At 72.9% G+C, this 56,477-nt stretch carries 53 protein-coding genes (2 of these 53 running past the window's edge); 19 read left to right on the forward strand and 34 right to left on the reverse strand.

What is annotated here, in order from left to right; genetic code table 11:
- Positions 1–847, reverse strand: the 5' portion of a protein-coding gene (locus ACTWM8_RS20870; RefSeq protein WP_446210514.1) for an N-acetyltransferase family protein. 74 nt of this gene lie to the left of the window's left edge; the window shows 847 of its 921 coding nt (coding positions 1–847); it begins with the start codon at positions 845–847; the stop codon falls past the left edge of the window.
- 83 nt (positions 848–930) lie between these two features.
- On the opposite strand from ACTWM8_RS20870, the gene ACTWM8_RS20875 reads away from it, so the two are divergent.
- On the forward strand, positions 931–1,179 hold the full coding sequence (locus ACTWM8_RS20875) for a DUF2630 family protein (RefSeq protein ID WP_179805745.1): 249 nt from the start codon (positions 931–933) through the stop codon (positions 1,177–1,179).
- 82 nt (positions 1,180–1,261) lie between these two features.
- On the opposite strand, the gene ACTWM8_RS20880 is transcribed toward ACTWM8_RS20875, so the two are convergent.
- From ACTWM8_RS20880 to ACTWM8_RS20890, 3 genes are all read right to left on the reverse strand, one after another.
- A complete protein-coding gene (locus ACTWM8_RS20880) occupies positions 1,262–2,191 on the reverse strand; it encodes a serine protein kinase RIO (RefSeq protein WP_446210515.1) in 930 nt (309 codons plus the stop codon).
- Positions 2,192–2,376: 185 nt separating this feature from the next.
- The gene (locus ACTWM8_RS20885; RefSeq protein WP_446210516.1) at positions 2,377–3,021 is read right to left on the reverse strand and encodes an HAD family hydrolase; all 645 of its coding nucleotides are present in this window, start codon (positions 3,019–3,021) and stop codon (positions 2,377–2,379) included.
- A gap of 61 nt (positions 3,022–3,082) precedes the next feature.
- Entirely contained in the window at positions 3,083–3,955 is an 873-nt protein-coding gene (locus ACTWM8_RS20890; protein ID WP_446210517.1) for a carbon-nitrogen hydrolase family protein, read from the reverse strand.
- A 105-nt stretch (positions 3,956–4,060) separates the two neighbouring features.
- Between ACTWM8_RS20890 and ACTWM8_RS20895 the strand changes: the two genes are divergently transcribed.
- From ACTWM8_RS20895 to ACTWM8_RS20925, 7 genes are all read left to right on the forward strand, one after another.
- Positions 4,061–4,633 carry a TetR/AcrR family transcriptional regulator gene (locus ACTWM8_RS20895; RefSeq protein ID WP_446210518.1) on the forward strand — a complete coding sequence of 191 codons (573 nt, stop codon included), beginning with the start codon at positions 4,061–4,063 and terminating at the stop codon, positions 4,631–4,633.
- A gap of 107 nt (positions 4,634–4,740) precedes the next feature.
- Entirely contained in the window at positions 4,741–5,643 is a 903-nt protein-coding gene (locus ACTWM8_RS20900; protein WP_446214615.1) for a TIGR04222 domain-containing membrane protein, read from the forward strand.
- A complete protein-coding gene (locus ACTWM8_RS20905; RefSeq protein ID WP_446210519.1) occupies positions 5,640–6,458 on the forward strand; it encodes a DUF692 domain-containing protein in 819 nt (272 codons plus the stop codon). The genes ACTWM8_RS20900 and ACTWM8_RS20905 overlap by 4 nt, the downstream gene beginning before the upstream one ends.
- Positions 6,455–6,940, forward strand: coding sequence for a hypothetical protein (locus tag ACTWM8_RS20910; protein ID WP_446210520.1), 486 nt, complete (start codon positions 6,455–6,457; stop codon positions 6,938–6,940). Before ACTWM8_RS20905 ends, ACTWM8_RS20910 begins: the two co-directional genes overlap by 4 nt.
- 47 nt (positions 6,941–6,987) lie before the next feature.
- Positions 6,988–7,749, forward strand: coding sequence for an SDR family oxidoreductase (locus ACTWM8_RS20915; RefSeq protein ID WP_446210521.1), 762 nt, complete (start codon positions 6,988–6,990; stop codon positions 7,747–7,749).
- Between the two features lie 218 nt (positions 7,750–7,967).
- Positions 7,968–8,489, forward strand: coding sequence for a G/U mismatch-specific DNA glycosylase (gene mug / locus ACTWM8_RS20920; protein WP_446214616.1), 522 nt, complete (start codon positions 7,968–7,970; stop codon positions 8,487–8,489).
- Between the two features lie 346 nt (positions 8,490–8,835).
- Complete coding sequence (locus tag ACTWM8_RS20925; RefSeq protein ID WP_446210522.1) at positions 8,836–9,480, forward strand: dihydrofolate reductase family protein; 645 nt, start codon at positions 8,836–8,838, stop codon at positions 9,478–9,480.
- Between the two features lie 160 nt (positions 9,481–9,640).
- On the opposite strand, the gene ACTWM8_RS20930 is transcribed toward ACTWM8_RS20925, so the two are convergent.
- From ACTWM8_RS20930 to ACTWM8_RS20940, 3 genes are all read right to left on the reverse strand, one after another.
- Positions 9,641–11,620: an ABC transporter ATP-binding protein gene (locus tag ACTWM8_RS20930; RefSeq protein ID WP_446214617.1), complete on the reverse strand. Its 1,980-nt coding sequence runs from the start codon at positions 11,618–11,620 to the stop codon at positions 9,641–9,643.
- A gap of 114 nt (positions 11,621–11,734) precedes the next feature.
- On the reverse strand, positions 11,735–12,502 hold the full coding sequence (locus ACTWM8_RS20935) for an enoyl-CoA hydratase/isomerase family protein (protein ID WP_154943602.1): 768 nt from the start codon (positions 12,500–12,502) through the stop codon (positions 11,735–11,737).
- A 46-nt stretch (positions 12,503–12,548) separates the two neighbouring features.
- On the reverse strand, positions 12,549–12,776 hold the full coding sequence (locus ACTWM8_RS20940) for a helix-turn-helix domain-containing protein (protein ID WP_007462679.1): 228 nt from the start codon (positions 12,774–12,776) through the stop codon (positions 12,549–12,551).
- 210 nt (positions 12,777–12,986) lie between these two features.
- Here ACTWM8_RS20940 and ACTWM8_RS20945 point away from each other — a divergent pair, with 210 nt between their 5' ends.
- A complete protein-coding gene (locus ACTWM8_RS20945; protein ID WP_446210523.1) occupies positions 12,987–13,589 on the forward strand; it encodes a cadmium resistance transporter in 603 nt (200 codons plus the stop codon).
- Between the two features lie 23 nt (positions 13,590–13,612).
- On the opposite strand, the gene ACTWM8_RS20950 is transcribed toward ACTWM8_RS20945, so the two are convergent.
- Entirely contained in the window at positions 13,613–15,217 is a 1,605-nt protein-coding gene (locus ACTWM8_RS20950; protein WP_446210524.1) for an ABC-F family ATP-binding cassette domain-containing protein, read from the reverse strand.
- 244 nt (positions 15,218–15,461) lie between these two features.
- Here ACTWM8_RS20950 and ypfJ point away from each other — a divergent pair, with 244 nt between their 5' ends.
- Entirely contained in the window at positions 15,462–16,376 is a 915-nt protein-coding gene (gene ypfJ / locus ACTWM8_RS20955; RefSeq protein WP_446214618.1) for a KPN_02809 family neutral zinc metallopeptidase, read from the forward strand.
- A 114-nt stretch (positions 16,377–16,490) separates the two neighbouring features.
- Here ypfJ and ACTWM8_RS20960 read toward each other — a convergent pair whose 3' ends face one another.
- Both ACTWM8_RS20960 and ACTWM8_RS20965 read right to left on the reverse strand, forming a co-directional pair.
- Positions 16,491–17,177 (reverse strand): TMEM175 family protein, encoded by a 687-nt coding sequence (locus ACTWM8_RS20960; RefSeq protein WP_446210525.1) that lies wholly within the window; start codon positions 17,175–17,177, stop codon positions 16,491–16,493.
- A 107-nt stretch (positions 17,178–17,284) separates the two neighbouring features.
- Positions 17,285–17,944 (reverse strand): acVLRF1 family peptidyl-tRNA hydrolase, encoded by a 660-nt coding sequence (locus ACTWM8_RS20965; RefSeq protein WP_446210526.1) that lies wholly within the window; start codon positions 17,942–17,944, stop codon positions 17,285–17,287.
- Positions 17,945–18,072: 128 nt separating this feature from the next.
- On the opposite strand from ACTWM8_RS20965, the gene ACTWM8_RS20970 reads away from it, so the two are divergent.
- Positions 18,073–21,336 (forward strand): penicillin acylase family protein, encoded by a 3,264-nt coding sequence (locus ACTWM8_RS20970; RefSeq protein ID WP_446210527.1) that lies wholly within the window; start codon positions 18,073–18,075, stop codon positions 21,334–21,336.
- Between the two features lie 10 nt (positions 21,337–21,346).
- On the opposite strand, the gene ACTWM8_RS20975 is transcribed toward ACTWM8_RS20970, so the two are convergent.
- The 9 genes from ACTWM8_RS20975 to ACTWM8_RS21015 form a co-directional block, all read right to left on the reverse strand.
- Positions 21,347–21,970: a LysE family transporter gene (locus ACTWM8_RS20975; RefSeq protein ID WP_446210528.1), complete on the reverse strand. Its 624-nt coding sequence runs from the start codon at positions 21,968–21,970 to the stop codon at positions 21,347–21,349.
- A gap of 230 nt (positions 21,971–22,200) precedes the next feature.
- The gene (locus tag ACTWM8_RS20980; protein WP_238451459.1) at positions 22,201–22,635 is read right to left on the reverse strand and encodes a metal-sulfur cluster assembly factor; all 435 of its coding nucleotides are present in this window, start codon (positions 22,633–22,635) and stop codon (positions 22,201–22,203) included.
- On the reverse strand, positions 22,632–23,105 hold the full coding sequence (gene sufU, locus ACTWM8_RS20985) for a Fe-S cluster assembly sulfur transfer protein SufU (protein ID WP_446210529.1): 474 nt from the start codon (positions 23,103–23,105) through the stop codon (positions 22,632–22,634). The genes ACTWM8_RS20980 and sufU overlap by 4 nt, the downstream gene beginning before the upstream one ends.
- Positions 23,105–24,409 carry a cysteine desulfurase gene (locus ACTWM8_RS20990; protein WP_446210530.1) on the reverse strand — a complete coding sequence of 435 codons (1,305 nt, stop codon included), beginning with the start codon at positions 24,407–24,409 and terminating at the stop codon, positions 23,105–23,107. The genes sufU and ACTWM8_RS20990 overlap by 1 nt, the downstream gene beginning before the upstream one ends.
- A 20-nt stretch (positions 24,410–24,429) precedes the next feature.
- Positions 24,430–25,203, reverse strand: a complete 774-nt coding sequence (sufC, locus tag ACTWM8_RS20995) for a Fe-S cluster assembly ATPase SufC (RefSeq protein ID WP_088961258.1) — start codon at positions 25,201–25,203, stop codon at positions 24,430–24,432.
- Positions 25,203–25,529, reverse strand: coding sequence for a non-heme iron oxygenase ferredoxin subunit (locus ACTWM8_RS21000; protein WP_446210531.1), 327 nt, complete (start codon positions 25,527–25,529; stop codon positions 25,203–25,205). Before ACTWM8_RS21000 ends, sufC begins: the two co-directional genes overlap by 1 nt.
- Positions 25,529–26,671 carry a Fe-S cluster assembly protein SufD gene (gene sufD / locus ACTWM8_RS21005; RefSeq protein ID WP_446210532.1) on the reverse strand — a complete coding sequence of 381 codons (1,143 nt, stop codon included), beginning with the start codon at positions 26,669–26,671 and terminating at the stop codon, positions 25,529–25,531. Before sufD ends, ACTWM8_RS21000 begins: the two co-directional genes overlap by 1 nt.
- A gap of 96 nt (positions 26,672–26,767) precedes the next feature.
- The gene (gene sufB / locus ACTWM8_RS21010) at positions 26,768–28,198 is read right to left on the reverse strand and encodes a Fe-S cluster assembly protein SufB (RefSeq protein ID WP_446210533.1); all 1,431 of its coding nucleotides are present in this window, start codon (positions 28,196–28,198) and stop codon (positions 26,768–26,770) included.
- Positions 28,195–28,947 (reverse strand): helix-turn-helix transcriptional regulator, encoded by a 753-nt coding sequence (locus ACTWM8_RS21015; protein ID WP_446210534.1) that lies wholly within the window; start codon positions 28,945–28,947, stop codon positions 28,195–28,197. Before ACTWM8_RS21015 ends, sufB begins: the two co-directional genes overlap by 4 nt.
- A gap of 98 nt (positions 28,948–29,045) precedes the next feature.
- On the opposite strand from ACTWM8_RS21015, the gene ACTWM8_RS21020 reads away from it, so the two are divergent.
- On the forward strand, positions 29,046–30,005 hold the full coding sequence (locus ACTWM8_RS21020; protein WP_446210535.1) for a COX15/CtaA family protein: 960 nt from the start codon (positions 29,046–29,048) through the stop codon (positions 30,003–30,005).
- Positions 30,006–30,253: 248 nt separating this feature from the next.
- Here ACTWM8_RS21020 and ACTWM8_RS21025 read toward each other — a convergent pair whose 3' ends face one another.
- The 3 genes from ACTWM8_RS21025 to ACTWM8_RS21035 form a co-directional block, all read right to left on the reverse strand.
- A complete protein-coding gene (locus ACTWM8_RS21025; protein ID WP_446210536.1) occupies positions 30,254–31,177 on the reverse strand; it encodes an ATP-grasp domain-containing protein in 924 nt (307 codons plus the stop codon).
- Positions 31,178–31,183: 6 nt separating this feature from the next.
- On the reverse strand, positions 31,184–31,516 hold the full coding sequence (locus ACTWM8_RS21030) for a hypothetical protein (protein WP_446210537.1): 333 nt from the start codon (positions 31,514–31,516) through the stop codon (positions 31,184–31,186).
- Between the two features lie 273 nt (positions 31,517–31,789).
- Entirely contained in the window at positions 31,790–32,743 is a 954-nt protein-coding gene (locus ACTWM8_RS21035; RefSeq protein ID WP_446210538.1) for a heme o synthase, read from the reverse strand.
- A gap of 265 nt (positions 32,744–33,008) precedes the next feature.
- Between ACTWM8_RS21035 and tkt the strand changes: the two genes are divergently transcribed.
- The 6 genes from tkt (at position 33,009) to pgl (ending at position 41,589) form a co-directional block, all read left to right on the forward strand.
- Positions 33,009–35,147, forward strand: coding sequence for a transketolase (tkt, locus tag ACTWM8_RS21040; protein ID WP_446210539.1), 2,139 nt, complete (start codon positions 33,009–33,011; stop codon positions 35,145–35,147).
- A gap of 16 nt (positions 35,148–35,163) precedes the next feature.
- On the forward strand, positions 35,164–36,342 hold the full coding sequence (tal, locus tag ACTWM8_RS21045; RefSeq protein WP_446210540.1) for a transaldolase: 1,179 nt from the start codon (positions 35,164–35,166) through the stop codon (positions 36,340–36,342).
- 72 nt (positions 36,343–36,414) lie between these two features.
- Positions 36,415–38,064 (forward strand): glucose-6-phosphate isomerase, encoded by a 1,650-nt coding sequence (locus ACTWM8_RS21050; RefSeq protein ID WP_446210541.1) that lies wholly within the window; start codon positions 36,415–36,417, stop codon positions 38,062–38,064.
- A 2-nt stretch (positions 38,065–38,066) separates the two neighbouring features.
- Positions 38,067–39,617 carry a glucose-6-phosphate dehydrogenase gene (zwf, locus tag ACTWM8_RS21055; protein WP_446214619.1) on the forward strand — a complete coding sequence of 517 codons (1,551 nt, stop codon included), beginning with the start codon at positions 38,067–38,069 and terminating at the stop codon, positions 39,615–39,617.
- Between the two features lie 61 nt (positions 39,618–39,678).
- Positions 39,679–40,695, forward strand: coding sequence for a glucose-6-phosphate dehydrogenase assembly protein OpcA (locus tag ACTWM8_RS21060; protein ID WP_446210542.1), 1,017 nt, complete (start codon positions 39,679–39,681; stop codon positions 40,693–40,695).
- A gap of 123 nt (positions 40,696–40,818) precedes the next feature.
- Positions 40,819–41,589 (forward strand): 6-phosphogluconolactonase, encoded by a 771-nt coding sequence (gene pgl / locus ACTWM8_RS21065; protein WP_357913116.1) that lies wholly within the window; start codon positions 40,819–40,821, stop codon positions 41,587–41,589.
- Positions 41,590–41,641: 52 nt separating this feature from the next.
- Here the strand turns inward: pgl and ACTWM8_RS21070 are convergent, their stop codons facing one another.
- From ACTWM8_RS21070 to rapZ, 8 genes are all read right to left on the reverse strand, one after another.
- Entirely contained in the window at positions 41,642–41,986 is a 345-nt protein-coding gene (locus ACTWM8_RS21070; protein ID WP_179805771.1) for an RNA polymerase-binding protein RbpA, read from the reverse strand.
- Positions 41,987–42,116: 130 nt separating this feature from the next.
- A complete protein-coding gene (secG, locus tag ACTWM8_RS21075; protein ID WP_067304373.1) occupies positions 42,117–42,377 on the reverse strand; it encodes a preprotein translocase subunit SecG in 261 nt (86 codons plus the stop codon).
- A 95-nt stretch (positions 42,378–42,472) separates the two neighbouring features.
- Entirely contained in the window at positions 42,473–43,264 is a 792-nt protein-coding gene (gene tpiA, locus ACTWM8_RS21080; protein WP_446210543.1) for a triose-phosphate isomerase, read from the reverse strand.
- Entirely contained in the window at positions 43,264–44,463 is a 1,200-nt protein-coding gene (locus ACTWM8_RS21085; protein ID WP_446210544.1) for a phosphoglycerate kinase, read from the reverse strand. Before ACTWM8_RS21085 ends, tpiA begins: the two co-directional genes overlap by 1 nt.
- Positions 44,460–45,464, reverse strand: a complete 1,005-nt coding sequence (gene gap, locus ACTWM8_RS21090; protein ID WP_446210545.1) for a type I glyceraldehyde-3-phosphate dehydrogenase — start codon at positions 45,462–45,464, stop codon at positions 44,460–44,462. The genes ACTWM8_RS21085 and gap overlap by 4 nt, the downstream gene beginning before the upstream one ends.
- A gap of 263 nt (positions 45,465–45,727) precedes the next feature.
- Complete coding sequence (whiA, locus tag ACTWM8_RS21095; RefSeq protein ID WP_091597037.1) at positions 45,728–46,708, reverse strand: DNA-binding protein WhiA; 981 nt, start codon at positions 46,706–46,708, stop codon at positions 45,728–45,730.
- Positions 46,709–46,762: 54 nt separating this feature from the next.
- Positions 46,763–47,725, reverse strand: a complete 963-nt coding sequence (locus tag ACTWM8_RS21100) for a gluconeogenesis factor YvcK family protein (RefSeq protein WP_446210546.1) — start codon at positions 47,723–47,725, stop codon at positions 46,763–46,765.
- Positions 47,722–48,642, reverse strand: coding sequence for an RNase adapter RapZ (gene rapZ / locus ACTWM8_RS21105; protein ID WP_407940578.1), 921 nt, complete (start codon positions 48,640–48,642; stop codon positions 47,722–47,724). Before rapZ ends, ACTWM8_RS21100 begins: the two co-directional genes overlap by 4 nt.
- A gap of 215 nt (positions 48,643–48,857) precedes the next feature.
- On the opposite strand from rapZ, the gene recQ reads away from it, so the two are divergent.
- Positions 48,858–50,699, forward strand: coding sequence for a DNA helicase RecQ (gene recQ, locus ACTWM8_RS21110; RefSeq protein ID WP_446210547.1), 1,842 nt, complete (start codon positions 48,858–48,860; stop codon positions 50,697–50,699).
- Between the two features lie 64 nt (positions 50,700–50,763).
- Here the strand turns inward: recQ and ACTWM8_RS21115 are convergent, their stop codons facing one another.
- The 4 genes from ACTWM8_RS21115 to uvrA form a co-directional block, all read right to left on the reverse strand.
- The gene (locus ACTWM8_RS21115; protein ID WP_446210548.1) at positions 50,764–51,423 is read right to left on the reverse strand and encodes a C39 family peptidase; all 660 of its coding nucleotides are present in this window, start codon (positions 51,421–51,423) and stop codon (positions 50,764–50,766) included.
- Between the two features lie 707 nt (positions 51,424–52,130).
- Positions 52,131–54,065, reverse strand: a complete 1,935-nt coding sequence (gene uvrC / locus ACTWM8_RS21120) for an excinuclease ABC subunit UvrC (RefSeq protein WP_446210549.1) — start codon at positions 54,063–54,065, stop codon at positions 52,131–52,133.
- Positions 54,066–54,204: 139 nt separating this feature from the next.
- A complete protein-coding gene (locus ACTWM8_RS21125; RefSeq protein WP_446210550.1) occupies positions 54,205–54,687 on the reverse strand; it encodes a Rieske (2Fe-2S) protein in 483 nt (160 codons plus the stop codon).
- A gap of 160 nt (positions 54,688–54,847) precedes the next feature.
- Positions 54,848–56,477, reverse strand: the 3' portion of a protein-coding gene (gene uvrA, locus ACTWM8_RS21130) for an excinuclease ABC subunit UvrA (protein ID WP_446210551.1). 1,316 nt of this gene lie beyond the right edge of the window; the window shows 1,630 of its 2,946 coding nt (coding positions 1,317–2,946); its start codon lies off the right edge, out of view — the gene reads right to left on this strand; the stop codon is at positions 54,848–54,850.

A 56,477-nucleotide genomic window follows, 5' to 3' on the forward strand; every position in this document is an offset into this window, starting at 1 on the left:
GCATCGGCACATTACCGGCGTCGTTGCTGGTGTACGCGTACCGCAGCCCGGCTGCCCGGGCCCGGCTCAGCGAGCGGTGCTTGACCGCGCGGGCCAGCCCCCGGCCCCGGTGCCCGCGCCGGGTGCCGGTCATCCCCGACCGGTAGCGGGTCCGGCCGTCGGTCAGCGCGAAACCGAACGCGAGCACCCCCCCGTCCCGGACGGCCACCGTGGTCAGGTCCCGGTCCAGGTCGGGGCGCTCCCAGTAGGCGGTCCGCCAGTCGGTGTAGCTGATCTCATCCATCGTCACCTCGCCCGGCTCGTCCCGGGAGGCGTCGAGGTCGGCCAGGTAGAGCGGGTGCGGGTCGGGCAGTTCGGCCGCGGCGAGCAGCCGCACCCCGACCGGCAGCGCCGGGGCCGGGGGCAGTTCCGCCTCGGCCAGGTCCAGCAGCAGGAACTCGGCCCGCCGGCCGCGCCGGTAGCCGCGCCGCTCGGCGAAGCCGGTGCTGGCCGGGTCGTCGGCCACCGTCGCGTACGCGGCCAGCGCCCCCAGCCCCGCGAGCCGCCGCTCGGCGGCGACGAGCAGGGCGGTGCCCGCACCCCCGCCGCGCCACTGCGGGTGCACCGAGAGGTTGGCGAAGCCCAGCCCCGGATCCGCGCTCTCGTGCAGCAGCCCGGTCCGCGCCGCGCCGACCACTCTCCCGGCGCTCTCGGCGACCAGCACGCCGAACCGCTCGGCGGCCGGCGCGCCGGTGAGGCGCCAACCCAGCCACTCCTCGGTGATCATCTGGTACGGCGCGGCGGCGGCCAGCACCTCGGCGACCGCCGGCACGTCGGCGGGTCGCAGCGGGCGTACGACAGGGGCCATGGTGGGGGAACCTACCCCGACGCGGCGCCGTCCGGGGGGTGCGAATCCGGGCGCGCCGGGGCGCCCTGTGCCAGGCTCAGGGCATGGACGACACCACCATCCTGAACCGGATCTCGGAACTCGTCGACGAGGAGCACCGGCTGCGCTCCGCGGCGCAGGCCAACGAGTCCGGCACCGACGACGAGGCGCGCGAGCGGCTGCGCGCGTTGGAGGAGTCCCTGGACCAGTGCTGGGACCTGCTGCGCCGCCGCCGGGCGGCCCGGCAGGCGCACGGTGACCCGGAAGCCCAGGGCGAGCGCCCGATCCCGGAGGTCGAGCGCTACCTCCAGTAGAGCGGCCCGCCGGGCGGCGACGCCCGGCGGACGAGGCGGCGACGCCCCGGACGGTCACCGGACCGTCCGGGGCGTACCCGGATCAGCGGATGCCCGCCTCGTGCAGCAGCAGACCGGTCAGCTCGGCCGGGTCGACCTCGGCCGCCGGCAGCCCCCGCGCGGCGAACCAGGCGCCCACCACCTTCACGTCCCGGGCCAGGAACTCCGGCCCCTGCGGGTTGGCCACCACGTCGACCACCTGCGGCAGGTCGATCATGACGAGGCGCCCCCGGTGCACCAGCAGGTTGTACGGCGACAGGTCGCCGTGGGCGTACCCGGCGCGGGCCAGCACGACCAGCGCGTCCACCATCTGCTCCCAGAGCGAGCGCAGCTCGCCCGCCTCGGGGCGCAGCTGGGCCAGCCGGGGCGCCGCCGCGCCCTCGTCGGCGTCGCCGACGAACTCCAGCATCAGCTCGGTGCCGATCAACTGGACCGGGTAGGGCACGGCGATCCGCCCGGAGTCCACGCCGATCTCCCAGAGCCGGCTGAGGGCGGCGAACTCGGCCGCGGCCCACTGCCCGGCGATCATCTGCCGGCCGAACGCGGTACGCCCGGCCATCGCCCGGTTCTCCCGGGACCGCCGCACCCGGCGCCCCTCCAGGTAGCCGGCATCGCGGTGGAAAAGCCGGTGCTGGGCGTCCCGGTAGCGCTTGACGGCCAGCAGGCAGGACCGGTCGGTGTCCGGCACCGCGCGGCGGACGAGGTGGACGTCCGCCTCCTTGCCGGTCTTGAGCACACCGAGCTCGGTGTCCCGGGCGGCCAGCTCGGTGACCAGCCACTCGGGGTGGGGTTCGGGGCCGTGGACGGCCTCGTCCCAGGAGGACCAGCGGTCCTCGGGCTCGGGCTCGTCGTCGGGCTCGACGAGGGCCGGCTCGACGTGCCGGCCGTGCTTCAGGAAGTGTGGTTCGTCGTCGTCGAAGCGGCTCTTGCCGCGGCCACGGCGCTGCGGCGCCGGGAGGTCGTGTTCGCGCACGGAAGTGGTGATCCCTTGATCGAGGCTGATGGAGGCAGGTGGAACGACCCTGCAAAGACGGCCATGACCGACCTCCTTCTCCTCGACCGGGCTCGACCCGGCTGCGCACCCGCGCGGCCCCATGCTCACCGACGCCCGATCCGGCGGCAACCGAATTACCGGACCCCGCCCGGGACGCTCGGGCCTCAGGCGGCGAGCACCGTGGCGACGGCCGCGATCAGCGAGTCGACGGTGCGGGTTGGGGCGAACCGGTTGTCCGGCCAGGTACGCCCCCGGTGCAGCCAGACGCTGGGCAGGCCGACGGCGGCGGCCCCGCCGATGTCCGCCTCCGGGCTGTCCCCCACCACCCACGCCCCGCGCAGCGGCATCCGGGCCCGCTGGGCGGCCAGCGCGAAGATCCGCGGATTGGGCTTGCTGACCCCGGCCTCCTCCGAGATCACCCAGTCGGCGACGTACCGGTCCAGCCCGGTCCGCCGGATCTTGGCGTCCTGCTGGCGGACCGAGCCGTTGGTGACCACCACCGGCACCCAGCCGGCGTCGTCGGCGATCCGCAGCGCGCAGGCGACCAGCGGGTCGAGGCGGGTGTTGGCCACCACCCCGTCGTGCAGCTCCTCGACCAGGTCGATGGAGGGGATGCGCAGCGCGTACCGGTCGCGGATGGCGTCGGCGACGTCCCACCGGTCGGTGAGCCCGTCGGCGTCGATGGAGAGCAGCCAGTCGATGTCGGCGTGGGGCGCGCCGATGCTGTCCAGGAACCGCTCACCCCAGGCGCGGAACGGACCCGTCCGGTCGAGCAGGGTGTTGTCCAGATCGAGCAGGAGCAGCGGCACGCGGGCACCTTACGGGAGAGAGGGTCGCCGTCGACAGGGCCGGGCGGTCGGCGACGTTCCGTCAGGCCGGCAGCGCCGTTCGGGGGAGCCCCTGGTCGGCGGGCCGGTCGGCGAGCATCGAGTGGGCCGAGCGGGTGGCCGCCAGGGCGGCCGGGTCCAGGGTGGCGATCAGCACGGCCTCGCCGTCGTCGGCGCCGCGCACCAGCGGCCGCCCCTCCGGGTCGTAGACCGCCGCGCCACCGTTGAACCGCCACGGGTCGGCGCCCCCGACGGCGTTGGCGAAGACGACGTACATGGTGTTGTCCAGGGCCCGGGCGGCGTAGTAGAGGTCGCGCCGGTGCGCCGACCCGGCGAGGTAGCCGCTCGGGCAGAGGTAGCCGTGCGCGCCGTCGGCCGCGGCGGCCCGGGCGTGCTCCGGGAAGCACCCGTCGTAGCAGATGCCCAGCCCGAGCCGCCAGTCGTCGATCAGCAGGGTGGCGCCCCGCCGGCCGGCATCGAACAGCTCCCGCTCGCCGCCCCAGAGCTGCTGCTTGTCGTACCCGACCCGGATCGCGCCGGTCGGGTCGGCGACCAGGGCGGAGATGGTCCGGCGGCCGTCCGGGTGGCGGACCGCGGCGCCGACGATCACGGTGATCCGGCCGTCGCGGGCGGCGGCCCGCAGCGGGTCGAGCCGGGGGTCGTCGACCGCGCCGTCGCCGGTCGCGGCCACGTCCGTGCCGGCCGGATCGGCGGCCAGCGTCGGCGGATGGTACGCCGGCAGGAACAGCTCCGGCAGCACGGCGACCCGCGCGCCGTCACCGGCGGCCCGAGCGGCCAGGCGGGCGGCGGCCCGCGCGTTGCCGGGCACGTCGCCGGGGACCGGGTCGGCCTGCACGGCGGCGACGGTCAGCGGGGCGGACGGAAGGGGGGCGGAGGCGACCGGGGGCGTCGGCACCCGCCGATCCTAACCGGATCGCCGCGGCCGGCCCGGCCGACCACGCAAGATCCCAAGCCGTACGTACGGTTTGCGTAACGCAGGGTCAGCTGGGACGATCGACCCGTGCCCAGAGTAAGTCAGGACCAGCTCGACGCGCGCCGACAGGAGATCCTCGCCGCGGCGCGGGCCTGTTTCGCCCGGCACGGCTACGAGGGAGCCACCGTGCGCCGGCTGGAGGAGGCCACCCGGCTGTCCCGCGGCGCCATCTTCCACCACTTCCGCGACAAGGACTCGCTCTTCCTCGCCGTGGCCGAGGACGACGCGGCGGCCATGGTGGAGACCGTGGCCCGCAACGGCCTCGTCCAGGTCATGCGGGACCTGCTGGCCCGGGCGGTCTCCCCCGACACCACCGGCTGGCTGGGCAGCCAGCTGGAGGTCTCCCGCCGGCTGCGCACCGACCCGGCGTTCGCCCGGCGCTGGGCCGAGCGCTCGGCCGCCATCGCCGAGGCCACCCGGGACCGGCTGGTCCGGCAGCGGGAGGCCGGGGTGCTGCGCGAGGACGTCCCGATCGACGTGCTGGCCCAGTTCCTGGAGCTGGCGTACGACGGCCTGGTGCTGCACCTGGCGATGGGCCGGCCGGCCGGCGACCTGGGCCCCGTGCTCGACCTGGTCGAGGAGGCCGTGCGCCGGCGCTGACCGCGGACGTCTCGGCTTGGTAACTCGGCCTGCACGGCGGTCGGCGCGTGGCGGCCCTGCTCCACAATGAAGCCGCGATCCCCTCGCGTGACAGGAGCAGAGCCATGATGCTGGCGGCCGACACCTGGGGCGTTTCCGGCCCGACGTTCCTCCGGTTCTATCTGCTGGCGGCCCTGGTGGTCGTCGTCGGCTCGATCGTGTACCGGTCCCGGATCCTCGCCGGGCAGCCGGCAGCCGGGACCGGCCAGCTCGGGCCGCACCAGGTCGCGTACCTCAACGGCGGCGACCAGCTCGCGATCTGGACGGCGCTGGGCGGCCTGCGCGGCTGCAGCGCGGTCGGGGTGGGTCCCGACCGGCGCCTGACCACCGGCGGCCCCCTGCCCAGCGGCGTCACCCCGCTGGACCAGGCGGTTCACCACGCCGCCCGCAACCACCTGCACACCCGGGAACTGGCCCGCGACCAGCGGGTGTCCCGCGCCCTCACCGAGCTGCGCGAGGGCCTGCAGCGGCAGGGCCTGGCGCTGCAGCCCGAGCAGCGCACCGCGGCGCGGCGCGGCGCGTGGCTGGTGCTCGCCCTGATGGCGCTCGGCGCGGCCCGGATCGCCGCCGGGCTGGCCAACGACCGACCGGTCGGCTTCCTGCTGCTCGCCGTCCTCGCCCTGATCGTCCCGCTGGTGCTGCTCTCCCGGGTACCGTGGCGGACCCGGGCGGCCGACGCCGCGCTGCGCGAGCTGCGCCGGAGCAACATCCACCTCTCCCCCGCGTCCGCACCCGCCTACGCGACCTACGGCGCGGCCGGGGCGGCCATGGGGGTCGCGCTGTTCGGCACCGCCTCGCTCTGGGCCCTGGACCCGGGCTTCGCCGAGCAGGCGGAGATCCAGCGGCAGGCGCTGAACAGCAGCATTGGCACCGGCGGCAGCTCCTGCAGCGGCGCCAGCTCCTGCAGCGGCGGCGGCAGCTCCTGCGGCGGCGGTGGCGGCTGCGGCGGCGGCGGTGGGTGCGGCGGATGACCGGTCCGAGCGGGGTGGGCATCGGCTGGCGGCCGGAGATCGCCGGATTCGTCGCCGAGCTGCCCGGGCTGCGCTTCGTCGAGCTGGTGGCCGAATCGGTCCCGTCGGCCGGCCCGCTCCCGCCGGGGCTCGCCGCACTGCGCGGGCGCGACGTCACGGTCGTACCGCACGGGGTGCGGCTCTCCCTCGGCGGCGCGGAACCGGTCGACCCGGCCCGGGTGACCCACCTGGCCCGGGTCGCCGAACTCCTCGACGCGCCGCTGGTCAGCGAGCACATCGCGTTCGTCCGGGCCGGCGGCCTGGAGGCCGGCCACCTGCTGCCGCTGCCGCGCACCCGGGAGGCGGTGGCCGCGGTGGTGGCCAACGTCCGGCGGGCGCAGGCGGAGCTGCCGGTGCCGATCGCCCTGGAGCCGATCGCCGCGCTCTTCGACTGGCCCGACGACGAGCTCGACGAGGCGGACTTCCTCACCGAGATCCTGGACGCCACCGGGGCGACACTGCTGCTCGACGTCGCCAACGTGCACGCCAACGCCCGCAACCGGGGCGGCGACCCGCTCGCCCTGCTCGACCGGCTCCCGCTGGACCGGGTCGCCTACGTGCACGTGGCCGGCGGTGCCGAGCGGGGCGGCTTCTACCACGACACGCACACCGACCCGGCGCCCCCGGAGGTGCTCGACCTGGTCGGCGCGCTCTGCGCCCGCCGCCGCCCCCCGGCGCTGCTACTGGAACGCGACGGGCACTACCCGCCCGCGCCCGCCCTGCGGGCCGAGCTGGACGCGCTCGCCGCCGCCTCCGGATTCCCGGTGGTCACGTGAGCGACCGGACGGTCCCCGGTCCGCCCGGCGGAGCGCCGGGCGGCGAACTGGGTGCCCGGCAGGCGGCGCTGGTGGCGGCGCTGGTCGCCGGGGCGCCGCTCCCGGCCGGCTTCGCGCCCGGGCCGGTGCGGGCCGCCCGGGTCGCGCTGCTCGGCAAGCGGGCCGGCGAGGTGGCCCGGCACTGGCCGCTGCTCGCCGCCGCACTCGGCGACGCCTGGTGGGACACCTTCCGCGAGTGGGCGGCCGACCGCCCCACCAACGGCTCCCTGCGCGACGGCTGGGACCTGGCCCGGACGCTGCGCGAGCGGGGCACGCTGCCCCCGCTCGGCGCGGAGGAGCTGGTCGCCCGCGAGGCGGGCAGCCGCTACGACGGGCACCACCCGCCGCGACCTCGCCGGCTGCCGGCCGTCGCCCGCGCCGGCGGCGCCGTCGCGGTGCAGCTCGCCGGTCGGGTACGCCTGCTGCGCCCCGCCCGGCGCTGACCGCCCACCCGGTGCGTCCGGTGGGCGGGTACGGCAGGATCGGCGGTATGGATCTCGGACTCACCGACCGGGTGTACGTGCTGACCGGCGCCTCCCGGGGCCTGGGCTTCGCCACCGCCGAGTGCCTCGTCGCCGACGGCGCGCGGGTGGTCCTCTCGGCCCGTGCCCCGGAGCGCGTCGCCGAGGCCGTCGAGCGGCTCGGCGGTCCCCGGCACGCCATCGGGCTCACCGCCGACCTGGCCGATCCGGAGACGCCGCAGCGGCTCGTGGTGGCGGCGCGGGAGCACTTCGGCCGGCTGGACGGCGCGCTGGTCTCGGTCGGCGGCCCGCCCCGCGGCACCGCCGCCCAGGCGACCGACGAGCAGTGGCGGCAGTCCTTCGAGACGGTCTTCCTCGGCAGCGTCCGCGCCGCCCGTACGGTGGCCGGCGCGCTCACCGACGGCGGCGCGATCGGGCTGGTGCTCTCCACCTCGGCCCGCGGCCCGGTGCCGGGCCTCGGCATCTCCAACGGCCTGCGCCCCGGCCTGGCCGGGGTGGCCAAGGACATGGCCGACGAGTACGGCCCGCGCGGCGTGCGGGTACTCGGCCTGCTGCCCGGACGGATCATGACCGACCGCAACCGGGAACTCTTCGCCGCCACCGGGGACGCCGAGGCGGCCCGGGCCGAGGCGGAGGCCGGCATCCCGCTGCGCCGGATCGGTGACCCGGCGGAGTTCGGGCGGGTCGCCGCGTTCCTGCTCTCCCCCGCCGCGAGCTACGTCACCGGGATCACCGTGCCGGTCGACGGCGGCGCGCTGCGCGGCCTGTGAGCCCCGCCGACCGCTCCGACGACCCGGCCGGTGCCCGGCCGGGTCGGTCGGTTCCCCGGGCCGGGTCCGGGCCACGGGGCTCCCAGTCCGGCCGCCGGCCGGGGCCAACGTCGGGCCGGCCGCCCGCCGGCGCGACGCCACGGGCGTCCGATGCGACGCGGGATGCCTCCGGCGCGACGCGGGGGGCCTCCGGTGCGGGACGGCCGACGAAGGACGAGCTGGCGGCCGCGGCCGACCGGACCATCCCGGACCTGATCGCGCCCGGGCTGGACGTGCTCTTCGTCGGCATCAACCCCGGGCTCTGGTCGGCGGCCACCGGCTGGCACTTCGCCCGACCCGGCAACCGTTTCTGGCCGGCGCTGCACCGGGGCGGCTTCACCCCGCGCCAACTGCACCCGAGCGAACAGGACCAGCTCCCCGGCCTCGGCCTGGGCATCACCAACATGGTGGCCCGGGCCAGCGCCCGCGCCGACGAGCTGACCCCGGCGGAGCTGGTGGCCGGGGCGGAGATCCTGACCGGCAAGGTCGCCCACTACCGGCCGTCCTGGGTGGCGGTGGTCGGGGTGACGGCGTACCGGATCGGGTTCGCCCGGCCGAAGGCCGGTTTCGGCCCGCAACCGGAGACGCTGGCCGGGGCCCGGCTCTGGGTGCTGCCGAACCCGAGCGGCCTGAACGCGCACTTCACCCCGGAGACGCTCGGGGCGGCCTTCGGGGAGCTGCGGGCGGCCGTCGCCGGCTAGTTGCCCGCCCAGTTTGGATGCGGCCTGTGATCTATCGTGAGTGGGGAGTGCCGGTGCGGCGTCCCGGCCTGGTGGCGTAAGCAGGGCACCGTGCTGCGCGCTTACGATCGGTCGGCATGTGCTGTTCGAGGAATCGGACGTGCGGACCTGGATCAAGGCGCACGGCATACCTGCCGGGCCCTGCTGCCGGGCGTCGCAAGGACGCTGACCGCGGGACGGGGTGGTGACCGATGCACCGGGCGAGGCGGTGGACAAGTACGAAGCTGGGTGCCGTCGCAGCGACGAGTCTGCCGGCGCCCACAGGTCTACCTCCCGACCGAGACAACCAACTCATCGGGAGTCAGGCATGGGCCTCATCCACATCGAGCTGTTCGCAACCCTCGACCTCGTCGGGCAGGCGCCCGGCGGCCCCGACGAGGACCCGGTGGGGTTCCCGTTCGGCGGCTGGCAGGCGCCCCTGCTGGACGAGGTCACCGGGGCGCAGGTCGGTGCCGCGTACGAGGGCACGGACGCCCTCCTGCTCGGCCGGCGGACGTATGACATCTTCGCCGCCTACTGGCCGCACCAGGAGGGCGGCCAGGACAACGAGATCGCCACACTCTTCAACAGCGTCCCCAAGTACGTGGCCTCCCGCGGCCGGCCCGACCTCTCGTGGGCCGGGTCCACGCAGCTCGGCCCGGATCTGGCCGGCGCGGTGCGCGAGATCCGTGACCGGCACGAGCACGTGAAGGTCGTCGGGAGCCTGAACCTGGTGCAGACCCTCCTGCGCGAGAAGCTCTTCGACCGTCTCGATCTCTGGGTGTACCCGATCGTGCTCGGCGTCGGGAAGAAGGTGTTCGACGGTGGCGCGGTGCCCACGAACGTCACACTCCTCGAACCGCCGGTAGCCGGTCCGAAGGGCACCGTGTACCTGCGCTACGGGCTCGCCGATGGCACGCCCGGGACGGGGGACATGAGCGCGCCCGATCGCGGTGCCGGACGCGACGACTGAAGCCGCCCCGCGCCAGGCGGGTCCGTGTCGTCGGCGGTGAATCCGCCAGATCGGCATTCCGTCACGGCCTCGGCAGTTCGAGGTGCCGACGCCGTGACGAAATGCCTCGCCACAGGGTCGCCGCCGCCACGCAATGGTCTGGCAGGCCCCGTCGCCCCAGCTAGTTGGCCGCCGCCGGCGGCAGCGCCTCCTGCGCGACGTACGTGCCCAGCGGCACCGTGGTGATCACCGGCTCGGGCTCCGTCGCCGCGTACGGCGCCGGCGAGTCGGCGACCGCGAACTGGGTGCGGTACAGCTCGGCGTAGAGCCCGCCGACCGCGACCAGCTCCTCGTGCCGGCCCCGCTCCACGATCCGGCCGTCGTCGAGGACCAGGATCTGGTCGGCGTCGCGGACGGTGGAGAGCCGGTGCGCGATGACCAGTGCGGTACGCCCGGTCAGCGCGACCGCCAGCGCTCGCTGCACCGCGGCCTCGCTCTCCGAGTCCAGGTGGGCGGTGGCCTCGTCGAGGATCACGATCGACGGCGCCTTGAGCAGTAGCCGGGCGATGGCGATGCGCTGCTTCTCGCCGCCGGAGAAGCGGTAGCCGCGCTCACCGACCATCGTCTCCAGCCCCTCGGGCAGCGCCCGGACCAGGTCGGCGACCTGCGCGCCGGCCAGCGCCGCCCAGATCTCGTCGTCGGTGGCGTCCGGCTTGGCGTAGCGCAGGTTCTCGGCGATCGTCTCGTGGAACAGGTGCGAGTCCTGGGTGACCACGCCGATCTCGTCGCGCAGCGAGGCGAGGGTGGCGTCGCGGACGTCCACGCCGCCGACGCGCACCTTGCCGTCGGTGACGTCGTAGATCCGGGAGATCAGCATGGACAGCGTCGACTTGCCGGCGCCGGAGGGCCCGACCAGGGCCACCATCTGGCCCGGCTCGACGGTGAACGACACGCCCTTGAGCACCGGCTCGTTGACCGTGCGGTCCAGGGTGGCGACCTCCTCCAGCGAGGCCAGCGACACCTCGGCGGCGGCCGGGTAGCGGAACCGCACGTCGCGGAACTCGACCCGCCCGTTGCCGCGCGGCACCGGCACCGCGTCCGGCTTCTCCTCGATGCCGGGGCGCAGGTCCAGCACCTCGAAGACCCGGTCGAAGGAGACCAGCGCGCTCATCACGTCCACCCGGACGTTGGACAGCGCGGTCAGCGGGCCGTAGAGGCGGGTGAGCAGCAGCGCGAGGGTGACCACGGTGCCGGCGCTGACCGCGCCGGTGACCGCGAGCCAGCCGCCGAGCCCGTAGGTCAGCGCCTGGGCCAGCGAGGCGACCAGCAGCATCGCCACGAAGAACGTCCGCGAGTACATGGCCGACTGGATGCCGATGTCGCGGACCCGCTCGGCCCGGCCGGCGAAGCGGCGGGCCTCGATCTCGGGCGAGCCGAAGAGCTTGACCAGCAGCGCCCCGGCCACGCCGAACCGCTCGGTCATCGTCGCGTTCATCTTGGCGTCGAGGTTGTACGACTCCCGGGTGATCTCGGCCAGCCGCTTCCCGACCCGCCGGGCCGGGATGATGAAGATCGGCAGCAGGATCAGCGAGAGCGTGGTGATCTGCCAGGAGAGGGTGAACATCACCCCGGCGGTCAGCACCAGCTGGATGACGTTGCTGACCACCCCGGAGAGGGTGGAGGTGAACGCCCGCTGGGCGCCCATCACGTCGTTGTTGAGCCGGCTGACCAGGGCGCCGGTCTGGGTACGGGTGAAGAACTGCAACGGCATCCGCTGCACGTGGTCGTAGACCCGGGTGCGCAGGTCGAGGATGATCCCCTCGCCGATGCGGGCGGAGTACCACCGCTGGGCGAGGGAGAAGAGGGCGTCGGCGACCGCCAGCGCGGCGATCACCAGCGCCAGCCGGACCACGATCGCCCCGGCCTCGGCGCCGCCCCGGGTGATGGCGTTGATGACCTTTCCGGCCAGCACCGGGGTGGCCACCCCGATGATCGCGGCGATCACCACCGTGACCAGGAAGACGACGATGTCCCGCCGGTACGGCTCCGCGAAGGCGACGATCCGCCGGGCGGTGCCCCGCTTGAGCCGGTGCGCGGAGACCTCGTCGCTGCTGCGCATCGACCGGAGCATGCTCCACCCGGCCATGCCCCCACCGGACATCGGGTTGGACATCGGTCACCTCCGGGCTCTGGGGCAGCGCGCACCGTCGGGTTCGATTCTCCCGACGACTACGACAACCTCAGTAGTAACCCGGATCTTCCCGAACGGTCCTTACTATTCTCCCCGTCCGGCGAGGTCGCGCAGGCGGCGGGTCTGCGCCTCCCGCTCGGCGCGCTGCTGGTCGGCGTGCGAGCGGCCGGCCGCGCCGGCGAGCAACGCCTTGATCTCGACCACCGCGTCGCGGTTGTTGGCCAGCAGCCCGGCGGTGAGGTCCCGTACCGCGCCGTCCAGATCCGCGGTGGGCACCACCAGCGTGGCCAGCCCGATCCGGTCCGCCTCCGCGGCGTCCATCCGCCGGCCGGTAGCGCAGATCTCCAGGGCCCGCGAGTAGCCGACCAGCTCGACGAGGCGCTTCGTCCCGGCGAGGTCGGGCACCAGGCCCAGGGTCACCTCGGCCATGGAGAGCTTGGCGTCCTCGGCGAGCACCCGGAGGTCGCAGGCGAGCGCCAACTGGAAGCCGGCGCCGATGGCGTGCCCCTGCACGGCCGCCACGGAGATCACGTCGGGGCGGTGCAACCAGCTGAAGCCGCCCTGGAACTCGGCGATCCGGTCGGCGCACTCCTGCTCGGGCAGGGTCGCCAGCTCGGCGAACGAACCCGGCCCGGACGCGCCGGCCACCGACAGGTCGAGGCCGGCGGAGAAGGACCGCCCCTCGCCGCGCACCACGACGACCCGTACGTCGCCGGGGAGATCCCGCGAGAAGTCGCTCATCGCGCGCCACATCGCCGGAGTCTGCGCGTTGAGCACGTCGGGCCGGCACAACGTCACCGTCGCGACCGGCCCGTCGCAGTCGAGTCGCACCCCGGTCGTCTCGGCGGTCACCGGACGGCCCGGAACACGACGCTGATGGACGACGCTGGTGAGCGGGTCACGCCTTCTTGCGGCGCCGGGCGCCGCCGCGCTGCCGCAGCTGGACGCCGGACTCGGTGAGCACCCGGTGGATGAACCCGTAGGAACGTCCGGTCGAGGCCGCGAGCGCGCGGATGCTCTCACCCGAGGTGTACCGCTTTACCAGGTCCTTGGCGAGCGTCTGACGCTCGGCTCCGACGATCCGGCGACCCTTCTCAGTGCTGGTGGCTGTGCCAGTGGCTGCCATGCTGATTCCTCACGTCCCAGACTGTGCGGTTCGGATACGGTCCCACCTATTAGACCGCCTCGAACGATCATGCGCCAGATATCAACTCTTCGCCAACCGACACGCTATGCAATGTCAGCTTCCCGATAGAGTGATCCTTCCGACCGGCCCCACAGGACGGGCGTGCCTGGGCCGTTCGGAGCCCGCCGCGCGCCCCGTACCCTGCCTGGCGTGACCGACCTGCTCGCCGCCGCGGCCGGCGCGGCGCTGGTGTTCGCCGCGACCAACGTGGACGACATCGTCGTGCTCACCGTGCTCTTCGTGGCCGCCCGCGCCACCGGCCGGCCCCGGCCCTGGCGGATCGTGGCGGGCCAGTACCTGGGCATCGGCGCGCTGGTCGCGACCGCGCTGGTGGTCGCGGCGGGGCTGCTCGTGGTGCCCGACCCGTGGACCGGCCTGCTCGGCCTGCTGCCGATCGGCCTCGGAATCCGGGCCCTGCTGGCGCGCACCGACGACGAGGCGCCACCGGCCGTGGTCGGCGGCGCGCTCGGGGTGGCCGGCGTGACCATCGCCAACGGCGCGGACAACATCGCCGTCTACGTGCCGGTGTTCCGCTCCCTGGAGCCGGCGGCCGGGCTGGCCTGGCTGGTGGTCTTCGCCGCCCTGGTGGCGCTCTGGTGCGCGGTCGCGGCCCTGCTCGGCGGGCATCCCCGGGTGGTCCGGCTGGTCGGCCGGGCCGGCCACTGGCTGGTACCGGCGATCTTCGTCGGCGTCGGCCTGGTCATCCTGGTCACCTCCGGCGTGCTGACCCGCCTGGCCGACCTGGCCACCTGAGCCCTCCCGCCGGGCGCGGGCCGTCAGGCCAGTTCGACCAGTTCGAGCAGGTCGTCGCTCCAGGCGTCCTCGTCGCCGTCGGGGAGCAGGATCGCGCGGTCGGGCTTGAGCGCCAGCACCGCGCCCGGGTCGTGGGTGACCAGCACGATCGCGCCCGGGTAGTTGGCGATGGCGTCGAGCACCTGCTCCCGGCTGACCGGGTCGAGGTTGTTGGTCGGCTCGTCGAGCAGCAGCACGTTGGCCCCCGAACAGACGAGGGTGGAGAGGGCGAGCCGGGTCTTCTCGCCGCCGGAGAGCACCCCGGCCGGCTTGTTCACGTCCTCTCCGGAGAAGAGGAACGCACCGAGGATCTTGCGCAGGTCGGTGTCGGACTGCTCGATGGCGGCGGCCCGCATGTTCTCCAGCACGGTCCGCTCGACGTCCAGGGTCTCGTGCTCCTGGGCGTAGTAGCCCAGCCGCAGGCCGTGCCCGGCGTGCACCTCGCCGGTGTCCGGCTTGAGCAGGCCGCCGAGCATCCGCAGCAGGGTGGTCTTGCCGGCGCCGTTGAGCCCGAGGATGGCGACCCGGGAACCACGGTCCACCGCGACGTTCACGTCGGTGAAGATCTCCAGCGAGCCGTACGACTTGGAGAGGCCGCTCGCGGTCAGCGGGGTCTTGCCGCACGGCGCCGGGGTGGGGAAGCGCACCTTCGCCACCTTGTCGGAGACGCGTACCTCCTCCAGGCCGGAGATCAGCTTCTCGGCGCGGCGGGCCATGTTCTGCGCGGCGACGGTCTTGGTGGCCTTGGCCCGCATCTTGTCGGCCTGGGCCATCAGGGCGCCGGCCTTCTTCTCGGCGTTGGCCCGCTCGCGGCGGCGGCGGCGCTCGTCGGTCTCCCGCGCCTCCAGGTACGCCTTCCAGCCCAGGTTGTAGACGTCGACCACGGAGCGGGTGGCGTCGAGGAACCACACCTTGTTGACCACCGACTCCAGCAGCGCGCCGTCGTGGGAGATGACGATCAGGCCGCCCTTGTGGTTGGCGAGGAAGCTGCGCAACCAGGTGATCGAGTCGGCGTCGAGGTGGTTGGTGGGCTCGTCGAGCAGCAGGATGCCGCCGCCGTTCTCGCCGGCGTCACGGAACAGGATCCGGGCCAGCTCGATGCGGCGGCGCTGGCCGCCGGAGAGGGTGCCGATGGTCTGGGCGAGCGCCCGGTCGGGCAGCCCGAGGTTGGCGCAGATCCGGGCCGCCTCGGCCTCGGCGGCGTACCCGCCCAGGGAGGCGAACTGGTCCTCCAGCGCGCCGTAGCGGCGGACCAGCTTGTCGTCGGCGCCGTCGGCGAGCTTGGCCTCGATCTCCGTCATCTGGGCCATGAGCACGTCCAGCCCGCGGGCGGAGAGCACCCGGTCCCGCCCGGTGACCTCCAGGTCGCCGGTACGCGGGTCCTGCGGCAGGTAGCCGATGGCGCTGCGCCGGTCGATCTGGCCGGCGTACGGCTGCCCCTCCCCCGCCAGCACCTTCAGCGTGGTGGTCTTGCCGGCGCCGTTGCGGCCCACCAGGCCGATCCGGTCACCGGGCTGCACGCGCAGGGTGGTGTCGGACAGCAGGATCCGGGCGCCGGCACGCAGCTCCAGGCCGGTGGCAGTGATCATTTTCCGGTACTCGCTCTCGGGGTCTGGAAGGGCTGACTCAGGGCACGCGAAACGGCCGGCGGGCCCGATGGACCGTCGGCGCGGGGCGGTTCAGCCTTCGCAGAGCAGCACGAGGCAAGTGTACCGGGCCGGCTTCCGCGCCCCGTCCGGATTACCGAGCAAGATCATCGGGTACCGAAACGCCGTCCGGACCCGGTCCGGTACCGCAACCACCAAACGTGATGAATCGGTGATCGGGGTCAACATGGAGCTGAACGAGAACGCGCAGATCGACACCAGTCAGGTGGACGATCGGCGAGGGTCCGGCGGGGGCGGCGGGATGGGCATCCCCATCCCGATCGGCGGCGGTCGCGGAGGGATCGTCGGCATCATCATCGCCGTACTGGTCGCGCTGGTCGGCGGCGGCTTCGGGCTGAACGCCGCGACCAACGGCGGCGGCGGTGAGCAGGGCGACAACACGTCGCTGCAGCAGAAGTGCTCCGCCGACGACGCGCTCCAGCAGCTGGACTGCCGCAACACCGCGTACGTCAACTCGATCCAGGCGTACTGGCAGGCCGCGCTGCCGGAGAAGTTCGGCGAGCAGTACCGGCCGTCGAAGACGGTCTTCTTCAGCCAGGGCGTGAACACCGGCTGCGGCCAGGCCGACTCCGGCGTGGGCCCGTTCTACTGCCCGGCCGACGACCTGGTCTACATCGACCTGACCTTCTACCGGGTGCTGGCCGACCAGCTCGGCGCGGAGGGCGAGTTCGCCCAGCCGTACGTGCTGGCCCACGAGTACGGCCACCACGTGCAGGACCTGCTCGGCACCGAGGCGCAGATGCGCCGCCAGCAGCAGCGCGACCCGGACAACGCCAACGCGCTGTCGGTGAAGCTGGAGCTCCAGGCCGACTGCTACGCGGGCGCCTGGGCGAAGAACGCCACCGGCACCGCCGACGCGAAGGGCCAGAAGATCTTCAAGAGCGTCAGCGAGCAGGACATCGCGCAGGCGATCGACACCGCCGAGAAGATCGGTGACGACGCCATCTCGGAGCGGGCGAACCGCCCGGTGAACCCCGAGGAGTTCACCCACGGCTCCTCCGCGCAGCGCAAGGAGTGGTTCAGCCGTGGCTACGACAGCGGCGACCCGAAGTCCTGCGACACCTTCGGCGGCAGCCGCTGACCGCCCCGCTCCGAGGTGCCCGGCGGCGGCCGGTGGGTTCCCCACCCACCGGCCGCCGTGGCGTTTCCGGGTCACCGGTTCCGGCCGCGTCCGGCCGGAACGGCGGTGGTCGAGTCAGGTTCGCCGTCGACCCGGCAGCCGCCGGTGACTGCGCCGCTTGAGTCCCTGGCTCGTGACGGCGTGATAGATGATCATGACGATGATCCCGATCAGGCCCACCACGGGGTTGACGAACCAGCCGAGTGCCGCGCTGCTGCCGTAGAGGATCACGCCGGTGATGGGGCGGGCCCGCTGGGCGTGGAGGTGCTCGGTGGAGATGTCGGGTGCCAGCAGTGCGGGGTGGCGTTCCAGGTAGGCGAAGAAGGCCAGCCAGGGCACCGACATCAGCGCGGCGGAAAGGGCGTACAGGACCACCGCTACCCGCTGGTCGGCGGCGCCCGCATGGGCGAATGCCGACGCGAGCACCGCGGTGGGAAACGGGATGATCACGGCGCCGAGCAGAAGGGCGAGGTTGATCCAGTTGAGTGCGAGGTCCGTCCGGCCGACCAGTAGCAGCAGCGCGTGGTGGTTCAGCCAGAGCACACCGATGTAGACGAACGAGATGACGAAGGCGAGGTAGGCCGCCTTCTCGTGCAGCAGAGCGTCGAGCAGCCCACCGGATTCGTACGCCGGTGGGCGAAGTTCCAGCACCAGGAGGGTGATGACGATCGCGAACACCCCGTCGCTGAACGCCGTCATCCGGTCGGTGTCGGTCGTCGTCGGGCCCTGCGCCGCCGGCACGGCCCCCTCGCGTGCGGCCATTGCCGCAGGCTAGCGGCCGGAACGCAACGAGTTGGTCATGCCACACCGAGCAGGTCCCCCAGGGTTGCTGACAACCCTGGGCCGGAGGGATGACGGGCCGCAGCGGTTCAGGCGGCGTCGGGTGCGGCGTCGCGGACCAGGATCCGCACCGCGCGGGCCGCGGCGATCGCGGCGACCAGCACCGCGTGCCGGGGCTCGGGGACGTCGAGCAGCCGCTCGGCCCGCAGCGCGGCGAGCGGGGCCAGCCGGCGGTCGGCGAGCACGGTGTCGACGGCCCGCCGGTCACCGCCGCAGACCAGCGCGCGCAGCGTCGCCGCCTCCGGCAGCAGCAGCCGTACGGCCAGCTCGGCCGCGTCGCCGAGGGCCGCCTTCGCCTGGTTGTCCCGCCGCCGGGCGAAGCGCTGCTGCGACCACCCGCCCGCGGCGGTGCGGCCCTGCACGTAGCGGGTGTCCACCTTGGAGACCGCCAGCTCCTCCCCCACCGCGACGCCGACCGCCACCGCGCCCTTGCGGGCCAGCAGCAGGCCGATCCGGCGCGGCGCGGCCGCGGCAGCCACGAACTCGGGTACGTCCCGGGTGGGCGGCGCCCCGGGCGGGGTGTGCAGCTCGGCGGTCGCGCCGTCCGGGGCGGCGAGCAGCAGGCCGTACCCGGTGCGGGTGGTGGTGGGCGGGCCGTGCCGGTCGGCGAAGCCCTCGACCCAGCGGGCGACGCGGATCGGGTCGACCTCGACCCACCGGCCACCCCCGGCTGCGGGTCGACTGGTCATGGCCGAACGGTACCGAATTGCCGGACCACGGGCACCGCCCCACTCCGGGGCTTTCACCGGCATCGATGAACGCTTACCATCCGGTAACCGAATGTTTCTCGTATCCACCCTCCGCCTGCGAGGTACCCATGCAGCCACGCGGTCCCGTCCCACCGCACCCCGCCCGCCGCGCCGTCGCCCGCCGGCTGACCGCCGCCGCCGCGGCGACGGTCACCGTGGCGGCCCTGCTCACCGTCTCCCCCACCGCCCCCGCCGCCGCCGCGCCCGCCGCAAACGCCACCACCAGCGGTTTCGCGGCGGGCGACCACTGTCTCGGCGAGTGCTCGGACATCCTGCCGCCGGGGCAGAACGGCAACGCCACCCTCGTCGAGGTGCTCGCCAACCAGGCCCTCGGCACCCTGCCCCGGCACGCCGGTGACCAGCTCGGCCGGTACGCCGACCTGGTCTACGGCTACGCCGGGCTGCGCGAGGACCAGCTCGGCGCGTTCTTCAACGAGGCCAGCTTCGGCGTCCCGGCCGATCAGGTCGAGCGCAGCTACTCGCCACGCGCCGACGTGACCATCGTGCGCGACCGGGCGACCGGCGTCCCGCACGTCACCGGCAGCACCCGCGGCGGCACCATGTTCGGGGCCGGCTACGCCGGCGCCGAGGACCGGCTGTTCACCATCGACCTGCTGCGCCACGTCGGGCGGGGCACCCTCACCCCGTTCGCCGGTGGCGCGCCCGGCAACCGGGCGCTGGAGCAGAGCGTCTGGCGCAACTCGCCGTACACCGAGGCGGACCTGGCGGCGCAGGTGGAGGCGCTGCGGCGCAAGGGCCCGCGGGGCGAGCAGCTCTACGCCGACGTGCAGGAGTACATCGCCGGTATCAACGCCTACATCGGGTACTGCATGGCGCACCGCAACTGCCCCGGCGAGTACGTGCTCACCGGGCACCTGGACGCGGTCACCAACGCCGGCGGGCCCGAGCCGTTCCGGACGACCGACCTGATCGCCATCGCCGGCGTGGTGGGCGGACTGTTCGGCGGCGGGGGCGGCAACGAGATGCAGTCGGCGCTGGTCCGGCTGGCCGCGCGGGCCCGCTACGGCGTGGCCGAGGGTGACCGGGTCTGGGCCGCCTTCCGCAGCCAGGAGAACCCGGAGACGGTGCTGACCCTGCACGACGGGCAGAGCTTCCCGTACGGTGGCGCCCCCGCGAACGCGGCCAGCGTGGTGCTGCCGGACGGCGGCTCGGCCCGGGTGGAACCCGTTGTCAGCGACGCCACCGGCGGGGCCACCGGCGCCGCCGCCGGCGGGCCGTCCGAGCTGGCCGCCGCGCTGTCCGGGCTGACCATCGGCCGGGCCAACCGGGGCATGTCGAACGCGGCGGTGATCTCGGCCGAGCACTCCGCCACCGGCCACCCGATCGCCGTGTTCGGCCCGCAGACCGGCTACTTCTCCCCCCAGCTGCTGATGGTGCAGGAGTTGCAGGGGCCGGGGATCAGCGCGCGCGGCGCCGCCTTCGCCGGGCTCAACCTCTACGTGCTGCTGGGCCGGGGCCAGGACTACGCCTGGAGCGCCACCTCGTCGGCCCACGACATCACCGACACCTACGCGCTGCCGCTGTGCACGGTGGACGGCAGCGCACCCACCCTGGCCAGCAACCACTACCGCTACCGGGGCCGGTGCCAGCCGATGGAGGAGATCTCGCACGTCAACGCCTGGCGGCCCACCCTCGCCGACGGCACCGCCGCCGGGTCGTACCGGCTGGTCGCCCGGCGCACCGCGCTCGGCCTGGTCGCCTGGCGGGGCACCGTCGGCGGCCAGCCGCACGCCTTCACCCACCTGCGCTCCACCTACCGGCACGAGGCGGACTCGGCGATCGGCTTCCAGATGTTCAACGACCCGGCCGCGATGGGCGACGCCGCGGCGTTCCGCGAGTCCGCCGGCACCATCGGGTACGCGTTCAACTGGTTCTACGTGAACTCCACCCAGTCGGCGTACGCCAACTCGGGGCTCAACCCGGTGCGCGCGGCCGGGTCCGACCCGAACCTGCCGATGAGGGCCGATCCGGCGTACGAGTGGCGCGACTTCGACCCGGCCGCCAACACCGCCGCGTACCAACCCCTGGCCGAGCATCCGTACTCGGTCGACCAGGACTACTACGTCAGCTGGAACAACAAGCAGGCCAAGGACTTCGGGGCCGCCGACGGCAACTTCAGCTTCGGCCCGGTGCACCGGGCGAACCTGCTGGACCGGCCGATCCGGGCGGCGCTGGCGGACGGGCGCACCTTCGACCGGGCCTCGCTGACCTCGCTGGTCGAGCGGGCCGGCCTGACCGATCTGCGCGGCGCCGAGGTGCTCGACGAGCTGATCCGGGTGCTGGAGAGCCAGCCGGTCAGCGACGCCGACCTGGCCGCCGTGGTCAGCAAGCTCCGGGCCTGGCGCGCCGACGGCGCACTGCGGGTCGAGACGGCCCCCGGCAGCAAGGTGTACCGGCACGCGGACGCGATCCGGATCTTCGACGCCTGGTGGCCGCTGCTGGTCAACGGCCAGTTCAAGGCGCCCCTGGGCCCGGAGCTGTACCAGGCGCTGGTCAACGCCATGCAGATCAACGAGTCGCCGTCCGGGCAGCAGCGCGGCGACGAGTACACCCTGCCCACCTCGGCCAACGAGGCGCAGGGGCACAAGGGCTCGTCGTTCCAGTACGGCTGGTGGGGGTACGTCGACGCCGACCTGCGCGCCGTGCTCGGCGAGCCGGCGCCCGGCGGTTCGGACCGCCGGTACTGCGGCGGCGGCGACCTCGCCGCCTGCCGGCAGATCCTGCTGGACACGTTGCGCAGCGCCGCGGCCCGGCCGGCGACCGAGGTCTATCCGGGCGACGCGACCTGCGCGGCCGGCGACCAGTGGTGCGCCGACGCCATCGTGCAGTCCCCGCTCGGCGGGCTGAAGCAGCCCGTCATCGCCTGGCAGAACCGGCCGACCTACCAGCAGGTGGTGTCGTTCCCGGCCCGCCGCGGCGACGACCTGACCAACCTGGCCGCCGGCCGCCCGGTCACCGCCTCCAGCAGCCAGCTCTTCCTCCCGGCCAGCCGGGCGGTGGACGGCGATCCGGGCACCCGGTGGTCGAGCGGCTGGTCGGACAACCAGTCGATCACCATGGACCTCGGTGCGGTCCGGCCGGTGGCCCGCGCGGTGCTGCGCTGGGAGGCGGCGCACGCCCGGTCGTACCGGATCGACGTCTCCACCGACGGCGCCGCCTGGCGGACGGTCTGGTCCACCACCGCCGGGGACGGCGGCACCGACAACGACCGGTTCGCCGCGACAAGTGCCCGCTACGTGCGGATGGTCGGGCTGACCCGGGCCACCTCCTACGGCTTCTCGCTCTGGGAACTGGAGGTGTATTCGCACTGAGCCGGCCGGCTCACCAGACCATCCGCAGCGCCAGCAGCACGATCAGCGCGCTGGCCAGCAGCGCGCTGATCAGCCGGCCACGGTCGGAGGTGAGCAGCCGGCCGAGCAGCGAGCCGCCGCCGGCCACCAGCAGCTGCCAGCTCGCCGAGGCGGCGAACGCCGCGGCCACGAAGGCCACCTGGCCGGCGGGCGTCCACCCACCGGACGCCTGCCGGCCGATCACCAGGGCCACGAAGTAGACGATGGTCATCGGGTTGAGCAGGGTGAGCGCCAGCAGCCCGGCGAAGGCCCGGGCCGGCGTGGCCAGCCCCCGCTCGGCTCGCGCCGGCCCGGGCGGGCGACGGTGCCGGCGCAGCGCGCCCACGGCGAGCTGCCCGGCGAGGAAGAGCAGGATCACGACGGCCGCCCAGCGCAACGGGGTCGCCACCGGGCGGACCAGGCCGGCGAGGGCGGCGCCGCCGAGCATGGCCAGCGCGGCGTAGAGGCCGTCCGCGGCGGCCACCCCGAGGGCGGCGGCGGCGCCGACCCGCAACGAGGTACGGGCGGTGAGCCCGATGACCACGATGGCGATCGCCCCGACCGGCACCGCCACTCCGTAGCCGGCGAGCAGGCCGGCGAGCAGCGCGTCACCCATCACGGCGGGTGCCGGGTCGCAGCCGCCGCGGCACCGGCCGCTGTCGCCCGGCGGCGATGGCCGCGGCGACAGGGACGGTGCGGGACGACTTCGACTCGATCACCCAGCGATTGTCGCCGGACGCCGTCCGGGCACGCCACCGGTTATCCGTCGGTGCGTGCGGGCCGCAGGTACGACAAAGGCCCCGACCTGAGGTCGGGGCCTTTCGTCCGGCCAGCCGGCGCGGTGGGTCAGACGTTGAAGCCGAGCGAACGGAGCTGGTCGCGCCCCTCGTCGGTGATCTTGTCCGGGCCCCACGGCGGCAGCCACACCCAGTTGATCCGGATGTCGTTGACCAGTCCCCCGCCGGGGCCGGTGGTCAGCGCCTGCCGGGCCTGGTCCTCGATCACGTCGGTGAGCGGGCAGGCCGCCGAGGTGAGCGTCATGTCCAGCGTCGCGACGTTCTCGTCGTCGACGTGCACGCCGTACACCAGGCCGAGGTCGACCACGTTGATGCCGAGCTCCGGGTCGACGACGTCCTTCATCGCCTCCTCGATGTCGGCGACGGCGGCCTTGCCGCCCGCCGGCGTCGGGGCGCCGTCGGTCGCCACGGCGCCGGTCGCCGGCGTCGTGGCGGCGTCACCGGCCTCAGGCGTCGCCGCAGTGGCGGTGTCCTCGCTGTTCATGCCTTCACCTCCGTCGGGCTCACGCCCACGCCGGCGCGTGCCGCGGCGTCCTTGAACGCCATCCACGGCAGCAGCGCGCACTTGACCCGGGCGGGGAAGCGGGCGACGCCCGCGAAAGCCACCCCGTCACCGAGTACGTCCTCGTCCGGCGTGACCTCGCCACGCCCGGACATCAACTCGACGAACGCCTCGTGCACGGCGAACGCCTCACCCGCACCCCGACCGCGCAGCAGCTCGTGCAGCACGCTCGCCGACGCCTGGCTGATCGAGCAGCCCATCCCGTCGTACGAGATGTCGTCGAGGGTGTCGCCGTCGGTGGCCACCCGGACGGTGATCTCGTCACCGCAGGTCGGGTTGACATGGTGCGCCTCGGCGACCCGGGCGTCCGGGTCGGCGTCGCGCAGGCCACGGCCGTGCGGGTGCTTGTAGTGGTCCAGGATGATCTCCTGGTAGAGCTGGTCGAGCTGCATCAGTCGAACACCTTCCGCGCCTGCTCGAGCCCCGCCACCAGGGCGTCGATCTCCTCCGTGGTGGTGTACAGGTAGAACGACGCCCGCGTCATGGCCGGCACGCCGAACCGGGTGCACACCGGCTTCGCGCAGTGGTGCCCCACCCGCACCTGCACGCCGAGCGAGTCGAGGACCTGCCCCACGTCGTGCGGGTGGATGTCACCGAGCGCGAACGAGATCGTCCCACCCCGGCCGACCGGCACCGTCGGTCCGAAGATCCGCAGCCCCGGCACGGTGGCGAGGGCGTCCAGCGCGTACGCCGTCAGCGCCTTCTCGTGCCACTGGATGGCGCGCATCCCGATGCCGGTGAGGTAGTCCACCGCCGCGCCGAGCGCGACCGCCTCGGCGATCGGCGGGGTGCCGGCCTCGAAGCGCGCCGGCGGCGCGGCGAACGTCGAGCCCGCCATCGACACCGTCTCGATCATCGACCCGCCGCCGAGCACCGGGGGCATCGCGGCGAGCAGCTCGCCCCGGCCCCAGAGCACGCCGACGCCGGTCGGGCCGCACATCTTGTGGCCGGTGAAGACGATGAAGTCGGCGTCGTAGTCGACCACGTCCATCGGCATGTGCGGCACCGACTGCGAGCAGTCGAGCAGCAGCAGCGCCCCCACCTCACGGACCCGCTGGGTGATCCGGGAGGTGGCGTTGACCGTGCCGAGGATGTTGGACATGTGCACCAGCGAGACGATCTTCGTCCGCTCGGTGACCAGCTCCTCCAGCCCCGACTCGTCCAGCCGCCCGTTGTCGGTGACCGGGAACCAGCGCAGGGTCGCGCCGGTGCGCTCGCAGAGCAGCTGCCACGGGACGATGTTCGAGTGGTGCTCCATCTCGGAGATCACCACCTCGTCGCCGGGGCCGAGGCGGAACCGGGGGTCGGCGTCGGGCCGCAGCGAGGCGTTCGAGAACGCGTACGCCACGATGTTGATCGCCTCGGTGGAGTTCTTGGTGAACACCACCTCGTCCACGCTCGGCGCGTTGATGAAGGCGGCGACCTTCGCCCGCGCCCCCTCGTACGCCTCGGTCGCCTCGGTGCCCAGGGTGTGCACCGAGCGCGACACGTTGGCGTTGTGCATCGCGTAGTGCTCGGCGAGCACGTCGAGCACCTGACGCGGCTTGTGCGAGGTGTTGGCGCTGTCGAGATAGACCAGCCGGTGCCCGTTGATCTCCCGGTCCAGGATCGGGAAGTCGGCGCGCACCGTGGCCACGTCGAAGCGTGGCACGTCGTCGTACTGCGGCATCCCGGACGGGATCGCGATGGTGGTCATCTCAGCCAGCCCCTGTCGTGTCAGGCCCGCGCCGAACCGGCCCCGGCGGCGTACCGCTCGTAGCCCTCGGCCTCGAGCTTGTCGGCCAGCTCCGGCCCGCCCTGCTCGACGATCCGGCCGGCGACGAAGACGTGCACGAAGTCCGGCTTGATGTAGCGCAGGATGCGGGTGTAGTGGGTGATCAGCAGCACGCCGGTGTCGCCGGTGTCGCGGACCCGGTTCACGCCCTCGCTGACCACGCGCAGCGCGTCCACGTCGAGGCCGGAGTCGGTCTCGTCGAGGATGGCGATCTTCGGCTTGAGCAGCTCCAGCTGCACGATCTCGTGCCGCTTCTTCTCACCGCCGGAGAAGCCCTCGTTGACGTTGCGCTGGGCGAACGCCGGGTCCATCTGGAGGCGCTCCATGGCGCCGCGCAGCTCGCCGCCCCAGGTGCGCAGCTTCGGCGCCTCGCCGTCGATGGCGGTCTTGGCGGTACGCAGGAAGTTGGCCACCGAGACGCCGGGGACCTCGACCGGGTACTGCATGGCCAGGAAGAGGCCGGCGCGGGCCCGCTCGTCGACGGACATGGCCAGCACGTCCTCGCCGTCAAGGGTCACCGAGCCGCTGGTGATCTCGTACTTGGGGTGGCCGGCGATCGAGTACGCCAGGGTGGACTTGCCGGAACCGTTCGGCCCCATGATCGCGTGCGTCTCACCCGAGCGGACGGTCAGGTCGACACCGGCCAGGATCGGCTTGAGCTCACCCTCGGGCAGCTTGACCGACACCTTCAGGTCGCGGATCTCCAGGGTGCTCATTATCGGGTCACTCCATTGCTCGGCGTCAGGCTGACGTAGATGTCGCCGTCGCGGACTTCGACGGGATAGACGGGGACGGGTTCGGTGGCGGGCAGCCCGGTGGGCTCGCCGGTCCGTAGGTCGAAACGGGATCCGTGCAGCCAGCATTCCAGCGTGCACCCGTCGACCTCGCCCTCGGAGAGGGCCACGGCGGCGTGCGAGCACTCGTCGTACACGGCGTAGAAGTTTTCGTCCTCGCCGTGCACGACGGCGATCTGCGTGCCGTCGACGTCGGCGCTGATCGCGGTGCCCTTGGGCACGTCCTCGGTCGAGCAGATCTTGATCATCAGGCGCCCGCCTTGGCCAGCCGGGCCTCGATCGCGTCGCCGAGCCGCTCGCGCAGCTCCTCGACCGGGATCTTGTTGATCAGCTCGGCGAAGAAGCCGCGCACCACCAGGCGACGGGCCTCGCCCTCCGGGATGCCCCGGGCCATCAGGTAGAAGAGCTGCTCGTCGTCGAAGCGGCCGGTCGCGCTCGCGTGGCCGGCGCCGGCGATCTCGCCGGTCTCGATCTCCAGGTTGGGTACGGAGTCGGCCCGCGCGCCGTCGGAGAGCAGCAGGTTCCGGTTGATCTCGTACGTGTCGGTGCCGGTCGCCTCGGCGCGGATCAGCACGTCGCCCACCCAGACGGTGTGCGCGTCGTCGCCCTGCAGTGCGCCCCGGTAGCCGACGTAGCTGCGGCAGTCCGGCACGTTGTGGTCGACCAGCTGGCGGTGCTCCAGGTGCTGGCCGCCGTCGGCGAAGTAGACGCCGTACAGCTCGGCCTCGCCGCCCCGGCCGGTGTACTCCACCGAGGTGTACTGCCGGACCAGGTCGCCACCGAGGCTGACCTGGATGTGCGTCACCTTGGCGTCGCGGCCCAGCTTGACCTTGAGGTGCTGGGCCTGCACCGCGTCGGCGGCCCAGTCGGCGACGGTGACCAGGGTCAGCTTCGCGCCCTCGGCCACCGACACCTCGACGTTGTCGGCCAGGGTGGCCGAGCCGACGTGCTCCAGCACCAGGGTGACCTCGGCGAACCGGCCCACGTCGACGAAGGTGTGCCCGAAGGCCAGCCCCTCGGCGCCGTCGCCGACCACCCGCAGGGTCACCGGCGCGGCGACCACGGCGTCCCGGGCGACCTCCACCAGCAGCGCGTCCCCCGCGCCGCCGTACGCCAGGGCGCTGACCCGGTCGACCGGGGTGAGCACGCTGCCCACCCGCGGGTCGTCCGCGCCGATCCGCCCGACGGTGACGCCCTCGGGCAGGTCGCCGTACTCGTGCCGGATCGTGGCGGTGGCGGCCTGCGCCCCGCCGACCAGCCCGCGCAGCCGCTTGAGCGGGGTGAAGCGCCACTCCTCCTCCAGGCCGGTGAGGGCCGGGAAGTCGGCGACGTCGTACGAGCGGAGCGCCTGCGTCTTGGTGCTGGGCGGCGCGGAAGCCTGGGTAGTCATCTCTTCCTTGGTGTTCTGCGACGACGGTGTCATGAAACCGGAGGGTGGGCCGGGCTGGGCGCGGCCCACCGCGACGGGTCGGGGACGCGGGCGGCGTCAGCCGACCGCGCCCTCCATCTGGAGCTCGATCAGGCGGTTGAGCTCCAGGGCGTACTCCATCGGGAGCTCCTTGGCGATCGGCTCGATGAAGCCGCGCACGATCATCGCCATCGCCTCGTCCTCGCTCAGACCGCGGCTCATCAGGTAGAAGAGCTGGTCGTCGCTGATCTTGGAGACGGTCGCCTCGTGCCCCATCGACACGTCGTCCTCGCGGATGTCGACGTACGGGTAGGTGTCCGAGCGGGAGATGGTGTCGACCAGCAGCGCGTCGCACTTGACGGTGCTCCGGCTGTGGTGCGAGCCCTCCAGCACCTGGACCAGGCCCCGGTACGAGGTGCGGCCGCCACCCCGGGCGATCGACTTGGACACGATGGTGGAGGAGGTGTGCGGCGCCGCGTGCACCATCTTGGCGCCGGCGTCCTGGTGCTGGCCCTCGCCGGCCATCGCCACCGAGAGCACCTCGCCCTTGGCGTGCTCGCCGGTCATGTAGACCGCCGGGTACTTCATGGTCACCTTGGAGCCGATGTTGCCGTCGACCCACTCCATGGTCGCGCCCTCGTGGCAGACGGCGCGCTTGGTGACCAGGTTGTAGACGTTGTTCGACCAGTTCTGGATGGTCGTGTAGCGGCAGCGCGCGTTCTTCTTGACGATGATCTCCACCACCGCGCTGTGCAGCGAGTCGGAGGAGTAGAGCGGCGCGGTGCAGCCCTCGACGTAGTGCACGTACGCGCCCTCGTCGACGATGATCAGCGTGCGCTCGAACTGGCCCATGTTCTCCGTGTTGATCCGGAAGTAGGCCTGCAGCGGGATCTCCACGTGCACGCCCTTCGGCACGTAGATGAACGAGCCACCGGACCACACGGAGGTGTTCAGGGCGGCGAACTTGTTGTCGCCGACCGGGATCACCGTGCCGAAGTACTCCTTGAAGACGTCCTCGTGCTCGCGCAGCGCGGTGTCGGTGTCCAGGAAGAGGACACCCTGCTCCTCAAGGTCCTCACGGATCTTGTGGTAGACCACCTCGGACTCGTACTGCGCCGCGACCCCGGCGACCAGGCGCTGCTTCTCCGCCTCGGGGATACCCAGCCGGTCGTAGGTGTTCTTGATGTCCTCGGGCAGGTCCTCCCAGCTGGTGGCCTGCTTCTCGGTGGACCGGACGAAGTACTTGATGTTGTCGAAGTCGATCCCGGTGAGGTCCGCGCCCCAGGCCGGCATCGGCTTGCGACCGAACAGTCGCAGGCCCTTCAGGCGCAGGTCGAGCATCCAGGCCGGCTCGTTCTTCTTCGCCGAGATGTCCCGTACCACCGCCTCGTTGAGACCGCGCTGGGCGACCGCCCCGGCGACGTCGGGGTCGGACCAGCCGTACTCGTAGCGACCCAGGGCGGCGAGCTGCTCTTCCTGGGTCAGGGGCTGGACGATCTGCTCGGTCATCTATCTGTCCTCACAGTGGTGACGGTGTTACCGGACTGGGCACGCGGCTGGGCCGGGATGTGCGTGGTGCACACCCCGTCGCCGTGCGCGATGGTGGCCAGGCGCTGCACGTGGGTGCCGACCAGACGGGAGATCACCGCGGTCTCGGCCTCGCACAGCTGGGGAAACTCGGCGGCCACGTGCGCCACCGGGCAGTGGTGCTGACAGAGCTGGCCGCCGGAGGCGATCGTGGACGCGTTGGCAGCGTAACCCTCGGCGGTGAGGGCGCTCGCGAGCGCCTCCGCCCGCGCGAGCGGGTCGTCCCCGGCGTCCTCCATGGCGGCCCGGCAGCGGGCCTCCAACGCGGCGACCTGATCGGCGGCGAACGCCTCGACCGCCACCGAACCGCCGTTGCGGGCGATCCAGCGCAGCGCGGCGGTGGCCATGTTGTCGTAGTGGTGGGTGCCGCAGCGGACCCGGGCGGCCTCGGTCAGCAGGAAGACCTTCGCCGGGCGACCGCGCCCGCGGCTGCCGCGCACGGCCTGCTCGCGGGCGATCACGTCACCGTCGGCGAGCATCGCGTCGAGGTGCCGGCGGATCGCGGCCGGGCTGAGCCCCAACACCGAGCCGAGCTGGGCGGCGGTGGTCGCCCCCCGCTCCAGCAGCAGCTGGGTGACCCGGTCCCGGGTGGAGAGGTCGGTGGACGCGGCTGTAGCGGCGACCGGCCCGGTCGCCGACAGGTGCTCAGGGAGCGCCGCCGCGTTTTTCACAACACCAACGTTACGTAATTCGTCGGAGGCCCGCAAACCCGGCCCCCGGTGATCCCTGACACCGGGCCGGCGGAGTCACCCGATCGTGCTCCACTACGGTGCGTAGGATTCGCTCCGTGAAGCGATCCGTCCGGTTCCCGGTCTCCACCGCTCTGCTGCGCCGCCTCGCGTACGCCTCGATCGTGGCGAACGTGGCCATCGTCGTGACCGGTGGGGCCGTCCGGCTCACCGCCTCCGGGCTCGGCTGCCCGACCTGGCCGCGGTGCACGGACGAGTCCTACCACACCACCGCCGAGATGGGCGTGCACGGGGTGATCGAGTTCGGCAACCGGCTGCTCACCTTCGCCGTCGGCCTCATCGCGCTGGCCACGGTGCTGGCGGTGCTGGCGTACCGGCCGCGCCGCAAGGGGCTGCTGGGGCTGGCGGTGGCGGTGTTCCTCGGCATCCCCGCGCAGGCGGTGATCGGCGGGATCACCGTGCTGACCAACCTCAACCCGTGGGTGGTCGGGCTGCACTTCCTCGCCTCGATGGCGGTCATCGCGGCCGCGTACGCGCTCTGGCGGCGGATCAAGGACCCGGACGGCCCGGCGGTCGCCGTGGTGCCCGGCCCGCTGCGCACCCTCGCGGCGCTCACCATGGTGGTCAGCGTCGCGGTGCTGGTCGTGGGCACCTGGGTGACCGGCAGCGGCCCGCACGCCGGCGACGGCGGCGCGGCGCGCAACGGCCTCGACCCGGAACAGATCTCGCAGGTGCACGCCGACGCGGTGTTCCTGCTGCTGGGCCTCTCCGTCGCGCTGATCTTCGCGTTCCGGGCGGTCGGCGCCGCCGGCCCGGCCCGGGCCGCAACGGTGCTGGTCGCGGTGGAGCTGGGTCAGGGCGTGATCGGCTTCGTGCAGTACTTCACCGACCTGCCGGCGCTACTGGTCGGCGCGCACATGCTCGGCTCCTGCCTGGTGCTGCTGGCCACCCTGTCGGTGCTCTGGTCGACCCGCGAACGCCGCTCGGCCCCCGTCCCGGCCACCGCCTCCGCCGAGGAACGCGTCCCCGCCACCGCCTGACGGCGCACCGCCCCTCTCCCCTGCCGGGGCCCCTCAGCGCCACCGGTGCCTTCCCTCGCGTGCCAGCCGCCCAGGCCCGGCAAACGGGCCGCATCCGCCCAGCTCCACCACCCGGCGAACCCGCTCCGGTCCCACCGACTGCGCCGTCAACAACAGCGGCACGCCGGGAATGGGAAAGAGCGGGTGCGTCCGTCGTCGGTGAGGGACGACGGCCGCACCCGCTTCAGGGTCGGACGGGGGTAGAGCGGTCAGGGGTGGCGGCGGCCCAGGTGGGTGAGGACGGCGTCGGCGAGGCGTTCGGCGGCCCCGTCGGCGTACCCGAGGAAGAGCGACGGCTCGGTCAGCTCCAGCTCCACCAGGACGGGCGCGCCGTCCGGGCCGGGGATCAGGTCCACGCGGGCGTAGAGCAGGCGCTCGGACCCGCCCGGCACCTCGGCCAGGACCCGCTCCGCGACGGCCAACTGCTCACCACCGGCGGTGCGGGCGCTGATCTCCTCGGGCTTGTAGAGCCCTTCCACGCCGAGATCCGGGCCGTCCAGCATCGCGCCCTTGCGGATCGCGTGGCTGAACGCCAGCCCCTGCGGGCCGGCCAGGAACAGCAGCGCCGTCTCACCGGCGGTGTCCACGGCCTCGAGGTACGGCTGCACCATGGTCAGCCGGCCGGCATCCGACAGCCGCCGCACGTGCGCGGCGGCCAGCTCACGGTGCCCCGGGTCGGCCAGGTCGTAGCGGCCGGTGTCCTGGCTGCCCGCGCTGACCGCCGGCTTGATGACGTACTCGCCGGAGTCGGCGGGCGGTCGCCAGGACTCCCCCGGCGCCACCCAGGAGGTCTGCACGACCGGCACGCCGGCCGCCGACAACTCGCCCAGGTAGCGCTTGTCGGTGTTCCAGCGGACCACGTCGGCGGGGTTGACCAGGGCCGGCACGGTCTGCGCCCAGGCGACGAACTCGTCGCGACGCAGCGCGTAGTCCCAGGGTGAGCGCAGCACGACCAGGTCGTACCCGGCCCAGTCGACCCGCTGGTCGTCCCAGACGGCCACCTCTGCGGTGACGCCGCGGGCGGCGAGCGGGGCGAGTACGAGTCGGTCGTCCGGGTCGAGGTCGGCGAGCCGGTCACAGGTGACGAGAGCGACCCGGGGTTCCCCCCGGGTCGACTGGTGGTGGTTGGTCAATTTATGTCAACGGGCCATCGTGCGCCGGGCCATCGACCGCCAGAGGTCGTTGCTCGGACGCATCTGGTCCATCAGTTCACGCTCCCAGGCGTTCTCGACGGTGACTCCCGCCTTGGCGCACGCCTGCCGCGCGACGACGGTGTCGTCCGCGAACTGGTCGGCCCACGCCCCGTCCTCGCCGACGAGGACGATCCGTGCGCCACGCTTGCCGACGTACTCGATGACCGCCTTGGCGCCACCGTGGCCGGCGGCGAACGACTTGATGCCTGAGACCAGCCCGTTGGGGGCCTTCTCGGCGGTCTGTTCAGCCGTCAGCGTCGTATCGGAACCATCTGCCATGACGGGAAGCCTAAGCAGACATGCCCCCGTGCGTGCGAGAAGCATGAACTATTTGTGATGCCAATTACCTACAGGTTTAAGGAAGACCACAGGTAATTCGCCCGCACTTGTCGGATAAATGAAGGCGAATCGGGCGGCCCGGATCGCCCCAATGAGTCCGAGTTGAAGCGCTGGGACTCAGACCGAAAACCGACTCAGGAAATTCATGGTCCTGACCGTGACGGACCGGCCCGAGAGGCCGCCCGGGGGCGGTCAGAGGCCGCCCGGCGGCGGTCAGATCAGCGCGTCGAGGGCGACGGCGGCGAAGAGGATGGTCAGGTACGTCGTCGACCAGTGGAACAGCCGCATCGGCTTGACGGCCTCGCCCCGGGTCACCCGGCGGCAGAGCCGATGCGCCTCGACCACGAAGATCCCGCCCACCACCAGGGTCGGCACGCCGTAGATCGGGCTCATCCCCATCGGCCAGAGCGCCAGCGAGAGCAGCACGGTGATCCAGGCGAAGATCAGGATCTCGGCGTTGACCCGGCGGGCCGAGGCCACCACCGGCAGCATCGGGATGCCCGCCCGGGCGTAGTCGTCCTTGTACTTCATCGCCAGGGGGTAGAAGTGCGGCATCTGCCAGAAGAAGACCACGCCGAAGAGCACCCAGGCCTGCGGCGCCAGCGAGCCGGTCACCGCCGCCCAGCCGATCAGCACCGGGGCCGCCCCGCAGGCACCGCCCCAGAAGGTGTTCGTCGGGGTGGTGCGCTTGAGCCAGAGCGTGTAGACGACGTCGTAGTAGACGATCGCCGCCAGGGTCAGCCCGGCCGCCAGCAGGTTGGTGAAGGCGGCCATCAGAACCACCGACACCACCGCCAGCACCAGGCCGAAGACGAGCGCGTTGCGCGGCGAGACGGTGTGCGCCGGCAGCGGGCGGCGCTTCGTCCGCCGCATCAACTGGTCGATGTCCCGGTCGATGTAGCAGTTGATCACGCTGGCGGCGCCGGCCGCGAGCGAGCCGCCGACCAGCACCACGGCCACCAGCCAGAGCGACGGCAGGCCGCCGTCGGCGAGCATCATCGCCGGCACCGTGGTGACCAGCAGCAGCTCGACGATGCGGGGCTTGGTCAGCGCGACATACGCGGCGATGACCGCCCGAACGTCGCGGCGGGCCGGCTCCGCGACCACCGTGCGCACCGGCGGCTGCCCGGCAGAGTTGCTGACGGGGCGCTCGGTGATCATGCTCACGGATTGCCACCTTCCGGCATCGGCAGGGGTGATCAGGTCGGCGGGACCCGGGGAGGGTCCACACACCGACCCACAGACTACGCGTCGTCGTTTTGGCTGCCCGGGCGACCCGAGAACGGTGCGGGGCGTCACACCGACGGGCTGAACGACCAGACGGGTCCGACCCGTACCCAACAGGGTGGAGTGATCCCCGGGCGGACGTTTAGGGCCGCTCGATAGGGTCATCAGTGAGGGTTCCGCCCATCTGCCGAGGAGCACAACCATCGTGGCTGCCAACCGACCCGAGCACCCCGCACTCAACTGGACCGACCTCGACCGCCGGGCCGTCGACACCGTCCGCGTGCTGGCCATGGACGCCGTGGAGAAATCCGGCAACGGCCACCCGGGCACCGCGATGAGCCTGGCGCCCGCGGCATACCTGCTCTTCAACCGGGTGATGCGCCACAACCCGGCCGACCCGAACTGGCCCGGCCGGGACCGGTTCGTCCTCTCCGCCGGGCACTCCAGCCTGACCCTCTACATCCAGCTCTACCTCTCCGGCTACCCCCTCGCGCTGGAGGACCTGCAGTCGCTGCGGCAGTGGGGCTCGCTCACCCCCGGGCACCCGGAGCACGGGCACACCCCCGGCGTGGAGACCACCACCGGCCCGCTCGGCCAGGGCCTGGGCAACGCGGTCGGCATGGCGATGGCCGCCCGCCGCGAGCGGGGCCTGTTCGACCCGGAGAGCGAGCCGGGCGGCTCGGTCTTCGACCACGACATCTGGTGCATCGCCTCCGACGGCGACATCGAGGAGGGCATCAGCCACGAGGTCAGCGCGCTCGCCGGGCACCAGCAGCTGGGCAACCTCACGGTGATCTACGACGACAACGAGATCTCCATCGAGGACGACACCCGGATCGCCAAGAGCGAGGACGTGGCGGCCCGCTACGAGGCGTACGGCTGGCACGTGCAGACCGTCGACTGGCGGACCGGCGACGCCGACCAGGGCGACTACCACGAGGACGTGGAGGCGCTCCACCAGGCGCTGCTGGCCGCCAAGGCGGAGACCGGGCGTCCCTCCTTCATCGCGCTGCGCACCATCATCGGCTGGCCCGCCCCCAACAAGAAGAACACCGGCAAGATCCACGGTTCGGCGCTCGGCGCCGACGAGGTGGCCGCCACCAAGCAGCTGCTCGGCTTCGACCCGGTGCAGAGCTTCGAGGTCGACGAAGAGATGCTCGGCCACGCCCGCCAGGTGATGAGCCGCGGCGAGGCCGCCCAGCGGGAGTGGACGACCGCGTTCGACGCCTGGTCGCAGGCCAACCCCGAGCGCAAGGCGCTCTGGGAGCGGATGGCCGGCCGGGTGCTGCCGCAGGGCTGGACCGAGGCCCTGCCGACCTTCCCCGCCGACGCCAAGGGCGTGGCCACCCGGGCCGCCTCCGGCAAGGTGCTGGAGGCGCTCGCCCCGGTGCTGCCGGAGCTCTGGGGCGGCTCGGCCGACCTGGCGGAGAGCAACAACACCACCATGAAGGGCGAGCCGTCGTTCATCCCGGCCACCCACGCCACCAAGGACTTCCCGGGCCACGAGTACGGCCGCACGCTGCACTTCGGCATCCGTGAGCACGCCATGGGAGCGATCCTCAACGGCATCGCCCTGCACGGCGGCACCCGCCCGTACGGCGGCACCTTCCTGGTGTTCAGCGACTACATGCGCCCCTCTGTCCGGCTGGCGGCGCTGATGAAGCTGCCGGTGGTCTACGTCTGGACGCACGACTCGATCGGCCTGGGCGAGGACGGTCCGACCCACCAGCCGGTGGAGCACCTGACCGCGCTGCGCGCCATCCCCGGCCTGGACGTGGTCCGCCCGGCGGACGCCAACGAGACCGCCTGGGCCTGGCGGCAGGCGCTGGAGCACACCGACCGGCCGACCGCGCTGGCGCTGAGCCGTCAGGCGCTGCCGACGCTGGACCGGGAGACGCTGGGCAGCGCCGAGGGCGTGGCCAAGGGCGGCTACGTGCTGGCCGAGGCGTCCACCGGCAAGCCGCAGGTGATCATCGTCGGCACCGGCTCCGAGGTGCAGCTCTGCCTCACCGCCCGGGAGCGGCTGGAGGCCGACGGCACCCCCACCCGGGTCGTCTCGATGCCCTGCCAGGAGTGGTTCTACGAGCAGGACGAGGCGTACCGGGAGTCGGTGCTGCCGCGCGGGGTAAAGGCACGGGTGAGCGTGGAGGCGGGCATCGCCATGTCCTGGCGCGGGGTCGTCGGCGACCTCGGCGAGAGCGTCAGCCTGGAGCACTACGGCGCGAGTGCCCCGCACACCGTGCTCTTCGAGCAGTTCGGGTTCACCCCCGACCGGATCGTGGCGGCGGCACACGCCTCGATGGCCCGGGTGGGCGACATCACCGGTTTCACGACCGGCAACTGAGGGGAGCGTGGACGGCATGACGGACAGGCTGGGTGAGCTGAGCGCCGCTGGGGTGGCGATCTGGCTCGACGATCTTTCCCGGGTACGACTGAGTTCCGGCGGGCTGGACCAGCTGCGCCGGGAGAAGCACCTGGTCGGGGTGACGTCCAACCCGACCATCTTCGCCAAGGCGCTGAGCGACGCGGACGAGTACAACTGGCAGCTCAAGGACCTCGCCACCCGTGGCCTGGAGGTCGAAGAGGCGGTTCGCCTGCTGACCACGTACGACGTGCGGTGGGCCTGCGACGTGATGCGGCCGGCGCACGACGCGAGCGCCGGGGTCGACGGCCGGGTCTCCATCGAGGTGGACCCGCGGCTGGCCCACGAGACGGAGAAGACGGTCGCCGAGGCCAAGGGGTTGTGGTGGCTGATCGACCGCCCCAACCTCTTCATCAAGATCCCGGCCACCGAGGCGGGCCTGCCGGCGATCACCGCCACCCTCGCCGAGGGGATCAGCGTCAACGTCACGCTGATCTTCGGCCTGGACCGCTACTCCCAGGTGATGGAGGCGTTCCTCGCCGGCCTGGAGCAGGCGAAGGCGAACGGCCACGACCTGTCCAAGATCGGCTCGGTGGCGTCGTTCTTCGTCTCCCGCGTCGACTCCGAGGTCGACAAGCGGCTGGAAAAGATCGGCTCCGACGAGGCCAAGGCGCTGCGCGGCAAGGCGGCGGTCGCCAACGCCCGGCTGGCGTACGAGCGCTACGGCAAGGTCTTCTCCTCCGACCGGTGGCAGGCCCTGGCCGACGCGGGCGCCCACCCACAGCGGCCGCTGTGGGCGTCCACCTCGACGAAGAACCCGGACTACCGGGACGTCATCTACGTCGAGGAGCTGATCGCCCCCGGCACGGTCAACACCATGCCGGAATCGGTCATCCACGCCTACGCCGACCACGGCGAGACCCGGGGCGACACCATCACCGGGGCGTACGACGAGGCCCGCAAGGTCTTCACCGACCTGGAGTCGGTGGGCGTCGACATGTCCGACGTGATCGTCACCCTGGAGCGGGAGGGCGTGGAGAAGTTCGCGGCCAGCTGGCTGGAGCTGCTCGACGGGGTGCACAAGTCGCTCACCGCCGCCGCGCAGGGCACCGGCGCCCCGAACAAGGCCGCCAAGGGCAGCGCGCAGGCCGCCGAGCAGGCTGGGGGCAACGCGTGACGAAGGGCGTCGGACGCGCCGCGGGGCACCGCCCCGCGGCGCTCCACGCCGTCGCCCAGCCCGGGTGGCGACATGGGTGACCTGCTGGCCGGCCCGGCGGACGCGGCGGCCGGGCTGGCCGTGCACGGCGCGGACGCGGTCGACCGGTCCGCGCCCGCGTCCGTGCGGGACGCGCTGGTCGAACGGGACGTTCCGGCCAGACTGGCCGCGAGGGACCCGGGGCTGTGGGGTCCGAACGCCGAGGAGGAGGCGAAGACCCGCCTCGGCTGGCTGGACACCCACCGCCGCAGCCGGGAGCTGCTCCCCCAGCTCGCCGAGCTGGCGGCGGAGCTGGAGGACCTGGACCACGTGGTGCTCGCCGGGATGGGCGGTTCCTCGCTCGCCGCCGAGACCATCACGCGGACCCTGGGCCGGCCGCTGACCGTGCTCGACACCACCGACCCGGGCCGGGTCCGGGCGGCGTTGGCCGACCGGCTGGAGCGCACGGTGGTCGTGGTGGCCAGCAAGTCCGGCACGACGGTGGAGACCGACAGCCACCGCCGGGCGTACTGGCAGGCGTTCCTGGACGCCGGGATGACCGAGGCCGAGGCGGCCCGGCACTTCGTGGTGGTCACCGACCCGGGCTCCCCGCTGGAGGCCACCGCCGACGAGATGGGCGTGGTGGTGCTGCCGGCCGACCCGCAGGTGGGCGGGCGGTACGCGGCGCTGACCGCGTTCGGCCTGGTCCCCGCCGCGTTGGCCGGGGTGGAGGTCACCGAGCTGCTGGACGACGCCGAGGCGGTGTCGGCCGCGCTGGGCGGGGACCGGGACAATCCGGGCCTGGCGCTCGGGGCGGCGCTCGCCGCGGCGGCCACCACCGGCCGGGACAAGGTCGCCCTGGTCCCCGACGGCACCGGGCTGGACGGCCTGGGCGACTGGATCGAGCAGCTGCTCGCCGAGTCGACCGGTAAGGCCGGGCTCGGCGTCCTGCCCGTGGTGGTGGAGTCCCCGCAGGCGCCGGGGGCGACCGGACCGGACGTGCTGACCGTCAGCCACGGCGGCGCGCTGACCGCGGGGGACGTCCCCGGCGGCGGCTGCGAACCCGACCTGGCGGTGAACGGCCCCCTCGGGGCCCAGTTCCTGACCTGGGAGTACGCGACCGCGGTCGCGGCGGTGGTGCTCGGCGTCGACCCGTTCGACCAGCCGGACGTCGCCGCGAGCAAGGACAACACCCGGCGGATCCTGGAATCCGGACCGCCGGCGCAGGCGCCCTCGTCCACCGAGGGCGCGATCGAGGTGTACGCCCCGCCGGGCACGCCCGCCGACCTCACCGGCGCGCTGCGCCACCTGGTGGACGGCGTGGGCGACGCGGGCTACCTCGCCGTGACGGCGTACCTGGACCGGGTGGACGAGGCGGCGGCGGCGCGGCTGCGGCCACTGCTGGCGCAGGCCGCCGGGCGGCCGGTCACCTTCGGCTGGGGCCCCCGGTACCTGCACTCCACCGGGCAGTACCACAAGGGCGGCCCGCCGGTCGGCAGCTACCTTCAGCTCACCGGCGCGGTGCACGTTGATCTCCCGGTACCGGGTCGGCCGTACTCCTTCGGGGAGCTGCAGGCGGCGCAGGCCGCCGGCGACCGGCAGGCGCTGGCCGACCGGGGCCGACCCGTGCTACGCCTGCACCTGACCGACAGGTCGGCGGGCCTGGCCCAGCTGCTGGAAGCGATCGGACGATGGCGGGCGTGACGATGAACGAGATGGACCAGACGGAGCGAGGAGGCGGCGTGAACCCGCTGCGCGACGTGCAGGACCGGCGACTGCCCCGGATCCCGGAGCCCTGCGCTCTGGTGATCTTCGGAGTCACCGGTGACCTGGCGCGCAAGAAGTTGCTGCCAGCGGTCTACGACCTGGCCAACCGGGGCCTGCTGCCGCCCGGGTTCATGGTGCTGGGCTTCGCGCGGCGGGACTGGGGCGACGGCGACTTCGAGTCGCTGGCCCACGACGCGGCCAAGAAGCACGCCCGTACCCCCTGGCGGGAGGAGGTCTGGTCGCGGCTCGCCGGCAACATCAAGTTCGTCGGTGGCTCGTTCGACGACGACGCCGCCTTCGACCACCTGGCCGCCACCCTGGACGAGCTGCGGGACAGCCACGGCATCCACGGCAACGCCGCGTTCTACTTCTCCATCCCGCCGGCGGCCTTCCCGGTGGTGCTCAAGCAACTGGCCCGCACCGGGCTGGCCGACAACGCCAAGTCCGGCGGCTGGCGCCGGGTGGTGGTGGAGAAGCCGTTCGGCAACGACCTGCCGTCGGCCAAGGAGCTCAACGACCTGGTCGACGACGTCTTCACCCGCCAGGACGTCTTCCGGATCGACCACTACCTGGGCAAGGAGACGGTCCAGAACATCCTCGCCCTGCGGTTCGCCAACAACCTGTTCGAGCCGCTGTGGAACTCCAAGTACGTCGACTCGGTGCAGATCACCATGGCCGAGGACGTCGGCATCGGCACCCGGGCCGCCTTCTACGACTCCGTCGGCACCGCCCGGGACGTGCTCCAGAACCACCTCCTCCAACTGCTCGCCCTGGTGGCGATGGAGGAGCCGACCAGCTTCGACGCCGACGAGATCCGGACCGAGAAGCTGAAGGTGCTCAAGGCGATCACCCTGCCCACGGACATCTCCCAAGGCACCGTGCGCGGGCAGTACCTGCCCGGCTGGGTCGGCGGCGAGCGGGCGCTCGGCTACCTGGAGGAGGAGGGCGTCCCGGAGGACTCGACCACCGAGACGTACGTCGCGGTGAAGCTGGGCATCCAGAACCGCCGTTGGGCGGGGGTGCCGTTCTACATCCGCGCCGGCAAGCGGCTGCCCCGGCGGGTGACCGAGGTGGCCATCATGTTCAAGAAGGGGCCGCACCTGCCGTTCAACGCGGCGGACATGGAGTCGCTGGGCCCCAACCAGCTCGTCATCCGGGTGCAGCCGGACGAGGGCGTGGTGCTGAAGTTCGGCTCCAAGGTGCCGGGCACGACCATGGAGGTCCGGGACATCGCGATGGACTTCCAGTACGGCGAGGCGTTCACCGAGTCCAGCCCCGAGGCGTACGAGCGGCTGGTGCTGGACGTGCTGATCGGCGACCGGACGCTCTTCCCGGACGCCGCCGAGGTGGAGCAGAGCTGGCAGGTGGTGGACCCGCTGGAGCACGCCTGGGCGGGCACCAAGCCGGAGCCGTACCGGGCCGGCGAGTGGGGGCCCCGGGCGGCCGACGAGATGCTGGCGCGCGAGGGCCGCGCCTGGCGGCGGGCGTGAGCGCGCGGATGATCGGACACAGCGGCGTGCGCGGGCACAGCCAGCGGACCGGGAGGCTCCAGTGATCGGCCTGTGGGACACCACCGGGAACGAGGTGGTCAAGGCGCTCGCCGCCGAGCGGCGCAGCGCGGGCGGGGTGGCCAGCGGCATGGCGCTGACCCTCATCGTGGTGGTGGACGAGAAGCGGGTCCGCGAGGCGGAGGCGGCGGCGACCATCGCCGCGGCCGCCCACCCGTGCCGGCTGCTGGTGGTCGTCCGCACCGACGTGGAACGGGAGCGCAACCGGCTGGACGCGGAGATCGTCGTCGGCGGGCGGCTCGGCCCGTGCGAGGCGGTGGTGACCCGGATGTACGGCCGGCTGGCCCTGCACGCCGAGTCCGTGGTGATGCCGCTGCTGGTGCCGGACGTGCCGGTGGTGGCCTGGTGGCACGGTGAGCCGCCGACCGAGATCGCCACCGACTTCCTCGGCGTGGTCGCCGACCGGCGGATCACCGACACCGCGCAGGCGGCCGACCCGATCGAGGCGCTGCGCCAACGGGCCCGGGACTACGCCCCCGGCGACACCGACCTGGCGTGGACCCGGATCACCCCGTGGCGCACCCTGGTCGCCGGGGCGTTCGACACCACCGAGGCCCGGGTCACCGCGGCGACCGTGGTGGCGCCGCGCACCGACCCGACCGCGGCGCTGATGCGCGGCTGGCTGACCGCCCGGCTCGGCATCGACCCGGTGTGGGAGCACACCGACGAGTACCCGCGCATGCGCGAGGTGCAGCTGCGCTGCGCCAACGGCGACGCGCTGACGCTGACCCGCGACGACAACATGGCGGTGTTCCGCCGTACCGGTCAGGAGGACCGGACCCTGCCGCTGGTGCGCCGCCCGCTCGGCGACGAGCTGGCCGAGGAGCTGCGCCGGCTCGACGCCGACCAGGTGTACGCCGAGGCGCTGGGCGCGGCGGCCGGCATCTCCGGCCTGGACCAGCAGCCCGCCGGGCGGGTGCACGTCTGGAAGGACCCGGCGACCGCGCAGCGGGCCGAGGCCGGGGTCACCGCCCACGCCGGCACCAGCGCGACCCCCTGACCGCTGTCCCCGGGGGCCGGCACGGTTCCCCGGGGCGTGGGAGGGCGCGACGGACGGGCCGACCGGCCCCCGGGCACGACGAACACGGACCGCGCGAGCGCGGTCGGGAGACGAAGGCACAACATGAGTGAGGCGAGTGTCGCCGTACACGCCGATGCCGACCTGCTGGCGCAGGCGGTGGCGGCCCGACTGGTGGTGAAGCTGCTCGACGCGCAGGCGGACCGGGGTCAGGCGTCGGTGGTGCTGACCGGAGGGCGGATCGCCGCCGCGGTGTACCGGGCGGTGGCCGCGCTGCCGGCCCGGGACGCGGTCGACTGGTCGCGGGTGGACGTCTGGTGGGGCGACGAGCGCTTCCTGCCCGCCGGCGACCCGGAGCGCAACGAGACGCAGGCCCGGGCGGCGCTGCTGGACTCCGTGCCGCTGGACCCGGCCCGGGTGCACCCCATGCCGGCCTCCGACGGCCCGCTGGGCGCCGACCCGGAGGCCGGTGCCGCCGCGTACGCCGAGGAGCTGGCCCGGGCCGCGCGGCCCGGCCACGCCGCGCTCCCCCACTTCGACGTGCTGATGCTCGGCGTCGGCGAGGACGGGCACGTGGCGTCGGTCTTCCCCGAGCACCCGGTGCACTACGACAACCGGCCGGTCAGCGCGGTGCGGGGCAGCCCGAAGCCGCCGCCGCTGCGGACCACGCTCACCCTGCCGGCGATCAACACCGCCGAGGAGGTCTGGCTGGTGGCCAGCGGCGCCGACAAGGCCCGGGCGGTCGGCATGGCGCTGGCCGGGGCGGGCCCGGTGCAGCTGCCGGCGGCCGGCGCGCGGGGCGTGTCGCGTACCCTCTGGCTGCTGGACCGGTCGGCGGCGGCCGACGTGCCACCCCGGTCGCGCAGCCTGCGCTGAGCCGATACGACGAGGAGCCCCGGCCCCCGGTGGGGGTTGGGGCTCCGGCGTGTCACTCCCGGCCGCGACGGCGGCGCAGCGCGGCGAGAGCCTCGGCCAGGATGGCCGCCCCCTCCTCCTCGCTGCGCCGCTCCTTCACGTACGCCAGGTGGGTCTTGTAGGGCTCGGGACGGGCCCGCCCGGGCGGGTTCTCCGCGTCCCGGCCGGCGGGCAGCCCGCAGCGGGGGCAGTCCCACAGCGGGGGCGCCTCGGCGTCGACCGCCATCCTGATCTCGGTGGCGTGCCCGTTGCGGCACCAGTAGGTCACCGCCCGGCGGGGTGCGGGCTCGTAGCGCTCGGCGGGGCGTTCGGGGGCGGACCCGATCCGTGAGCCACGGATGACGTTGCCACTGGGCACGGCTGCTCGCTCCTGTCGTAGGAGGGACCGCCGCTCGGCAGGGGGTGGGCGGCGGCGACGCGCTGCACAACGAACTGCGCGCGGTCCGTAACGGACCGCGCGCAGATTGTACGCCGAGACTCCGACAGGCTCAGGCCCCGCTGTTGAGCTGGAGCCGGAGCCAGAGGCCGAGCCCCACGATGCAGGCGAACCAGACGATGCTCACCAGGACGGTGTAGCGGTCGAGATTCTTCTCGGCCACCGACGAGCCGGCCAGGCTGGAGCTGACGCCGCCGCCGAACATGCTCGACAGCCCGCCGCCCTTACCCCGGTGCAGCAGGATCAGCATGGTGAGCAGAACGCTCGTGATGACCAGCAACACGATCAACGTGTATGCGAACCAGATCGGCATGGCTGGGGTCAGTCCTCTCGTTACGATCCTCGCCCGGACAGATCGGGCACGGTGGCACCGACCGGTGGACGGGCGGCCTCAAGGATAGCGAGCGATCAGCGGGCGGTGTGCTCCGGGAACCGGCAGATCTTCGCGAACTCCTCGGCGTCCAGGCTGGCACCGCCCACCAGGGCCCCGTCCACGTCCGGCTGGGCCATGATCGCGGCCACGTTCGAGGACTTGACCGACCCGCCGTAGAGGATCCGGACCTGGTCCGCGGTGCCCTGGTCGAAGGTCTCGACCAGCCGCTTGCGCACCTCGCCGCAGACCTCCTGGGCGTCCTCCGGCGTCGCCGTCTTGCCGGTGCCGATCGCCCAGACCGGCTCGTACGCCACGACGACCTTGGTCACCTGCTCAGCGGTGAGCCCGCGCAGGGCGCCGTCGAGCTGGTCGCAGCAGTGCGGCACGTGCCGCAGCTGCTCCCGGATCTCCAGGCCCTCGCCGATGCAGAGGATCGGGGTGAGCCCGTTGGCCAGCGCCGCCGCCACCTTGGCGTTGACGATCGCGTCGTCCTCGTAGTGGTAGGCGCGCCGCTCGGAGTGCCCCACCACCACGTACGTGCAGCCCAGCTTGGCCAGCATCGGCCCGGCGACGTCCCCGGTGTAGGCGCCCGACTGGTACGGCGACAGGTCCTGCGCGCCGTAGCCGATCAGCAGCTTGTCGCCGTCCACCGCGGTCTGCACGGTGCGCAGGTCGGTGAAGGGCGGCAGGACCACCGTCTCGACCTCGGTGAGCTGCTTCTCGGTGAGGCTCGCGGCCAGCTTCTGCACCAGCAGGTTGGCCTCGAGGTGGTTCAGGTTCATCTTCCAGTTGCCGGCCATCAGCGGCCGGCGGGTGACGCTCGCCATCACTTCTCCAGGGCCGCGATGCCGGGGAGGGTCTTGCCCTCGAGGTATTCCAGGGAGGCGCCGCCACCCGTGGAGATGTGCCCGAACGACGACTCGTCGAGGCCGAGGGCCCGCACCGCGGCGGCGGAGTCACCGCCGCCGACCACGCTGAACGCGTCGGCCTTGGCGACCGCCTCGGCGACGCCCCGGGTGCCGGCGGCGAAGGCCGGCATCTCGAAGACGCCCATCGGGCCGTTCCAGAAGATGGTCTTCGCCTGGGAGAGTGCGGCGGCGAAGCCGGCCACCGTCTCCGGCCCGATGTCCAGGCCGACCCGGTGGCTCGGGATGCCGTCGGCGGGGACCGTGTCGTGCGCGGCGTCCGGGGCGAAGGCGTCCGCGGCCACCACGTCGACCGGAAGCATGATCTTGCCCCCGGACCGCTCGATGAGGTTGCCGCAGGTCTCGACCATCTCCTTCTCCAGCAGCGAGGTGCCCACCTCGTGGCCTTGGGCCTTGAGGAAGGTGAAGCACATCCCGCCGCCGATGAGCAGCCGGTCCACGGTCGGCAGCAACGCCTCGATGACCGCCAGCTTGTCGGAGACCTTGGACCCGCCGAGCACCACCACGTACGGGCGCTCCGGCTGACCGGTCAGCTTGGAGAGCACCTCCACCTCGCGCAGCACCAGCCGGCCGGCGACGTGCGGCAGCCGGGCGGGCACGTCGTACACGCTGGCGTGCTTGCGGTGCACCGCGCCGAACGCGTCGTCGACGTACGCGTCGCCGAACGTGGCGAGCTGGTCGGCGAACGCGCCCCGCTCGGCGTCGTCCTTGCTGGTCTCCCCCTTGTTGAACCGGAGGTTCTCCAGCAGGGCGACCTGGCCGTCGGCCAGCGCGTCCACGGTGGAGCGGGCCGAGTCGCCGACGGTGTCCTCGGCGAAGTGCACCGGCGCGTCGAGCAGCTCGCCGAGGCGACCGGCGACCGGGCGGAGGCTGAACTGCGGGTCCGGCGCGCCCTTCGGGCGGCCCAGGTGCGAGCAGACGACCACCTTGGCGCCGGCGGAGACCAGCGCGCTCAGGGTCGGCAGGACCGCGCGGATGCGGCCGTCGTCGGTGATCTCACCGGTCTGCTTGTCGAGCGGGACGTTCAGGTCGGCGCGCACCAGCACGCGCCGACCCGACACCCCCTCGGCGAGCAGGTCGTCGAGGTTGCGGATGCTCACAGCGAGGATCCCACCAGCTTGACCAGGTCGACGAGGCGGTTGGAGTAGCCCCACTCGTTGTCGTACCAGCCGACGACCTTGACCTGGTTGCCGACCACCTTGGTCAGCGGCGCGTCGAAGATGCAGGACGCCGGGTCGGTGACGATGTCCGAGGAGACGATCGGGTCCTCGTTGTAGACCAGGATGCCCTTGAGCGGACCGTCGGCGGCCGCCTTCATCGCGGCGTTAACCTCGTCCACCGTGGTCTCCCGGCCGACCATGACGGTCAGGTCGGTGGTGGAGCCGGTCGGGATCGGCACCCGCAGCGCGTAGCCGTCCAGCTTGCCCTTCAGCTCCGGCAGCACCAGGCCGATCGCCTTGGCGGCGCCGGTCGAGGTCGGGACGATGTTCAGCGCGGCGGCCCGGGCCCGACGCAGATCCTTGTGCGGCGCGTCCTGCAGGTTCTGGTCCTGGGTGTACGCGTGGATGGTCGTCATCAGACCGTGCTGGACGCCGAACGTGTCGTGCAGGACCTTCGCCATCGGGGCGAGGCAGTTGGTGGTGCAGGAGGCGTTGGAGATGATGGTGTGCTTGGCCGGGTCGTACTGGTCCTGGTTGACGCCCATCACCACCGTGACGTCCTCGTTCTTCGCCGGCGCGGAGATGATGACCTTCTTGGCCCCGCCGTCGATGTGCGCCTTGGCCTTGGTGGCGTCGGTGAAGAAGCCGGTGGACTCGATGACCACGTCCGCGCCGACGTCGCCCCACGGCAGCTTCGCCGGGTCCTTCTCGGCGTACGCCTTGATGGTCTTGCCGCCCACGGTGATCTCGTCAGCGGTCGCCTTCACCTCGTGCGGGAGGCGGCCCAGGATGCTGTCGTACTTGACAAGGTGGGCGAGCGTCGCGTTGTCGGTCAGGTCGTTGACCGCCACAACCTCGATGTCAGCGCCGGACGCCAGCACTGCCCGGAAGAAGTTACGGCCGATCCGGCCGAAGCCGTTGATGCCAACCCGGATGGTCACAGGTCCCATCTCCTCGCGTTCTGGTCCGCCGGCGTAAGACCCGGGCCGGCGGAGGTGTGTGCGCCGACCGTTGGAGCCGGCCGTTGACGGTTCATCTCGGCCACCCCGCCGCGGTCCGTGAGACCTGACCGCCCGAGGCGGTGAGCACGGCGAGGAGTGCCTGTGCCGGCCCCCTTGCCGTACGCAGCGACCTTATCCGAGCGTGCGGCGTCACGCTGCGGCGGGTGGTGATCCCGCTCGCATCGTGGAGCCCCACCGTCCTATCAGACCACGAGCATGTCGGGCGTGACGGCTGCTTCCGTATCCGGGATGCCCAGGTCGCGGGCCCGCTTGTCGGCCAACGCCAGCAGCCGGCGGATCCGGCCGGCGATGGCGTCCTTGGTCAGCGGCGGGTCGGCCAGCGCGCCCAACTCCTCCAGCGAGGCCTGCCGGTGCTCCAGGCGCAGCTGCCCGGCCGAGGTCAGGTGGTTCGGCGCGTCCTCGGCCAGGATCTCCAGCGCCCGGGTCACCCGGGCGGCGGCGGCCACCGCGGCGCGGGCCGAGCGGCGCAGGTTGGCGTCGTCGAAGTTGGCCAGCCGGTTGGCGGTGGCCCGGACCTCGCGGCGCACCCGGCGCTCCTCCCAGGCCAGCACACTGGAGTGCGCCCCGATCCGGGTGAGCAGCGCGGCGATCGCGTCACCGTCCTTGACCACCACCCGGTCCACCCCGCGCACCTCGCGGTTCTTGGCGGTGATGCCGATCCGGCGGGCCGCGCCGACCAGGGCCAGCGCGGACTCCGGACCCGGGCAGGTGATCTCCAGCGCGCTGGAGCGGCCGGGCTCGGTCAGCGAGCCGTGCGCCATGAACGCGCCCCGCCAGGCGGAGACGGCGCAGCAGACGTTCGCCGCCACCACGTGCGGCGGCAGGCCGCGCACCGGGCGGCCGCGCACGTCGAGCAGGCCGGTCTGCCGGGCCAGCGCCTCGCCGTCCTTGACCACCCGGACGATGAAGTGGCTGCCCTTGCGCAACCCGCCGGAGGCGAGCACGTGGATCTCGCTCGGATAGCCGTACACCTCGGCGATCTCCCGGCGCAGCCGCCGGGCCACCGCCCCGGTGTCCAGTTCGGCCTCCACCACCACGCGACCGGAGACGATGTGCAGCCCGCCGGCGAAGCGCAGCAGCGCGGCCATCTCCGCCCGCCGGCAGCAGGGCTTGGGCACGTCGACCCGACTCAGCTCGTCCTTGACCGCAGCCGTCATCGCCATTCTGCGCCCCTCCACGGACCGGTACCGGCGTGTCGCCGGTGATTACGTACGTGCTTAACGATCGGCGCCCAGGACAGGCACCAATGCGGCGCCCAGGGCGGCCGGATCATGACGGGGAGAGCCGTCGGTGACGGCGACAGGGGCGAGGACCAGCCGGGCACCCAGCGATTCTGCCGCACGTCCGGCCGGTTCGGGATCACCCACCGCCTTCGAATCGGCCAGCACGAAGTCCACGGTGAGCTGCGGAAGGTACGAGTGCAGGGCGGCCAGGTGGTCGGCGACGGAGAGCCCGAGGGTCTCCTTCTCGGCCGCCAGGTTGAGGGTGACCAGCCGTCGGGCCCGGCTCGCGACGATCGCGGCGGCCAGCCCGGGCACCAGCAGGTGCGGCAGCACGCTGGTGTACCAGCTGCCCGGCCCGAAGATCAGCCAGTCGGCCTCGCCCACCGCGGCGACCGCCTCGACGCACGCGTCCGGCGCGGTCGGGGTGAGCCGCAGCGACTCCACCCGGCCGGTGGTCACCGCCACCTGGTGCTGACCGCGCACCGTGCGTACCTCGTCGGGGCGCGCCGGGTCGGCGCCGCGCACCCGCGCCTCGATCCCCACCGGCTGGCGGGACATCGGCAGCACCCGGCCCACCGCGCCGAGCATCGCCCCGGCGTGCTCCAGCGCGGCCACCGGGTCGCCGAGCTGCTCCATCAGGCCGCAGAGCACCAGGTTGCCCACCGCGTGCCCGGCCAGGCCGTCGCCGGAGTCGCCGGCGAAGCGGTGCTGGAAGAGCCCGGCGCTGCGCCGGGTGGCGGGGTGATCGCCGGCCAGCGCGACCAGGGCCTGCCGCAGGTCGCCCGGGGGCAGCCCGCCGCGCTCGGCGCGCAGCCGACCGCTGGAGCCGCCGTCGTCGCCGACGGTGACCACGGCGGTGATGTCCAGGTCGACGTCGCCGGCGCAGTGGCGCAGCGCGCGCAGCGAGGCGGAGAGCCCGTGCCCCCCGCCGAAGGCGACCACCTTCGCCGCCGTCATTCCCGCCCCAGGTCCCGGTGCTGAGCGTTGGCGGCCAGATCCGACTGGCGCAGCCGGCCGGCCAGTTCCTCCGCGATGGCCACGCTGCGGTGCTTGCCACCGGTGCAGCCGACGGCCACCGTCAGGTAGCGCTTGCCCTCCCGCTCGAAGCCGGCGGTGGTGGCGTTGACCAGGTCGGCGTACGCGGCGACGAACGCGTCCGCGCCCTCCTGGCCCAGCACGTACGCGCTGACCGCCTCCTCCCGCCCGGTGTGCTCGCGCAGCTCCGGCACCCAGTACGGGTTGGGCAGGAACCGGGCGTCGAGCACGAAGTCGGCGTCGGGCGGCAGGCCGTACTTGAAGCCGAAGGAGATCACGGTGACCCGCAGCCGGCGGGCGTCCTCGCCGCCGAAGAGCTCCTCGATGCGCCGCCGCAGCTGGTTGACGTTGAGATGGCTGGTGTCGATGATCACGTCGGCCTGGTCGCGGGCCTCCTCCAGCAGGCCGCGCTCCACGGCGATGCCGTCGGCCAGCCGCCCCTCGCCCTGCAACGGGTGCGAGCGCCGGACGCTCTCGAACCGGCGGATCAGCACCTCGTCGTCGGCGTCGACGAAGACCACCCGGGGTGAGAAGCCCCGGTCCCGCAGCTCGCGGATCGCCCCGGCGAGATCGGTGGAGAAGGCGCGCGAGCGCACGTCGAGCACCATCGCGGTACGCCGGGCCGCGCCGCCGGCCTTGACCGCCAGCTCGGCCATGTCCAGCATCAGTGCCTGGGGCAGGTTGTCCACCACGTAGTAGCCGACGTTCTCCAGCGCCCGGGCGACCGTGCTGCGGCCGCCACCGGACAGCCCGGTGACCACCACCAGCGTGGTGTCCGCCTCCGCCGTCGCCGCGCCGCCGTCCGGGGCGTACCCGTCGGTCGTCCGCACCTCGCTCACCCACTACCCCCCAGCCGTGCCGCGTCCGGTTCGTCCCGGACACGCATGGTCGATCAGCGACTCTATCCCCCCGGGCGGCGTCGATCGGTTCCCGCCCGTCCGACCGGTGCCGGTGTCGGCACGGCGGCCTATTCAGGAAGCGGCGACGGCGGAGCGGGTATTCCCGCGCGGGTCGGCGGCGGCGGGTTGTCGGCGTCGGCTCGTAGACTCCGCGGATGACCTCCCCCACCGACCTGCGCACCGAGGACGCGCTGCGGGTGCTCCGCCGGGTCTTCGGCTACGACGCCTTCCGCGGCTTCCAGCGGGAGGTCATCGACCACGTGGTGGCCGGCGGCGACGCGCTGGTGCTGATGCCCACCGGCGGCGGCAAGTCGCTGTGCTACCAGATCCCCGCCCTGGTCCGCGAGGGCGTCGCGGTGGTCGTCTCCCCGCTGATCGCGCTGATGCAGGACCAGGTCGACGCGCTGACCGCCGTCGGCGTCCGGGCCGGGTTCCTCAACTCGACGCAGGACCTGGAGGCCCGCCGCCAGGTGGAGAAGGCCTTCCTCGCCGGCGAGCTGGACCTGCTCTACCTCGCCCCGGAGGCGCTCGGCTCCCGGGCCACCCTCGGCCTGCTCGACCGGGGCCGGATCGCCCTGTTCGCCATCGACGAGGCGCACTGCGTCTCGCAGTGGGGGCACGACTTCCGCCCCGACTACCTGGCCCTGTCGATGCTGCACGAGCGGTGGCCGACGGTGCCCCGGATCGCGCTCACCGCCACCGCGACCAGCGCCACCCGCGCCGAGATCGCCAGCCGGCTCAAGCTGACCGACGCCCGGCACTTCGTGGCCAGCTTCGACCGACCCAACATCCAGTACCGGATCGTGCCGAAGAAGGAGCCGCGCAAGCAGCTGCTCGCCCTGCTGCGCGACGAGCACCCCGGCGACGCCGGCATCGTCTACTGCCTGTCCCGGGCCTCAGTGGAGAAGACCGCCGAGTTCCTGGTCGCCAACGGGGTCGCCGCGCTGCCGTACCACGCCGGCCTGGACTCGGCCACCCGCGCCGCCAACCAGCAGCGTTTCCTGCGCGAGGACGGCCTGGTCATGGTGGCGACGATCGCGTTCGGGATGGGCATCGACAAGCCCGACGTCCGGTTCGTCGCCCACCTCGACCTGCCGAAGTCGGTCGAGGGCTACTACCAGGAAACCGGCCGCGCCGGGCGCGACGGCCTGCCGTCCACCGCCTGGCTGGCGTACGGCCTCCAGGACGTGGTGCAGCAGCGCAAGATGATCGAGACGTCGGAGGGCGACCTCGCGCACCGGCGCAACCTCGCCACCCACCTCGACGCGATGCTGGCCCTCTGCGAGACGGTCCGCTGCCGCCGGGTGCAGTTGCTCGAATACTTCGGCCAGAGCGGTGCGGCCGGTTGCGGCAACTGCGACACCTGCCTCACCCCGCCGGAGACCTGGGACGGCACGGTGCCGGCGCAGAAGCTGCTCTCCACCATCTTCCGGCTGGACCGGGAGCGCAGCCAGCGCTTCGGCGCCGGGCACTGCGTCGACATCCTGCTCGGCAAGCAGACCGACAAGATCACCCAGTACGGCCACGACTCGCTGAGCACCTTCGGCATCGGCACCGAACTGCGGGAGGCCGAGTGGCGCGGGGTGGTCCGGCAACTGCTCGCCGAGGGTCTGCTCGCCGTCGAGGGCGACTACGGCACCCTGGCCCTGACCGAGGCCAGCGCGGAGGTGCTGGGCCGCCGCCGCACGGTGACCATGCGCCGGGAGCCGGAGCGGCCGGCGTCCGGCCGGTCCGCGAAGCCCCGGGGCGCGGCCACCGTCGTCGCCGACCTCGCCCCGGAGGCGGCCCCGGTCTTCGAGCGGCTGCGCGCCTGGCGGGCGGCCACCGCCAAGGAGCAGGGCGTGCCGGCGTACGTGATCTTCCACGACGCCACGCTGCGACAGATCGCCACCGAGGCGCCCAGCTCGCTGGCCGAGCTTTCCCAGATCAACGGCGTCGGCGAGAACAAGCTGGCCAAGTACGGCGAGGGCATCCTCGCCGTACTCGCGCAGGGCTGACCCCCAGTTACGACGAAAGGGCCGGCCCCGGGTGGGGCCGGCCCTTGTCGGTGGTGTTGGTGGGTCAGGAGGCGGCGGAGTAGCCGCGGGTGGCGATCCAGTCGGCGAGGTTGTCGACGCTGATTCGGTAGGAGGCCTGGTCGGGGTTGGCCGAGTCGGCGATGGTGACGGTCTTGCCGTTGTCGGTGTAGCCCACGACGCTGATGTAGTGCCCGCCTTCGAAGGAGTGGGTGGTGCCGTCGGTGTCGGTGGTGGTGCCGGCGATGTTGGCGACCACGGCGCGGCCGTCGTCGATGGTGCGGACGATGTCGGTGCGCAGCTTGTCGGTCTGCTTGCGGTCGGCCTTGTTGTCGCGGATCTCCACCGACCGGTAGACCTTCTTGCCGGTTTCCTTGTTCAGGACGGGGGTGATGTCGTTGATGCTGTTGGTGCCGTCCTCGGTGGTGCCCATTTCCTTGGCCATGGCGTCGACGTCGATGTTCTTGCCCTGCACGGAGAGGGCGTTGCGGGTGGCGGCGGGGCCGCAGTAGTAGAAGTTCGGCTGGGCCTCGTAGCGCACGTTGAGCTCCCGCTCGCCGTGCGACTTACGGTCGGCCTGCACGGAGGCGGTGGTGCCCTGGGTGGGGGCGGCGTGCGCGGCGACGGCCGGGCCGGCGATCCCACCGGCGGTGGCGGCGAGGCCGGCAGCGGTCAGGGCGGTCTTGCGGATCAGATCGGTACGCATGAGGGTGCACCTTTCGATCGGGGGAAACGCAACCGTCGTCGGGGGAGACGGCGGCGCGTGAGAGGGAAGTCAAAGGAAGGGGATCTGCCCGGCGGCCACACAAAGGGGCTCTGCTCGGGGTGTCCGGGGGGATGTAACCGTCCCGGCGGGCTGCGCATTCCACAGGCCCGGGGGCCATGGTGCCGGGGGATGTAACCAACCCGGGTGGTCCCGCATTCCACGGGCCTCGGCCCGGGGGCCTGCTCGGGGTGGTGCCGGGGGATGTAACCAACCGGGGTGGGCCGGCATTCCGCCGGGCCTGACTCTCCGGTTCACCGTCCGGGCCAGGGGCCACCGCGGTCTGCCATGTATAACGACCCCGGCCCGCCACCCATTCCACCCCCCGGCCGGCCCCGGACCAGTCGACACCGCAGCCCAGACCGGACATCCGGAACGGCCAACACCCACTCGGAACCGGACATTCGGTCGCGAACCGGCGGAGCGGGTGACGACCTCGACCGAGGTGACGGCGGTCGGCTACCGGCCCCCCACGCCCAGTCGGTGACGCCTTCGCACCCGCCGAGCCGGCGCAAGGTCGACGCGTGCGGCACCCGGTCGTCCGGCCAAGCCCGCCCGGCCACCCGTCCCGCGCAACCCGCGAGCCGGCATCCACCCAGTCGGGACGGCGCGCCCAGCCGGCGAGCCGCCGACAGGAAGCTGACCGAGGGTCAGCGACCCGCCTTGGTGCCCTCGTCCAGCGCGGCCAGGATCGCCTCGGCGGTCCGCTTCCCCACCCCGGGCACCTCGGTGATCTCCTCCACGCTCGCGGCGGAGAGCCGCTTGAGCGAGCCGAAGTGCCGCAGCAGCGCCTTGCGGCGTACCTCGCCGAGGCCGGGGACGTTGTCCAGCGCGGATTCGGTCATCCGCTTCGAGCGACGCTGCCGGTGGAAGGTGATGGCGAAGCGGTGCGCCTCGTCGCGGACGCGTTGCAGCAGGTAGAGCCCCTCGGAGGTGCGCGGGAGGATGACCGGGAACTCGTCGTCGGGCAGCCAGACCTCCTCCAGCCGCTTGGCCAGGCCGCAGAGCGCCACGTCGTCGATGCCCAGCTCGGCCAGCGCCTGGGCGGCCGCCGCCACCTGCGGTGCGCCGCCGTCGACCACCACCAGCTGCGGCGGGTACGCGAACCGGCGCGGCCGCCCGGTGGTCGGGTCGATGCCGGGCCGATCCGGGTCGGCGGCGGTCTCCTCGCCGATCTCACCGCTCTCGGCCCGGGCGTCGAGGTAGCGGGCGAAGCGGCGGCGCAGCACCTCGGACATCGCGGAAAGGTCGTCGGTGGCGCCCCGGACGATGAAGTGGCGGTACTCGCTCTTGCGGGGCAGCCCGTCCTCGAAGACGACCATGCTGGCCACCACGTCGGTGCCCTGGATCTGCGAGACGTCGAAGCACTCGATGCGCAGCGGGGACGTCCGCATGCCGAGCGCCTCGCTGATCTCGTCGAGCGCCTTGCCGCGGGTGGTCAGGTCGCCGGCCCGGCGCAGCTTGTGCCGAGCGAGCGCGTCCTTCGCGTTGCGCTCGACCGTCTCCATGAGCGACTTCTTGTCGCCGCGCTGGGGCACCCGCAGCGACACCCGGCTGCCCCGGTGGCTGGAGAGCCAGTCGGCCAGCGCGTCGGCGTCGGCCGGCAGCTCGGGGACCAGCAACTCGCGGGGCACGTCCGCCTCGCCGTGCTCGCCGCCGTAGACCTGGGTGCAGAAGTGGTGCACCAGGTCGCCGGTGCTCAGCTCCTCGGTCTTCTCCACCACCCAGCCGCGCTGGCCGCGCACCCGCCCGTCGCGGACGTGGAAGACCTGTACGGCGGCTTCCAGCGGGTCGTCGGCGAAGGCCACCACGTCGGCGTCGGTGCCGTCGCCGAGCACCACGGTCTGCTTCTCCATGGCCCGGCGCAGCGCGGCGACGTCGTCGCGCAGCCGCGCGGCCCGCTCGAACTCCAGCTGTTCGCTGGCCTCGGTCATCTCCCGTTCCAGCTTGCGGACCATGGTGTCGGTGCGGCCGGCCATGAAGTCGCAGAAGCCGTTGACGATCTCGCGGTGCTCGTCGGCGGAGACGCTGCCGACGCAGGGCGCGGAGCACTTGCCGATGTACCCCAGCAGGCAGGGCCGGCCCACCTGGCCGGCCCGCTTGAACACCCCGGAGGAGCAGGTCCGCGCCGGGAAGACGCGCAGCAGCAGGTCGAGGGTCTCGCGGATCGCCCAGGCGTGCGAGTACGGCCCGAAGTAGCGCACCCCCTTGCGCTTGGCACCGCGCATCACCTGCAGGCGGGGGTACTCCTCGTCGAGGGTGACCGCCAGGTACGGGTACGACTTGTCGTCGCGGTAGCGGACGTTGAACCGGGGGTCGTACTGCTTGATCCAGGTGAACTCCTGCTGGAGCGCCTCGACCTCGGTGGCGACGGTGATCCAGTCCACCGACTCGGCGGTGAAGACCATCTGCCGGGTGCGCTGGTGCAGGTTGACCGGGTCGGCGAAGTACGAGTTGAGCCGGCTGCGCAGGTTCCTCGCCTTGCCGACGTAGATCACCCGGCCGGTGCCGTCACGGAAGCGGTAGACCCCCGGTGACTCCGGGATGGTGCCGGGCGCGGGACGGTAGGTCGAGGGGTCAGCCACCCGTCAAGACTAATCCGCACCCCCGACACGCTCCCCCGACCCGCGGGGGCGCTCCCCCGCCGCCCGGCCGGTGGATCATGAGGCCGGCGCCGCCGACCTCATGATCACGCAGGCCCGGTGCCGGCGCCGGTGCCGGCGGTCAGGCCAGGCTGATCTGGTCGCCCTGGACCTTGAGCGTCTTGGGAGCGAGCGGCTTGGTCGCCGGGCCCTGCTTCACCGAGCCGTCGGTGATCGAGAACTTGCTGTTGTGGCAGGTGCAGTTGATGGTGCCGCCGTCGACGTTCGACACCGGGCAGCCCTGGTGGGTGCAGATCGGGTCGAAGCCCTTGAACTGCCCCGGCTCCGGCTGGGTGATCACCACGCCCTGGGCGGCGTAGACCTGCCCGCCACCGACCGGGATGTCGCTGGTCGTCGCCAGCGAGGACGAGCCCTCGCGGTCGCCGCCCTCCGCGTCGCCGGCGGTGGCGCCCGGTCCGCCGCTGGTCGGCGCGGTGGTCCCGTCCCCGGAGTCGTCGCCTCCGCAGGCGGTCAGGAGGACCGACGCGCCCACCGCGCCGGCGCCCGCGAGCAGGGCTCGCCGCGTCTGCGTACCGGGTCCGGTCAACACCTGGTCGTCACTCATCTCCGGCCTTTCTCTCGACTGCCGCCGCCGGTCATCGACCTCGCGGCCTCACCTCGGCACACGCAACACTGTGCCCGACGGTTCAATCTCCTCGGCCCGCGGCTCGCCGGGGAACGGGACGGGCGGGCCGGTTTCCCGACCCGCCCCGCCGTACCGTCGCTCAGCGCGCCGCGGCCGGCACCTTCCGGGTACGCGACTTCGTGGCGCTGCCGTTGGCCTTGGCCGCCCGGCTGGTCGCCGCCCTGGCGCCCTTGGCCTCGCCGTCGAGGTTGAGCACGTGGCGCAGGAACTGACCGGTGTGGCTCTCGGCCACCTCGGCGACCTCCTCCGGGGTGCCGGTGGCCAGCACCATGCCGCCCCGGTGGCCGCCCTCCGGGCCCATGTCGATCAGCCAGTCGGCCGTCTTGATCACGTCGAGGTTGTGCTCGATGGTGATCACCGTGTTGCCCTTGTCGACCAGGCCCTCCAGCACCATCAGCAGCTTGCGGATGTCCTCGAAGTGCAGGCCGGTGGTCGGCTCGTCGAGCACGTAGACCGTCCGCCCGGTGGAGCGCTTCTGCAGCTCGGAGGCGAGCTTGACCCGCTGCGCCTCACCGCCGGAGAGCGTCGGCGCCGGCTGGCCGAGCCGGACGTAGCCCAGGCCGACGTCGACCAGGGTCTTGAGGTGCCGGTGGATGGCCGGGATGGCGGAGAAGAACTCCGCCGCCTCCTCGATCGGCATCTCCAGCACGTCGGAGACGGTCTTGCCCTTGTAGTGCACCTCCAGCGTCTCCCGGTTGTACCGGGCGCCCTTGCAGACCTCGCAGGGGACGTAGACGTCCGGCAGGAAGTTCATCTCGATCTTGATGGTGCCGTCGCCGGAGCACGCCTCGCAGCGGCCGCCCTTGACGTTGAACGAGAACCGGCCCGGGCCGTACCCCCGGACCTTGGCCTCGGTGGTCTCGGCGAAGAGCTTGCGGACGTGGTCCCAGACGCCGGTGTAGGTGGCCGGGTTGGAGCGCGGCGTCCGGCCGATCGGCGACTGGTCGACGCCGACGACCTTGTCCACGTGCTCCAGGCCGCTGACCCGGGTGTGCCGGCCCGGCACCAGCCGGGCGCCGTTGATCTGGTTGGCCAGCACCGCGTAGAGGATGTCGTTGACCAGCGTCGACTTGCCGGAGCCGCTGACCCCGGTGACCGCGATGAGCTGGCCGAGCGGGAAGGAGACGGTGAGGTTGCGCAGGTTGTGCTCCCGCGCGCCGTGCACCACCAGCTCCCGCTCCGGGGTCTGCGGGCGGCGCTGCCGGGGCGTCGGGATCGACCTGCGCCCCGACAGGTACGCCCCGGTGACCGAGTCCGGGTTCTCCAGCAGCGCCGGCACCGAGCCGCTGTGCACGATCTCGCCGCCGTGCTCGCCGGCGCCCGGGCCGATGTCGACGATCCAGTCGGCGACCCGGATGGTGTCCTCGTCGTGCTCCACCACGATCAGCGTGTTGCCCAGGCCGCGCAGCCGCAGCAGCGTCTCGATCAGCCGGTGGTTGTCCCGCTGGTGCAGGCCGATGGAGGGCTCGTCGAGCACGTAGAGCACGCCGACCAGGCCGGAGCCGATCTGGGTGGCGAGCCGGATGCGCTGCGCCTCGCCGCCGGAGAGGGTGCCGGCCGGGCGGTCCAGGGAGAGGTAGTCCAGACCGACGTCGAGCAGGAACTTCAGCCGGGCGTTGATCTCCTTGAGCACCCGCTCCGCGATCATCTTCTGCCGGTCGGTCAGCTCGATGCCGGCGAGCAGCTCGGCCGCCTCGCCGACGGACAGG

This window comes from Micromonospora sp. IBSANI012 (assembly GCF_052814045.1).

Bases quoted from the DNA above. Each gene is read 5' to 3' on its own strand.
- ACTWM8_RS21115 (WP_446210548.1), bottom strand. From the start codon at position 51,423: ATGCGTACCGATCTGATCCGCAAGACCGCCCTGACCGCTGCCGGCCTC.
- sufC (WP_088961258.1), bottom strand. From the start codon at position 25,203: ATGAGCACCCTGGAGATCCGCGACCTGAAGGTGTCGGTCAAGCTGCCC.
- ACTWM8_RS21050 (WP_446210541.1), top strand. From the start codon at position 36,415: ATGGGTGACCTGCTGGCCGGCCCGGCGGACGCGGCGGCCGGGCTGGCC.
- ACTWM8_RS20975 (WP_446210528.1), bottom strand. From the start codon at position 21,970: ATGGGTGACGCGCTGCTCGCCGGCCTGCTCGCCGGCTACGGAGTGGCG.
- ACTWM8_RS20960 (WP_446210525.1), bottom strand. From the start codon at position 17,177: ATGGCCGCACGCGAGGGGGCCGTGCCGGCGGCGCAGGGCCCGACGACG.
- sufD (WP_446210532.1), bottom strand. From the start codon at position 26,671: ATGACTACCCAGGCTTCCGCGCCGCCCAGCACCAAGACGCAGGCGCTC.
- sufB (WP_446210533.1), bottom strand. From the start codon at position 28,198: ATGACCGAGCAGATCGTCCAGCCCCTGACCCAGGAAGAGCAGCTCGCC.
- ACTWM8_RS20915 (WP_446210521.1), top strand. From the start codon at position 6,988: ATGGATCTCGGACTCACCGACCGGGTGTACGTGCTGACCGGCGCCTCC.
- ACTWM8_RS20950 (WP_446210524.1), bottom strand. From the start codon at position 15,217: ATGATCACTGCCACCGGCCTGGAGCTGCGTGCCGGCGCCCGGATCCTG.
- tal (WP_446210540.1), top strand. From the start codon at position 35,164: ATGACGGACAGGCTGGGTGAGCTGAGCGCCGCTGGGGTGGCGATCTGG.
- ACTWM8_RS20970 (WP_446210527.1), top strand. From the start codon at position 18,073: ATGCAGCCACGCGGTCCCGTCCCACCGCACCCCGCCCGCCGCGCCGTC.
- whiA (WP_091597037.1), bottom strand. From the start codon at position 46,708: ATGGCGATGACGGCTGCGGTCAAGGACGAGCTGAGTCGGGTCGACGTG.
- ACTWM8_RS20940 (WP_007462679.1), bottom strand. From the start codon at position 12,776: ATGGCAGCCACTGGCACAGCCACCAGCACTGAGAAGGGTCGCCGGATC.
- ypfJ (WP_446214618.1), top strand. From the start codon at position 15,462: ATGGAGCTGAACGAGAACGCGCAGATCGACACCAGTCAGGTGGACGAT.
- ACTWM8_RS20900 (WP_446214615.1), top strand. From the start codon at position 4,741: ATGCTGGCGGCCGACACCTGGGGCGTTTCCGGCCCGACGTTCCTCCGG.
- ACTWM8_RS20875 (WP_179805745.1), top strand. From the start codon at position 931: ATGGACGACACCACCATCCTGAACCGGATCTCGGAACTCGTCGACGAG.
- sufU (WP_446210529.1), bottom strand. From the start codon at position 23,105: ATGCAGCTCGACCAGCTCTACCAGGAGATCATCCTGGACCACTACAAG.
- pgl (WP_357913116.1), top strand. From the start codon at position 40,819: ATGAGTGAGGCGAGTGTCGCCGTACACGCCGATGCCGACCTGCTGGCG.
- ACTWM8_RS20925 (WP_446210522.1), top strand. From the start codon at position 8,836: ATGGGCCTCATCCACATCGAGCTGTTCGCAACCCTCGACCTCGTCGGG.
- ACTWM8_RS21000 (WP_446210531.1), bottom strand. From the start codon at position 25,529: ATGATCAAGATCTGCTCGACCGAGGACGTGCCCAAGGGCACCGCGATC.
- secG (WP_067304373.1), bottom strand. From the start codon at position 42,377: ATGCCGATCTGGTTCGCATACACGTTGATCGTGTTGCTGGTCATCACG.
- ACTWM8_RS20965 (WP_446210526.1), bottom strand. From the start codon at position 17,944: ATGACCAGTCGACCCGCAGCCGGGGGTGGCCGGTGGGTCGAGGTCGAC.
- ACTWM8_RS20980 (WP_238451459.1), bottom strand. From the start codon at position 22,635: ATGAACAGCGAGGACACCGCCACTGCGGCGACGCCTGAGGCCGGTGAC.
- ACTWM8_RS21125 (WP_446210550.1), bottom strand. From the start codon at position 54,687: ATGAGTGACGACCAGGTGTTGACCGGACCCGGTACGCAGACGCGGCGA.
- recQ (WP_446210547.1), top strand. From the start codon at position 48,858: ATGACCTCCCCCACCGACCTGCGCACCGAGGACGCGCTGCGGGTGCTC.
- tpiA (WP_446210543.1), bottom strand. From the start codon at position 43,264: ATGGCGAGCGTCACCCGCCGGCCGCTGATGGCCGGCAACTGGAAGATG.
- zwf (WP_446214619.1), top strand. From the start codon at position 38,067: ATGAACGAGATGGACCAGACGGAGCGAGGAGGCGGCGTGAACCCGCTG.
- ACTWM8_RS20930 (WP_446214617.1), bottom strand. From the start codon at position 11,620: ATGTCCGGTGGGGGCATGGCCGGGTGGAGCATGCTCCGGTCGATGCGC.
- ACTWM8_RS20990 (WP_446210530.1), bottom strand. From the start codon at position 24,409: ATGACCACCATCGCGATCCCGTCCGGGATGCCGCAGTACGACGACGTG.
- ACTWM8_RS21030 (WP_446210537.1), bottom strand. From the start codon at position 31,516: ATGGCAGATGGTTCCGATACGACGCTGACGGCTGAACAGACCGCCGAG.
- ACTWM8_RS20905 (WP_446210519.1), top strand. From the start codon at position 5,640: ATGACCGGTCCGAGCGGGGTGGGCATCGGCTGGCGGCCGGAGATCGCC.
- ACTWM8_RS21100 (WP_446210546.1), bottom strand. From the start codon at position 47,725: ATGACGGCGGCGAAGGTGGTCGCCTTCGGCGGGGGGCACGGGCTCTCC.